General features: G+C 67.9%; 64 protein-coding genes and 1 pseudogene (2 of these 65 only partly in view). 50 read left to right on the top strand and 15 right to left on the bottom strand.

Going from position 1 to position 55,065, the window contains the following annotated elements; genetic code table 11:
• The 5 genes in view from A5790_RS07180 to A5790_RS07160 are tightly spaced (each overlapping or abutting the next) and all read right to left on the bottom strand, a layout consistent with a single transcriptional unit that may run on beyond the window.
• On the bottom strand, positions 1-283 hold the start of the coding sequence (locus A5790_RS07180; protein WP_066842226.1) for an MCE family protein. Its footprint begins 980 nt before the window's first position; 283 of the gene's 1,263 nt are visible here — the first part of the coding sequence; the start codon lies at positions 281-283; its stop codon lies beyond the left edge, outside the window.
• Positions 280-1,623: an MCE family protein gene (locus tag A5790_RS07175; protein WP_066842281.1), complete on the bottom strand. Its 1,344-nt coding sequence runs from the start codon at positions 1,621-1,623 to the stop codon at positions 280-282. The genes A5790_RS07180 and A5790_RS07175 overlap by 4 nt, the downstream gene beginning before the upstream one ends.
• Complete coding sequence (locus tag A5790_RS07170; protein WP_369829770.1) at positions 1,620-2,681, bottom strand: MCE family protein; 1,062 nt, start codon at positions 2,679-2,681, stop codon at positions 1,620-1,622. The genes A5790_RS07175 and A5790_RS07170 overlap by 4 nt, the downstream gene beginning before the upstream one ends.
• Positions 2,674-3,702 (bottom strand): MCE family protein, encoded by a 1,029-nt coding sequence (locus tag A5790_RS07165; RefSeq protein WP_066842222.1) that lies wholly within the window; start codon positions 3,700-3,702, stop codon positions 2,674-2,676. The genes A5790_RS07170 and A5790_RS07165 overlap by 8 nt, the downstream gene beginning before the upstream one ends.
• Entirely contained in the window at positions 3,699-4,970 is a 1,272-nt protein-coding gene (locus A5790_RS07160; protein ID WP_066842220.1) for an MCE family protein, read from the bottom strand. Before A5790_RS07160 ends, A5790_RS07165 begins: the two co-directional genes overlap by 4 nt.
• 198 nt (positions 4,971-5,168) lie before the next feature.
• On the opposite strand from A5790_RS07160, the gene A5790_RS07155 reads away from it, so the two are divergent.
• The 10 genes from A5790_RS07155 (at position 5,169) to A5790_RS07110 (ending at position 13,945) form a co-directional block, all read left to right on the top strand.
• Positions 5,169-6,638 (top strand): aldehyde dehydrogenase family protein, encoded by a 1,470-nt coding sequence (locus tag A5790_RS07155; RefSeq protein WP_066842218.1) that lies wholly within the window; start codon positions 5,169-5,171, stop codon positions 6,636-6,638.
• Positions 6,635-7,858, top strand: coding sequence for an amidohydrolase family protein (locus A5790_RS07150; protein ID WP_066842216.1), 1,224 nt, complete (start codon positions 6,635-6,637; stop codon positions 7,856-7,858). The genes A5790_RS07155 and A5790_RS07150 overlap by 4 nt, the downstream gene beginning before the upstream one ends.
• Positions 7,859-7,862: 4 nt before the next feature.
• Positions 7,863-8,642 carry an SDR family NAD(P)-dependent oxidoreductase gene (locus tag A5790_RS07145; RefSeq protein ID WP_066842214.1) on the top strand — a complete coding sequence of 260 codons (780 nt, stop codon included), beginning with the start codon at positions 7,863-7,865 and terminating at the stop codon, positions 8,640-8,642.
• Positions 8,639-9,895, top strand: a complete 1,257-nt coding sequence (locus A5790_RS07140; RefSeq protein ID WP_066842212.1) for a cytochrome P450 — start codon at positions 8,639-8,641, stop codon at positions 9,893-9,895. Before A5790_RS07145 ends, A5790_RS07140 begins: the two co-directional genes overlap by 4 nt.
• A gap of 7 nt (positions 9,896-9,902) precedes the next feature.
• Positions 9,903-10,337: a nitroreductase family deazaflavin-dependent oxidoreductase gene (locus A5790_RS07135; protein WP_066842210.1), complete on the top strand. Its 435-nt coding sequence runs from the start codon at positions 9,903-9,905 to the stop codon at positions 10,335-10,337.
• Positions 10,338-10,396: 59 nt separating this feature from the next.
• Positions 10,397-11,023 (top strand): TetR/AcrR family transcriptional regulator, encoded by a 627-nt coding sequence (locus A5790_RS07130; protein WP_066842279.1) that lies wholly within the window; start codon positions 10,397-10,399, stop codon positions 11,021-11,023.
• Complete coding sequence (locus tag A5790_RS07125) at positions 11,020-12,324, top strand: cytochrome P450 (protein ID WP_231987622.1); 1,305 nt, start codon at positions 11,020-11,022, stop codon at positions 12,322-12,324. Before A5790_RS07130 ends, A5790_RS07125 begins: the two co-directional genes overlap by 4 nt.
• Positions 12,324-12,833 carry a hypothetical protein gene (locus A5790_RS07120; protein ID WP_066842206.1) on the top strand — a complete coding sequence of 170 codons (510 nt, stop codon included), beginning with the start codon at positions 12,324-12,326 and terminating at the stop codon, positions 12,831-12,833. The genes A5790_RS07125 and A5790_RS07120 overlap by 1 nt, the downstream gene beginning before the upstream one ends.
• 19 nt (positions 12,834-12,852) lie before the next feature.
• Positions 12,853-13,254 carry a hypothetical protein gene (locus tag A5790_RS07115; RefSeq protein WP_082961616.1) on the top strand — a complete coding sequence of 134 codons (402 nt, stop codon included), beginning with the start codon at positions 12,853-12,855 and terminating at the stop codon, positions 13,252-13,254.
• A gap of 82 nt (positions 13,255-13,336) precedes the next feature.
• The gene (locus A5790_RS07110; RefSeq protein ID WP_066842273.1) at positions 13,337-13,945 is read left to right on the top strand and encodes a TetR/AcrR family transcriptional regulator; all 609 of its coding nucleotides are present in this window, start codon (positions 13,337-13,339) and stop codon (positions 13,943-13,945) included.
• 9 nt (positions 13,946-13,954) lie between these two features.
• Here A5790_RS07110 and A5790_RS07105 read toward each other — a convergent pair whose 3' ends face one another.
• The gene (locus A5790_RS07105; RefSeq protein WP_064425352.1) at positions 13,955-14,461 is read right to left on the bottom strand and encodes a DUF2505 domain-containing protein; all 507 of its coding nucleotides are present in this window, start codon (positions 14,459-14,461) and stop codon (positions 13,955-13,957) included.
• A 26-nt stretch (positions 14,462-14,487) separates the two neighbouring features.
• On the opposite strand from A5790_RS07105, the gene A5790_RS07100 reads away from it, so the two are divergent.
• Together A5790_RS07100 and A5790_RS07095 are read left to right on the top strand one after the other, a co-directional pair.
• Positions 14,488-15,543: a UDP-N-acetylmuramate dehydrogenase gene (locus tag A5790_RS07100; RefSeq protein WP_066842204.1), complete on the top strand. Its 1,056-nt coding sequence runs from the start codon at positions 14,488-14,490 to the stop codon at positions 15,541-15,543.
• 15 nt (positions 15,544-15,558) lie between these two features.
• On the top strand, positions 15,559-16,851 hold the full coding sequence (locus A5790_RS07095) for an Ig-like domain-containing protein (RefSeq protein ID WP_064399702.1): 1,293 nt from the start codon (positions 15,559-15,561) through the stop codon (positions 16,849-16,851).
• Between the two features lie 36 nt (positions 16,852-16,887).
• Here the strand turns inward: A5790_RS07095 and A5790_RS07090 are convergent, their stop codons facing one another.
• Both A5790_RS07090 and A5790_RS07085 read right to left on the bottom strand, forming a co-directional pair.
• A complete protein-coding gene (locus A5790_RS07090) occupies positions 16,888-17,136 on the bottom strand; it encodes a hypothetical protein (RefSeq protein WP_064419931.1) in 249 nt (82 codons plus the stop codon).
• Between the two features lie 89 nt (positions 17,137-17,225).
• Positions 17,226-17,984, bottom strand: coding sequence for an SDR family oxidoreductase (locus A5790_RS07085; protein WP_066810740.1), 759 nt, complete (start codon positions 17,982-17,984; stop codon positions 17,226-17,228).
• Positions 17,985-18,171: 187 nt separating this feature from the next.
• Between A5790_RS07085 and A5790_RS07080 the strand changes: the two genes are divergently transcribed.
• The 6 genes from A5790_RS07080 (at position 18,172) to regX (ending at position 24,265) form a co-directional block, all read left to right on the top strand.
• Positions 18,172-19,521 carry an ROK family transcriptional regulator gene (locus A5790_RS07080; protein WP_066842202.1) on the top strand — a complete coding sequence of 450 codons (1,350 nt, stop codon included), beginning with the start codon at positions 18,172-18,174 and terminating at the stop codon, positions 19,519-19,521.
• A 36-nt stretch (positions 19,522-19,557) separates the two neighbouring features.
• Positions 19,558-20,886 carry a D-inositol-3-phosphate glycosyltransferase gene (gene mshA / locus A5790_RS07075; RefSeq protein WP_066842200.1) on the top strand — a complete coding sequence of 443 codons (1,329 nt, stop codon included), beginning with the start codon at positions 19,558-19,560 and terminating at the stop codon, positions 20,884-20,886.
• Positions 20,883-21,389: a YbjN domain-containing protein gene (locus tag A5790_RS07070; protein WP_064399698.1), complete on the top strand. Its 507-nt coding sequence runs from the start codon at positions 20,883-20,885 to the stop codon at positions 21,387-21,389. The genes mshA and A5790_RS07070 overlap by 4 nt, the downstream gene beginning before the upstream one ends.
• Before the next feature lie 109 nt (positions 21,390-21,498).
• Positions 21,499-22,260, top strand: coding sequence for a phosphoglyceromutase (locus A5790_RS07065; RefSeq protein ID WP_064419928.1), 762 nt, complete (start codon positions 21,499-21,501; stop codon positions 22,258-22,260).
• A gap of 137 nt (positions 22,261-22,397) precedes the next feature.
• Positions 22,398-23,582 carry a cell wall metabolism sensor histidine kinase WalK gene (locus A5790_RS07060; RefSeq protein WP_064419927.1) on the top strand — a complete coding sequence of 395 codons (1,185 nt, stop codon included), beginning with the start codon at positions 22,398-22,400 and terminating at the stop codon, positions 23,580-23,582.
• Positions 23,579-24,265: a two-component sensory transduction protein RegX gene (regX, locus tag A5790_RS07055; RefSeq protein ID WP_064419926.1), complete on the top strand. Its 687-nt coding sequence runs from the start codon at positions 23,579-23,581 to the stop codon at positions 24,263-24,265. The genes A5790_RS07060 and regX overlap by 4 nt, the downstream gene beginning before the upstream one ends.
• Before the next feature lie 7 nt (positions 24,266-24,272).
• Here regX and A5790_RS07050 read toward each other — a convergent pair whose 3' ends face one another.
• The gene (locus A5790_RS07050; RefSeq protein WP_197506119.1) at positions 24,273-24,587 is read right to left on the bottom strand and encodes a YciI family protein; all 315 of its coding nucleotides are present in this window, start codon (positions 24,585-24,587) and stop codon (positions 24,273-24,275) included.
• Positions 24,584-25,381, bottom strand: coding sequence for a hypothetical protein (locus A5790_RS07045; RefSeq protein ID WP_064419925.1), 798 nt, complete (start codon positions 25,379-25,381; stop codon positions 24,584-24,586). Before A5790_RS07045 ends, A5790_RS07050 begins: the two co-directional genes overlap by 4 nt.
• A gap of 12 nt (positions 25,382-25,393) precedes the next feature.
• Between A5790_RS07045 and A5790_RS07040 the strand changes: the two genes are divergently transcribed.
• The 9 genes from A5790_RS07040 to A5790_RS07005 all read left to right on the top strand — a co-directional run bounded on the left by A5790_RS07040 (position 25,394) and on the right by A5790_RS07005 (position 33,171).
• Positions 25,394-26,392 (top strand): Ppx/GppA phosphatase family protein, encoded by a 999-nt coding sequence (locus A5790_RS07040; RefSeq protein WP_064399693.1) that lies wholly within the window; start codon positions 25,394-25,396, stop codon positions 26,390-26,392.
• 26 nt (positions 26,393-26,418) lie between these two features.
• Positions 26,419-27,591, top strand: a complete 1,173-nt coding sequence (locus A5790_RS07035; protein ID WP_066842198.1) for a hypothetical protein — start codon at positions 26,419-26,421, stop codon at positions 27,589-27,591.
• Positions 27,592-27,606: 15 nt separating this feature from the next.
• Complete coding sequence (locus A5790_RS07030) at positions 27,607-28,452, top strand: sugar phosphate isomerase/epimerase (RefSeq protein ID WP_064399691.1); 846 nt, start codon at positions 27,607-27,609, stop codon at positions 28,450-28,452.
• A gap of 46 nt (positions 28,453-28,498) precedes the next feature.
• A complete protein-coding gene (locus A5790_RS07025) occupies positions 28,499-29,371 on the top strand; it encodes a thioesterase family protein (protein WP_064399690.1) in 873 nt (290 codons plus the stop codon).
• Between the two features lie 60 nt (positions 29,372-29,431).
• Positions 29,432-30,313 carry a pyrroline-5-carboxylate reductase gene (proC, locus tag A5790_RS07020; protein WP_064399689.1) on the top strand — a complete coding sequence of 294 codons (882 nt, stop codon included), beginning with the start codon at positions 29,432-29,434 and terminating at the stop codon, positions 30,311-30,313.
• A gap of 127 nt (positions 30,314-30,440) precedes the next feature.
• Positions 30,441-30,701: a helix-turn-helix domain-containing protein gene (locus tag A5790_RS07015; protein ID WP_066842197.1), complete on the top strand. Its 261-nt coding sequence runs from the start codon at positions 30,441-30,443 to the stop codon at positions 30,699-30,701.
• A 131-nt stretch (positions 30,702-30,832) separates the two neighbouring features.
• Entirely contained in the window at positions 30,833-30,934 is a 102-nt protein-coding gene (locus tag A5790_RS25350; protein ID WP_003402602.1) for a 30S ribosomal protein bS22, read from the top strand.
• Positions 30,935-30,965: 31 nt separating this feature from the next.
• A complete protein-coding gene (locus tag A5790_RS07010) occupies positions 30,966-32,066 on the top strand; it encodes an SDR family oxidoreductase (RefSeq protein ID WP_064399688.1) in 1,101 nt (366 codons plus the stop codon).
• Between the two features lie 37 nt (positions 32,067-32,103).
• Complete coding sequence (locus tag A5790_RS07005; protein ID WP_066842196.1) at positions 32,104-33,171, top strand: lysophospholipid acyltransferase family protein; 1,068 nt, start codon at positions 32,104-32,106, stop codon at positions 33,169-33,171.
• 28 nt (positions 33,172-33,199) lie between these two features.
• Here the strand turns inward: A5790_RS07005 and A5790_RS07000 are convergent, their stop codons facing one another.
• Positions 33,200-33,727 carry a MaoC family dehydratase N-terminal domain-containing protein gene (locus A5790_RS07000; protein WP_066842194.1) on the bottom strand — a complete coding sequence of 176 codons (528 nt, stop codon included), beginning with the start codon at positions 33,725-33,727 and terminating at the stop codon, positions 33,200-33,202.
• Between the two features lie 105 nt (positions 33,728-33,832).
• Positions 33,833-34,642: an HAD family phosphatase gene (locus A5790_RS06995; RefSeq protein WP_231987631.1), complete on the bottom strand. Its 810-nt coding sequence runs from the start codon at positions 34,640-34,642 to the stop codon at positions 33,833-33,835.
• Between the two features lie 120 nt (positions 34,643-34,762).
• On the opposite strand from A5790_RS06995, the gene A5790_RS06990 reads away from it, so the two are divergent.
• From A5790_RS06990 to A5790_RS06925, 14 genes and pseudogenes are all read left to right on the top strand, one after another.
• Complete coding sequence (locus tag A5790_RS06990; protein ID WP_066842192.1) at positions 34,763-35,017, top strand: glutaredoxin family protein; 255 nt, start codon at positions 34,763-34,765, stop codon at positions 35,015-35,017.
• 141 nt (positions 35,018-35,158) lie between these two features.
• Entirely contained in the window at positions 35,159-36,502 is a 1,344-nt protein-coding gene (locus A5790_RS06985) for a glutamyl-tRNA reductase (protein WP_066842190.1), read from the top strand.
• Positions 36,503-36,505: 3 nt separating this feature from the next.
• Positions 36,506-37,438, top strand: a complete 933-nt coding sequence (gene hemC / locus A5790_RS06980) for a hydroxymethylbilane synthase (protein ID WP_064399682.1) — start codon at positions 36,506-36,508, stop codon at positions 37,436-37,438.
• A gap of 22 nt (positions 37,439-37,460) precedes the next feature.
• Positions 37,461-39,119, top strand: coding sequence for a bifunctional uroporphyrinogen-III C-methyltransferase/uroporphyrinogen-III synthase (locus A5790_RS06975; protein WP_066842184.1), 1,659 nt, complete (start codon positions 37,461-37,463; stop codon positions 39,117-39,119).
• A gap of 24 nt (positions 39,120-39,143) precedes the next feature.
• Entirely contained in the window at positions 39,144-40,124 is a 981-nt protein-coding gene (hemB, locus tag A5790_RS06970; protein WP_066842183.1) for a porphobilinogen synthase, read from the top strand.
• Positions 40,121-40,573, top strand: a complete 453-nt coding sequence (locus A5790_RS06965; RefSeq protein WP_066842182.1) for a hypothetical protein — start codon at positions 40,121-40,123, stop codon at positions 40,571-40,573. Before hemB ends, A5790_RS06965 begins: the two co-directional genes overlap by 4 nt.
• Before the next feature lie 20 nt (positions 40,574-40,593).
• On the top strand, positions 40,594-40,965 hold the full coding sequence (locus tag A5790_RS06960; protein WP_066842180.1) for a hypothetical protein: 372 nt from the start codon (positions 40,594-40,596) through the stop codon (positions 40,963-40,965).
• Positions 40,962-41,444: a DUF3093 family protein gene (locus tag A5790_RS06955; protein WP_066842178.1), complete on the top strand. Its 483-nt coding sequence runs from the start codon at positions 40,962-40,964 to the stop codon at positions 41,442-41,444. Before A5790_RS06960 ends, A5790_RS06955 begins: the two co-directional genes overlap by 4 nt.
• Positions 41,441-41,698: a hypothetical protein gene (locus tag A5790_RS06950; RefSeq protein ID WP_066842176.1), complete on the top strand. Its 258-nt coding sequence runs from the start codon at positions 41,441-41,443 to the stop codon at positions 41,696-41,698. Before A5790_RS06955 ends, A5790_RS06950 begins: the two co-directional genes overlap by 4 nt.
• A 117-nt stretch (positions 41,699-41,815) precedes the next feature.
• A complete protein-coding gene (locus A5790_RS06945) occupies positions 41,816-42,673 on the top strand; it encodes an oxygenase MpaB family protein (RefSeq protein WP_066842174.1) in 858 nt (285 codons plus the stop codon).
• On the top strand, positions 42,660-43,352 hold the full coding sequence (locus A5790_RS06940) for a TetR/AcrR family transcriptional regulator (protein ID WP_082961615.1): 693 nt from the start codon (positions 42,660-42,662) through the stop codon (positions 43,350-43,352). The genes A5790_RS06945 and A5790_RS06940 overlap by 14 nt, the downstream gene beginning before the upstream one ends.
• A 44-nt stretch (positions 43,353-43,396) precedes the next feature.
• A complete protein-coding gene (locus A5790_RS06935; protein WP_064419912.1) occupies positions 43,397-43,720 on the top strand; it encodes a hypothetical protein in 324 nt (107 codons plus the stop codon).
• Positions 43,721-43,755: 35 nt separating this feature from the next.
• Positions 43,756-44,236, top strand: a pseudogene (locus A5790_RS06930) (pyridoxamine 5'-phosphate oxidase family protein).
• A gap of 49 nt (positions 44,237-44,285) precedes the next feature.
• Complete coding sequence (locus A5790_RS06925) at positions 44,286-45,644, top strand: cytochrome P450 (RefSeq protein WP_066842267.1); 1,359 nt, start codon at positions 44,286-44,288, stop codon at positions 45,642-45,644.
• Here the strand turns inward: A5790_RS06925 and A5790_RS06920 are convergent.
• A complete protein-coding gene (locus tag A5790_RS06920; protein ID WP_066842172.1) occupies positions 45,641-46,021 on the bottom strand; it encodes a nitroreductase family deazaflavin-dependent oxidoreductase in 381 nt (126 codons plus the stop codon). The genes A5790_RS06925 and A5790_RS06920 overlap by 4 nt on opposite strands.
• Positions 46,022-46,116: 95 nt before the next feature.
• Between A5790_RS06920 and hemL the strand changes: the two genes are divergently transcribed.
• The 7 genes from hemL (at position 46,117) to A5790_RS06885 (ending at position 53,348) form a co-directional block, all read left to right on the top strand.
• Positions 46,117-47,433 carry a glutamate-1-semialdehyde 2,1-aminomutase gene (hemL, locus tag A5790_RS06915; RefSeq protein WP_066842170.1) on the top strand — a complete coding sequence of 439 codons (1,317 nt, stop codon included), beginning with the start codon at positions 46,117-46,119 and terminating at the stop codon, positions 47,431-47,433.
• Positions 47,430-48,065, top strand: a complete 636-nt coding sequence (locus A5790_RS06910; protein WP_066842168.1) for a histidine phosphatase family protein — start codon at positions 47,430-47,432, stop codon at positions 48,063-48,065. The genes hemL and A5790_RS06910 overlap by 4 nt, the downstream gene beginning before the upstream one ends.
• Positions 48,066-48,109: 44 nt before the next feature.
• Entirely contained in the window at positions 48,110-48,712 is a 603-nt protein-coding gene (locus tag A5790_RS06905) for a TlpA disulfide reductase family protein (RefSeq protein WP_094293976.1), read from the top strand.
• Positions 48,709-49,560, top strand: a complete 852-nt coding sequence (locus A5790_RS06900) for a cytochrome c biogenesis CcdA family protein (protein WP_066842164.1) — start codon at positions 48,709-48,711, stop codon at positions 49,558-49,560. The genes A5790_RS06905 and A5790_RS06900 overlap by 4 nt, the downstream gene beginning before the upstream one ends.
• Positions 49,557-51,131 (top strand): cytochrome c biogenesis protein ResB, encoded by a 1,575-nt coding sequence (locus A5790_RS06895; protein ID WP_066842163.1) that lies wholly within the window; start codon positions 49,557-49,559, stop codon positions 51,129-51,131. Before A5790_RS06900 ends, A5790_RS06895 begins: the two co-directional genes overlap by 4 nt.
• The gene (gene ccsB, locus A5790_RS06890) at positions 51,128-52,147 is read left to right on the top strand and encodes a c-type cytochrome biogenesis protein CcsB (RefSeq protein ID WP_066842162.1); all 1,020 of its coding nucleotides are present in this window, start codon (positions 51,128-51,130) and stop codon (positions 52,145-52,147) included. The genes A5790_RS06895 and ccsB overlap by 4 nt, the downstream gene beginning before the upstream one ends.
• 106 nt (positions 52,148-52,253) lie before the next feature.
• Positions 52,254-53,348 carry an AAA family ATPase gene (locus tag A5790_RS06885; protein WP_369829773.1) on the top strand — a complete coding sequence of 365 codons (1,095 nt, stop codon included), beginning with the start codon at positions 52,254-52,256 and terminating at the stop codon, positions 53,346-53,348.
• 9 nt (positions 53,349-53,357) lie between these two features.
• On the opposite strand, the gene A5790_RS25955 is transcribed toward A5790_RS06885, so the two are convergent.
• Entirely contained in the window at positions 53,358-53,519 is a 162-nt protein-coding gene (locus tag A5790_RS25955; RefSeq protein WP_094287833.1) for a hypothetical protein, read from the bottom strand.
• Between the two features lie 52 nt (positions 53,520-53,571).
• Here A5790_RS25955 and A5790_RS06880 point away from each other — a divergent pair, with 52 nt between their 5' ends.
• Positions 53,572-53,901 carry a DUF4229 domain-containing protein gene (locus A5790_RS06880; protein ID WP_066842161.1) on the top strand — a complete coding sequence of 110 codons (330 nt, stop codon included), beginning with the start codon at positions 53,572-53,574 and terminating at the stop codon, positions 53,899-53,901.
• Positions 53,902-54,071: 170 nt separating this feature from the next.
• Entirely contained in the window at positions 54,072-54,416 is a 345-nt protein-coding gene (locus A5790_RS06875; protein WP_066842159.1) for an ester cyclase, read from the top strand.
• Here A5790_RS06875 and A5790_RS06870 read toward each other — a convergent pair.
• Positions 54,413-55,065 carry the 3' portion of a hypothetical protein gene (locus A5790_RS06870; RefSeq protein ID WP_066842157.1) on the bottom strand. It continues 52 nt past the right edge of the window, so the window shows 653 of its 705 coding nt (coding positions 53-705); its start codon lies off the right edge, out of view; it ends in the stop codon at positions 54,413-54,415. The two genes, A5790_RS06875 and A5790_RS06870, sit on opposite strands and share 4 nt — an antisense overlap.

Genomic DNA, 55,065 nt, shown 5'->3' with positions numbered 1-55,065 from the left:
GCACCACGACATCAGGCCGGACCCGCACCTCGACGTCGGCGACCCAGTCGTGTACATCGAGGGTGCCGACGCTGCCCACCACGACGTCGTCGATCATCACCGGCGAATTCGACTCCAACGTCCCGATATTGGTGAACTGGACGTGGTAGATCGCATGGTCCGGACCGCTGGCGACCGCTCCGGGCAGCGGAAGGGAGTTCACGCCCTCGAATCCGCACGCCGTCGCCGTCACCGCGACACAGAGAGCCGCGGCGGCGCCACGCCACAGCTTCGCCGCGTTCACGGTGGGGTCCCATCGACCGCAGGTGGCGCTTCGGCAGGCAGCAGCACATCGTGCAGTGTCGGAACGGGGCCCGGTGCGTGGGCGGGCGCCGGGACGGGCACGTGGGCGCCCGGCGCACCGGAGTAGGCCGAGACCGCAGGCGGTTGTTCCGGACCGACTGGGGCGCCACCGGGCCCGCCGGGGGCGAGCGCGGGATCGGCGTAGGCCAGTTTGTCGGGGGTGACGGCCGGCATCAGGAACGGGTTCAGCGGTGGCTGGGGCAGGGAGTTGAAGTTGAGCAGCCGCATCGCGGGTCCGAGATACTTGGCGCACACCTCGGCCGTCTCGGGGGCGGTGATGTTGGCGATGCCGCCGATCGCGCCACAGATGAACGCGACGGGATTCGAGAAGTTGTTGAACACGAACGTGCCGAGCGCGCCGGGCACATTCGGGTTGAGGATGTTGTACGCGTTGGCGAATGCGGTCGGCGCGACATGCAGGATGTTCTCCACGTCGAGGCGATGGTCCACCAGCACCTGGGTCACGTTGGCCAGCCGCTGGACCTGTTCGGCGGTTTTGTCCCGGGTTCCGGCCACGAACCGCTGCACCTCGCCGACGGCGATCGCCAGCTCCGACATTGCGGCGTCGAAATCGGCTCTGCTGTCATCCAATACGGTGGAAAAGGTCGCCAGTCGGTCCTGGAACAACACGAGGTCGTCGCCGCTGTCGCGCAGCGCAGTGACGAAGACCTGCAGGTTCTCGATCGTGGCGACGATGTCGCCGCTACCGTCGGACAGGATGCGCGCCAGTTGTGACAACTGCGCAAAGGTCTGCCGCAATTTCGGGCCGTTGCCCTCCATGGCGTCGGCAGTGGACTCGATGAAGCGGCCCATCGACGTCGTCGACATCTCGCCGTCGGGTCCGAGTTCGGTTGCCAACCGCGACAACTGGTCCTTGACCTCGTCCCACTCGACCGGCACGGCGGTGCGGGACCTGGGGATCACGCCGCCGTCGGCCATGCGCGGTTCACCGTTTCGGTACAGCGGGGCCAACTGGACGTAGCGCGCGGCGACCAGGTTCTGCGCGACGATCACGGCCTTCGCGTCGGCAGGCACGCGGATACCGTGGTCGACCTCCAGAATGACTTCGGCATCCGCGGCCTGCGGTGTGATCGAACGGATCGTGCCGACCCTCACACCGGCGATGCGAACGTCGTCGCCGGGATAGAGACCAGTCGCCGAGGAGAAGTACGCGGTGATCCGCTGCGACGGGAAATAGATCTGCCGAACCAGCACCACCGTGCCCGCGACCAGAACGGCGGCGAGCACAGCGAGCAGGACTCGCTTGGCCATGGACTTCATCGCGATCCCCCCGGAATGCCGTTTCGCGGCCACGGAAACAATGCGCGGGGCATGTTCGGGTCCCCGGCCCTGAAGCCGAACGCGTAATCGAAGAATGGCTGAAGGAGTTGGGGCGGGATCAGGTTCGGCACGAACGCGCTGTAATACGCCCCGCTGGCGACGGATTCGCTGCTGGTGATCTCGAACTTCTTCAACCCGGGCAGCGCCTTGGACAGGTTGTCGCGGTTCTTCTCGAGCATCGCGGTCACGGAGTTCAGGCGGTCGAGCGTCGGGGCCAGTTCGGCCTCGTTGTCCTCGACCAGGCCGGTCACATGTCGGGCCACCGCCGAGACGTTGGCCAGCAGTTCGCTGATGGCGTGCCTGCGTTCGACGAGCACGGCGAGCAGGTCGTTGGCGTTGAGGATCAGCGTGTTGACCTGCCCACTGCGCTGCGCGAGAACCTGCGACACCGTCGCGGCGTGCTTCAGCAGCGTGTCGAGCCTCTCGCTGCGGCTGTTCAGGGACCGCGACAGTCGGGTCAGGCCGTCGAACGTCGGCCCCAGTCGGGGGGCGACCTGGTCGAGCGTCGCCGACAGCAGGTCCAGTGATTGGTTGAGCGCGTTCATATCTGTCGCGGCGACGTTGGTGGTCAGGTCGTTGACGGCCTCGTTCAGCGAATAGGGCGATCCCGTCCGGGACTGCGGTATGACGTCTCCGACCCGCATCGCACCGCTGCCCGACGGTTCCACCGTGAGGACGCGTTCGCCGAGAAGCGAACCGGTCCTGATATGGGCCGTGGTCCGATCGCCCAGGCGGACGGCGTCTTTGACGGTGAACGTGACCACTGCGCCGCGCTCACCCAACGCGACGTCGATGACGCTGCCCACCCTGACGCCCGAGACCTTGACGTCGTTGCCGGTGCTCAACCCGCCCGCTTCGGCGAATTCGGCGCGATAGGTGATCGCGCTGGCCCAGGCGATCAGCCGTTCGGGTTGCAGCCCGATTGCGACGACGAGCAGGATCAGGATTACTCCGATGAACCCCGCTCGAGTCAGGTTGGCACCGCGGTACTTAAGCATCGGGCTCCGCGCACCTCCCATACCGTTGTTTGACCCAGGGGAAAACCGCTGTCCTGCCCTGCAGATCGGTGACGCGGATCGTGATGCCGCACAGGTAGTAGTTCACGAAGCTGCCGTACGAACCGACCCGCGCCAGCTTGCGGTAGTTTTCGGGAGCCCGCTGCAGCGCGACATCGATCTGTCCCTTTCCGTCGTCGAGCTGCGGCGCGAGGCGATTGAGCTGATCGATCGTGGCTGCCAGCGGGGGACGCGCATCGGACAGCAGTTGCGCGACCGATGCTGTTCCGGTGCTGAGGGAGTCGATCGCGGTGCCGATCGTGTCGCGATCTGCGGCCAGTTCCGTCGCCAGGCGTTCGAAGCGGTCGAGGGCGCCGGAGAAACGGTCACCCTCCCTTCCGAGATTGGCGAGCACGGCATCGAGGTTGTCGATCAAGCTCTCCAACGCTGCGTTGTTGTCGGCCAACGTGTTCGAGAACGACGACGTCCTGCTCAGCAGTGAATCAAGGGTGTCGCCCTGGCCCTGAAAGATCTGGAGCAACGCACCGGTGAGCTGGTTGACGTCGGTGGGGTTCAAGCCCCGGATGACGGGTTTGAGCCCGCCGAGCAGAAGGTCGAGGTCCAGGGCCGGTTGGGTGCGGTCCACTGGAATCTGTGCGCCTGCGGGCATCACCCGGGTGGAGCCCGGCCCGTCGACGAGTTCCAGATAGCGGTCGCCGACGAGGTTCAGATACCGCACCGCTGCTCGAGTGCCGGTCGTCAGCACCACGTCGTCGTCGGCGTCGAACGCCACCACCACCGTGTTGTCCGTCCGCAACACCACGTCGCGAACCGTGCCCACCCGCACACCCGCAACCCGCACGGAGTCACCGGGTTCCACGCTGGAGGCATCGGCGAAGACGGCGGAGTACGCGCTGGTCGACCCGCTGCGGAACTCGCCGAAGACGAGGAAGAGGCTCGCCGTCAACACCGACATGATGACCGCGAAGACGCCGAATTTGGCCGCGGTACCCGCTGTGCTCATCCGGGCTGTCCGTACTGGGCGGTGTTGCGCGGCGGCCCGTCGATGGGCCCGAACAACCATTGTTTGAGGCCATCGGAGTTCAACAGGAGGCCTTGGTTGCCGTACCGGGCCGGATTGGTGCCGACGTCGGCGACCACTTTGGCCGGGAATTCGTTGTACTGCAACGGCAACTGCCCAGCGCACTGCGGACCACCGGTGGCGGCGACCTTCGGTAGATCCTGCGGATAGCGGTACCGCTCGATGCCCAGCACCAGGGCGCCGATGTCGTTGACGCCGGGCACCGGCGCCGGCGGCTTACCGACGAAGTTGCGCTGAATTCCTGCGAGCGCGCAGTTGAGTGCCTCGTGGTACTCGTTGGTGAGGTCGGTGGTCGGCACCATCAGATGCAGCAGATCGGCCAATGACTCCCGATTGCCGCCGATGACGTCGTTGCCGGCATCGGCCAACCCGATGGCCGACACCAGAAAACGGTCCAGGTTCGACTGCTCGTCGACGAGCGTGCGACTGATCGCACTGGCGTGGCGAAAGATCGTCATCAAGTCGGGTGCCGCGTCGGCGTATCCGGCCGCGACGTCGGGCAGCATCTGCAACTCCCGGGTCAACTGGGGAAGATTCGGTTCGATCGTCACCAGGAAGGAGTTGAAGTCGGTCAGTGACTGGCCGAACGTCTCACCGCGACCGCTGAACGCCGTCGACATCGCACGCAACGTCTCGTTCAGCTTCACGGGGTCGATGTGGGAGAGCACGGAATTCAACTCCGTGAAGATCGTGTTGGTCTCGACGGTGACGTGCTCGGAATCGAGTACCTGCCCGGCCCGGATAGACACCCCGGATGGATGCACGGGTGGGAGGAACTCGACCGATTTCGCGCCGAACACGGTGTTGGCGCCGATCTCGACGCGGACGTTGTCGGGAATCAGACGCAGCCGCGCTGGTTCGATGGACAGAGTGAGTTCGGCTCGGCCTTCTGGCGTCTGGTCGACGGCCGCGACGGTGCCGATCTGCGCGCCGTTGAGCTTGACCTTGGCGCCGCGTTCCATCAGCAGACCGGCACGATCGGTCATCACGGTGACCGACGCTGACGGTGTGAAGGTCCCGTTGAACATCGCAACGGCGGCGCCGACGACGGCGACGGCGCCGAGGACGGCGATCAACCCGACCAGCGGACGCCGGTAGCTGCGTGCCCCGAAATCGCGCCCGGGAGCGGCGGCCACCGGGCGCGAATCCGTCGCCGCACTCCACGGCGTGCGCCTCAGGTTCCGGCGCATCCGAGCAAACTGCTGGCGGCGATCAACGCTGACCCCCTAGGATGTGACCGAAATCTCACACTTGCGGTGACGAGATGAATATACAGCCGAAATCAGAACTTCAAAGTACTTTGACCAATCTGTTTACTATTGACTGAACGAGAGTTACGTTCTACTTCGACATGCATACTCTGGGCGCAGCGGCTGAGGGAGGGCGACGTGCCGATTCTCGACGAGCACCGCACCTTCGTGGCGGGGCGTTGGGTCACCGGGCAGGAAGTCCTCGCCGTGGAGAACCCTGCCGACGAGAGCCACGTGCACGACCTCACCGTCACGCCGCTGACCGAGGTGGAGCGGGCCATCGCCGAGGCTCGGCGCAGCTTCGACGCCGGGGTATGGGCCGACCGGCCCGTTGCCGAACGGGCCCGCGCACTGCACCAGTTCATCGATCACGTCGAGGCCAACGCCGCGACCGTCGTCCCCACGCTTGTGGCCGAGGCCGGCCAGCCGACGCGGTTCGCCGAGATGACCCAGGTGCGGGCGGGCGTCGGGATCGCCCGCCAGACCATCGAACTGTTTTCGTCGATGCCGCATGAGGAGGCCAGCCCGGTCCCCGTCGACGATCTCGTGCGCGGGCGGGTGGCACTGAGCGTTCGCCGCCATGAGCCCGTCGGTGTGGTCACCGCCATCACGCCGTACAACGCGGCGCTGATCATGGGGTTCCAGAAGCTCATCCCGGCACTCATGGCGGGCAATTCGGTGATCCTGCGTCCCAGCCCGCTGACCCCGATCTCGTCGCTGATCTTCGCCAAGTCGGCGGAGGCGGTCGGGCTACCGGACGGCGTGCTCAGTGTTGTCGCCGAAAGAGGCACTGCGGCAGCAGAACTGCTCACCAGCCACGCGGGCGTCGACATGGTGTCGTTCACGGGGTCGACGCTCGCGGGCCGCAAGATCCTCGCGCAAGCGGCGCCGACGGTGAAGCGCGTATCGCTGGAGCTCGGCGGCAAGTCCGCTCAGATCTACCTGGCCGATGCCGTCGACCGGGCCGCGGTCGGGGCGGCCATGGTCGTGATGAGCACCGCCGGACAGGCGTGCGTCGCCGCCACGCGCATGCTCGTTCCCGAGGAGCGACGCGCGCAGGTTCTCGAAGCGGTCAGCGCCGCGTACCGGAACATCAAAATCGGCCCTCCGAGTTCCGCCGACGCCGCGATGGGCCCGGTGATCAGTGCGGCGCAACGGGATCGGTGCGAACGCCTCGTGAGGGCCGCCGAGGAGAACGGCGGCAAGGTGATCTGCGGTGGTGGCCGCCCGGCCGGCCTCGATCGCGGCTACTACTTCGAGCCGACGGTCCTCGACATACCGGACAACGGCAATCCCGCCGCACAAGAGGAGATTTTCGGGCCGGTCATCGCGGTGCTGGGCTACCGCGACGTCGACCACGCCGTCGAGATCGCCAACGACAGCATCTACGGCCTGTCCGGTCAAGTGTACGGCGCGGATGTGAGCGCCGCCGTCGGTGTCGCGCGCCGGTTGCGCACCGGCGCGGTCAACGTGAACACCACCGTGTTCTCCGCGTACGCACCCAGCGGCGGCTACAAGCAGAGCGGTTTGGGGCGAGAACGAGGGCCAGACGGCATCCGCGAATTCCAAGAAGTCAAACACATCTCGATAGGGGAGCTTTCACGATGAGCGCGAACGGCAATGGCGCAGGCACCTACGATCTGAACTGGTTGATCTCCGTCGACGACCACATCCTGGAGCCACCGAACCTCTGGGTGGATCGCGTCGCTTCCAAGGACCGCGACCGAGCACCGCACATGGAGCCCGACGACAACGGGGTCGACATGTGGGTCTACGACGGCAAGCGCTATCCGAACTCGGGTCTGTCCGCGGTGGTGGGCAAGTCGAAGGAGGAGTTCAGCCCCGAGCCACTGTCGTACTCGGAGATGCGGCCGGGCTGCTATGACGCCAAGGCCCGGGTCGAGGACATGGATCGCTCGGGTGTGCTTGCCTCGCTGTGCTTTCCGACGATCACGAGGTTCTGTGGGCAGCTGTTCATGGAGGCCAGCGATCGTGAGTTCGGATTCGAATGTCTTCAGCATTACAACGACTGGCTCGTCGAAGAGTGGTGTGCGGCCGCCCCCGGCAGGTACATCCCGTTGATGCTGATCCCGATGTGGGATCCGAAGCTGGCGGCCAAGGAGATGGAGCGCATGGCGGCCAGGGGTGTGACGTCGTTCGCCTTTTCGGAGAATCCGGAACCGTTGGGACTGCCGACCATCCACGACGCCGACGGCTACTGGGAACCGGTCATGGCGGCGGCCAACGAGACCGGAATGGTCGCCAGCATGCACGTCGGGTCGTCGTCACAACTTCCCAAGATCTGCAAGGACGCGCCGTTCATGGCCAACTTGACCTGGGGCGCATCGCGCACCTCGGGAACCATGCTCTCGTGGCTTTTCAGCGGGCTGTTCCAGCGCTACCCGAACCTGAAGATCGCGCTGTCGGAGGGGGAGATGGGCTGGATGCCCTACTTCCTGGAACGCGCGGAGCAGGTGCTCGACAAGCAGCGCTACTGGGTCAAGCGCGGGACGAGGTTCATGGGCCACGCGGGCAACGAGGCCGATCTCGACACACTCGACATCCGAGAGACCTTCCGCAACCACATCTTCGGCTGCATCATCGAGGATCGCCACGCGGTCAAGAGCCTCGATGAGCTCGGCGAGGACAACATCATGTGCGAGACCGACTATCCGCACTCCGACTCGACGTGGCCCAACTGCATCGACGTCGCCCGCGACACGATGAAAGACCTGCCCGAGAACGTCCAGTACAAGTTGCTCCGCGGCAACGCCGAGCGGCTCTACCGCTTCGCCCCGGCCGAGCCGCCGGTCCTTGCGGGCGTGTGATCGCGTGAAACTGAACGGCAAGAGCGCCGTCGTCACCGGTGCCGGCTCCGGGGTGGGGCGGGCGTCGGCGGCGCTCTTCGCGCAGGAAGGCGCGCGGATCGTCGTCGCCGACATCGACCTCGAGCGAGCGAAAGAAACGGTCAACGAGATCGACGCTGCGGGCGGCACGGCTGTCCCGATCGGTGTCGATGTGGCCGACGAAGACCAAGTGCGACAGATGATCACGATGGCCGTCGACTGGTTCGGCCGCCTCGACATCATGTTCAACAACGTCGGGATCCCCACCCCGCGGCTCGGCATGTCGTTCGAGGACCACACGCTCGAGGACTTCAACCGGCTCGTCGCGGTCAACCTGGGCGGAGTGTTCCTGGGTTGCAAACACGCTGTGGTCCAGTTCAAGAGGCAGGGCGACGGCGGGGTGATCCTCAACACCGGCTCGGTGGCGGGCCTGGTCGCCTGGGGTGGCACCGTCTACGGAGCGACCAAGGGCGGCGTGCTGCAACTGACCCGCGCCGTGGCGGTCGAGGCGGCACCGTTCGGGATCCGAGTCAACGCGATCTGTCCCGCCGCGATGCCGCTGACCGGGTTCATGGCCGCAGGCGGCCTGCAGGTCGACGAGCAGCAGCAGGTTCAGATCGCGGAAAAGGTTGGGGCGCAACACCCGCTGGGGCATGTGATCACCGCCGAGGACTGCGCCCAAGCCGCGCTCTACCTCGTCTCCGACGCCGCGAGAAACATCACCGGGGTGGCGCTGCCCGTCGACGGTGGGTACGTGGCGCGATGACGACAACCCCCACCCTCGACCGGGACAGGCTGCGGGAGCTTTTCGACCTTCGCAGCTCGTACAACGAACTGAGCGGCGGGGCCTACCAGGATGACCCGTATCCGGTGTGGCACCGGCTCCGTGAACAAGGCCCCGTGTTGCCGGGCATCCTCCATGAACTGACAGGCTGCACCGCACCGATGTACTTCCACGGCCTGCCGTATCCGGACCGGCCGCACTTCACAGTCTTCGACTACGAGAACGGCTTTGCCGCCCACCGCGACCCCGAGGTGTTCGCATCGTCTCCGGAACCGGTCGACCTGGACAACGGACCGCTGGCCATCACCAACAGCATGCTGTCCATGGACGGCGCCCAGCACAGGCGCTACCGCGCGCTCGTCCAGCCGGCGTTTCTGTCCTCGAACGGCAAGTGGTGGATCGACAACTGGATCGCCGATACCGTCGACATGCTGATCGACGGGTTCGCCGCCGACGGACGCGCCGAGCTCAATGTGGACTTCTGCGCCGCGATTCCGATCCTCACCATCACCGGCAGCTTCGGGCTACCCGTCGAGCAGGCACTCGAAATCCGCGCCGCACTCACGCATGATCCGCAGCGTGTCGTCGAGCTGATCCGGCCGGTGATCGCCGCCAGACGCAGCCATCCCGAGGACGACCTCATCAGTGTTCTCGTGGAGGCGCAGATCACCGACGAAGACGGTGATACCACCCGGCTGACCGAGCGCGAGATCGACTCGTTCGTCTTGTTGTTGCTCGGTGCGGGGTCGGGCACCACGTGGAAGCAGATGGGTACGACGCTCACCGGGCTGCTGCAGCGTCCGGAGATGCTCGACGCGGTACGCGAGGACCGGTCCCTGCTACGCCCGGCGATCGAGGAGTCGGTGCGGTGGATGCCCACCGACCCGATGTTCTCCCGGTGGGTCACCCGCGACACCGAACTCGGCGGTGTCGAGGTTCCGGCCGGGTCCGTGGTGCACATCAACATCGGTGCGGCCAACCGTGATCCGCAGCGGTGGGACCGCCCGGACGACTACGACATCCACCGACCGATGCGGCCGAACCTGGGGTTCGGCCAGGGCGCCCACATCTGCCTGGGCATGCACGTCGCGCGGGCCGAGATGGCGGTCGCCATCTCGGCACTGCTCGACCGGTTGCCGAATCTGCGCCTCGACCCCGACGCCGAACCCCCCCGCTTCGTGGGCCTGTACGAACGAGGCGCCACCGCGATCCCCGTGCTGTTCGATCCCTCCTGAGGACGTTATGAGCGAAACCGACTACACGGCATCGGATCTGACCCTCGTCGGGGGCGATCATGTGGCCGCCTACCGCAAGACCGGGGGCGAGGTCGGATACCTGTGGAACGGCGTCCCGACGCTCCTGCTGACGGTGACCGGCAGGCGCAGCGGACAGCCTCGGACCTCGGCGCTGATCTTCGGTCGGCACGGCGAGGACTATCTGGTCGTCGCCTCGATGGGTGGGGCGCCCATGCATCCGAAGTGGTACCTCAACCTGCAGGCGAATCCGGCCGCCGAGATCCAGGTGCGCGACCGGCGGATCGCGGTGAGGGCGTGCACCGCGACACCGGAAGAGAAGCCGCAGCTGTGGCGGATCATGGCCGAGCTATGGCCGAATTACGATGCCTATCAGGCGCGTACCTCGCGCGACATCCCCGTCGTGGTGCTGACTCCGACATGAGCACACCTGAGGTTCCCGCGGTGGCATGGGTCGAACGCGCCGTCGAGCGGTCGGCCGCGGTGCAACGGTCCCGATTGCGTATCGCCAAACAGGTCCGGCAGATGCTCGACGCGGCGCGCAGGCTGATCGCCGCCAAGGGCGACGAGTTCACCACCGGTGAACTGGTCGCCGAGGCCGGCGTCGCCTTGCAGACGTTCTACCGCTATTTCGGAAGCAAAGACGAGCTGCTTCTCGCGGTGATCGGCGATGCGATGACCGAGGCATGCGAGCGATGGTCTGCAGTAGCCGACGAGGTGCCGGATCCGCTGTCGCGGTTGCGCTTCTACCTCACAGCGACGCTAGAGCGTTTGAACGGTGACAGGAGAAACGCCGCGATGGCGCGGTTCGTGGTGTCGACACGGTGGCGGTTGCATCGACAGTTCCCCGAAGAACTCGCCGAGGCCGAAAAGCCGTTCGTCGACCTGCTGCGCGGCGCAGTCGCCGATGCGGTGACGGCCGGCCAGCTCAGTCCGCCTGACCCCGAATGGGATCCGTGGTTCCTCGGCGAACTGATCCGATCGGTCTACCACTACTACGCGTTCGTCGAGCACGACAGCGCCGAACTCGAACTCGCCACACAACGGCTATGGCACTTCAGCTTGGCGGCACTCGGCGGTGCCGCCCGCGCACAGAAAGGTGAGCAGTGACAGAAACCCGGATCGAGAACGACACCGACTTCGACGCCGTCGACTTCTTCACGAGCCCGACGTTCGTGCCGGATCCGCACCCCTATTTCGACTACCTGCGCAGGCAGGGGCCGGTGGTCAGAGAGCCACACCACGGCGTGGTCGCGGTCACCGGATACCTCGACACCCTCGAAGTGTTCAAAGACGCCAGCCTGTGGTCGAACTGTGTGGCGGTGGGTGGGCCGTTCCCGCCGCTGCCGTTCACTCCCGAGGGCGACGACATCCGCGCGCAGATCGACGCCCACCGCACCCAGATGCCTTTGTACGAACACATGGTGGCGATGGACCCGCCCAACCACACCAGGGCGCGTTCGCTGTTGAGCAAGTTGCTCACACCCAGCCGTCTGAAAGCCAACCAGGACTTCCTCTGGGAGCTCGCCGACGCCCAGCTCGACGAGTTCGTCGACGCAGCTCGACCGGACGGCGAATGCGAGTTCCTCACCGCGTATTCGAAGCCGTTCTCGCTGTTGGCGATCGCGGATCTGCTCGGCGTCCCGCGAGAGGATCACAAGGAGTTCCGTGATGCACTTGCCAACCCGCATCTGATGGGCAACATCGAGGGCGAGGGTGCCGCGATCAACCCGTTGGAGTTTCTGGACGAGAAGTTCAGCGCGTACATCGAAGACCGGCGCGCGCAGCCACGCGACGACGTGCTCAGCGAACTCGCCAACGCGACGTATCCCGACGGTTCGCAGCCCGCCGTCACCGACGTGGTGCGCACCGCGAGCTTTCTCTTCGGGGCCGGGCAGGAGACCACCGCCAAACTGCTCGGCGCCGCGATGAAGATCCTGTGCGAGCGGCCCGAACTGCAGCACGCGCTGCGTGAGGACCCCGCGCTCGTGCCGACGTTCATCGAAGAGACGCTGCGCATGGAAAGCCCGGTGAAAACCGAGTTCCGGCTTGCGGTCCGGTCGACTGAGTTGGCCGGGGTGAAGATCCCCGCGGGCACCACCGTGATGGTCTCGGCGGCGGCGGCCAACCGTGACCCGGACCGGTTCGAATGCCCGCACGAATTCCGGCTCGACCGCAAGAACGTCCGCGAACAGATCGCCTTCGCCCGCGGCGCGCACTCGTGTCCCGGTGCGCCGCTCGCGCGGGTCGAGGGCCGGGTGTCGTTGGAGCGAATCCTGGCTCGCATGAGCGACATCCGCGTCGACGAGCGTTTCCACGGATCGGCCGATAACCCCGAGTTCACCTACGAGCCGACGTACATCCTGCGCGGTCTGACCGAACTGCACCTGCGGTTCACCCCAATGGGCTGATGCCAACGGTCGGTGGCGCGTTGGTGGCCGCGGCGGTCGCCGCGGTGACCGTGGTTGCCCTGGCCCCGCCCGCACACGCCGCCGACGCCGCCCTCAACGGCCGGTATCTGGCGACGTCGAACGGCGACTTTGCCATGACCAACGACGTCTACCGCGACCTGCCGAGTGTCCGGAGCACCTGGACGATCGCGATGACGTGTATCGACGATGTCAACTGCAGCGGCACGGTCGACAGCGATGCCGGCTGGAGCGCGGACATCGTCATCACAAACAGCGAGTACATCGTCAAGCGGGAGCTGCCCGACTGGCAGCGCTGCGCGGACGGCACCGGACGGACGGTGACGGGGCATCAGAGTTACCGCTTCTTTCCTGTCGGCGACGAAGGCTTCCTGCTCCCCGGCTCGCGGGTCTTCGCCGGTTTCGACAAGACGTCGGGGGAGAGCGGTGCCTGCAGCCTCAACGAGATGACCGAGATCGAGATGCCGTTCCGGCTCGACAAACTGGACTGACGGTGCAAGGAGGACTCCCATGCCGGTGAGCAGGCTCGCCGATTTACCCGTCGGTGGTGGCGGCCGGTGGCCGTTGTGCGGCAGCGGTTTTCGGTCGGCACAGTGGGGTGACATGGAGGTCGGCTTTACGACCACCGGTCCCGGTGACCACACGGCGCTGTACCAAGGCCTGCCCGGCGGGGTGTGCCCGTGCCCGCATTACGGTTACGTGTTCAAGGGGCGCATCCGATGCCGCTTCCCCGGAACCGATCTTGCCGACGAGGTCGCCACCGCCGGCGATGCGTATTTCTTCCCGTCCGGCCACGTGCTGATCTATGAGGAGGACACCGAGGCTTTCGAGCTCAACCCGGCCGCGGCCCTGCAGACACTGATGGACCACATCGAGTCGGTCGCGCGCCGTCACGTGGAATCGAGCGTCTGACGGCGCGATGCTGCCCCGCAGGCCGAGGCGCTAGCATTTCCCGGTGTCCTGGGTGGAGCGAGCGGTCGAGCGGTCGGCGGCCGTGCAACGCTCGCGGGAGCGCATCGCCCAGCAGGTCCGCCAGATGCTCGACGCCGCCAGGACGTTGATCGGCGCCAAGGGCGACGATTTCACCACCCAGGAACTGGCCGCCGAAGCCGGCGTCGCATTGCAGACGTTCTACCGCTACTTCGCCAGCAAGGACGAGCTGATTCTCGCCGTGATCGGCGATGCGATGACCGAGGCGGTCGAGCGCTGGAGGCAGGCCGCCGAAGAGCTTCCCGATCCGCTGGCACGTCTGCGGTACTTCATCACGTCGACGTTGGAGCGTCTCGACGGTGACAGCCACGACGCCGCCATGTCGCGGTTCGTCGTGTCCGCCCGGTGGCGACTGCATCGTCAGTTCCCCACCGAACTCGCCGAGGCGGAGAAGCCGTTCGTCGACCTCGTGCGCGCCGAAGTCACCGCCGCCCGAGAGGCGGGCCTGCTCAATCCCGGTGATCCCGAATGGGATTCATGGTTCATGACCGAACTGGTGCGCTCGGTCTACCACTACTACGCGTTCGCCGACCATGCCGAGGGCGAACTCGACACCGTCAAGGAACAGCTGTGGCGGTTCTGCGTCACCGCCCTCGGCGGCACCACCTCTTGAGGTTGCGCCTCAAGCGTTTTCGGCGATCCACAGCGTCGTAAAGCGCTGTTCGGCGATGAGCAGGTCGACGAGCTGGCCGCCGATGAAGTTTTCGATCTTGCCGCCCACCAACGGAACTCGCACCTCGACCTCGACGGTGAACTCCAGCCGCGAGCCGCTGTCCGCCGGGCTCAGGACCGCAGTGCCCGCCAAACTTGCCGGCGCCCCGGGGATCGACCCCTTGACCGTCGCGGTGGCCTTCCCGTCGAGCACCGGGCTCCACGCCTCCTCGCGCACAAAGCTCAGGTCTCCGCGGTGGAACTGGGTCACCACACCGGGCAGCCGGTCGGCGCGCAGCGTCTGCGTCGTGACGACATCGATGCCGCCCTGGTCGTCGATGACCATCGAGTCCAGCGAGTACATGTCGGCGCCGGAATCGGTCAGCCGCGCGAGCCAGTACCGCTCGTCGCCGAACGCCCGGTGGACCTGCTCGACGGTTCCCCCGTACTCGGCGGCCATGTCGAATGAGCGCGGCATAGCTGGTCAGGCTACCGTTACCGCCCGTGGTCGGTTCGCAACTAGGGGGTGCCTCCGTCGAGGAGCGGGTGCCGCTTGCGCCGCTGACCACGCTGCGGGTGGGACCCGTCGCGCGACGGCTGATCACGTGCGACACCACGCAGAAGGTCATCGACGTGGTCCGAACGCTCGGCCCCGGCGACGACGCGCTCGTTCTGGCGGGTGGCTCCAATGTCGTGTTGTCCGACGAGCTGACCGACCTGTCGGTGATCCATCTCGCCAACACCGAGATCACCGTCGACGGTGAAGTCCTGCGCGCCGAGGCCGGTGCGGTGTGGGACGACGTCGTGGTCACGTCGCTGGCGCACGGTCTGGGTGGCCTGGAGTGCCTGTCGGGGATACCGGGGTCGGCCGGGGCCACACCGGTACAGAACGTCGGCGCGTACGGCGCCGAGGTGGCCGACACCATCCGACGGGTGCGCCTGCTGGACCGTCGCACCGGCGAAGACGGCTGGGTCCAACCCGACGCGCTGCGGTTCGGCTACCGCACCAGCGTCCTCAAATACGCGCACGACGCGATCGTGCTCGAGGTGGAGTTCGCGCTGGACCCGGCCGGACGCAGCGCGCCGCTGCGCTACCGCGAACTGGCCACCGCGCTGGGCGCCGAACAGGGCACACGCGCCGATCCGCTCGAGGTGCGCGAGGCGGTGCTGGCACTGCGGGCGAGCAAGGGCATGGTGCTCGACGCCGACGATCACGACACCTGGAGCGTGGGCTCGTTCTTCACCAACCCCGTCATCACGACCGCGGAGTTCGAGCGGCTCCGCGCCTCGGTCGACGGACCGGTGCCCAACTATCCGGCCCCCGACGGAGTCAAACTGGCCGCGGGGTGGCTGGTCGAGCGGGCCGGCTTCGGCAAAGGCCATCCGGGCGAAGGCGCCGCCGCCAGGCTGTCGACCAAGCATGCGCTGGCGCTGACCAACCGCGGCGGCGCCACCACCGCCGACGTGATCGCGCTGGCCAGGACGGTACGTGACGGCGTCCGAACGAAATTCGGGATCGAGCTCACAGCCGAGCCTGTCCTGATCGGGTGCTCGCTGTAGGTACGCTCGATTCACGTGAGTAGAGCAGAACCCCTACCGCCGGGGTTCAACCGGCGGCGCGCCCTGGCCGCACTGGCGGTCGGCGTCGTCGCGCCGGGCGTGCTGGCCGCGTGCGGCTCCAAGGACGACGGGTCTTCGGCGTCGCAGGACGGTGAAGCGTCCGGAGCCCCCTCGCTGGACTTCACGCCGGCAAACGCCGCGACCGACGTCTCGCCGACCGCGCCCGTCGGTGTCCAGGTCGCCGACGGTTGGTTTCAGCGGGTCTCGTTGACCAACCCCGACGGGAAGGTCGTCGCCGGTGCGCTCAACCGCGACCGCACCGAGTTCACGATCACCGAACCGCTCGGCTACGGCGTGCAGTACACGTGGAAGGGCTCGGTTGTCGGCCGCGACGGCAAGGCGGCGCCCGTCGAGGGCTCGTTCTCCACGATCAACCCCAGCACTCAGGTGAGTGGGCGCTTCCAACTCGGCGACGGTCAGGTCGTCGGGGTGGCGGCGCCGGTCATCCTCCAGTTCGACGGACCGATCAGCGACAAGGCCGCCGTCGAGAAAGCGCTCACGGTCACCACCGATCCGCAGGTGGAAGGCAGCTGGGCGTGGCTGCCCGACGAGGTCGGCGGGTCGCGCGTGCACTACCGCACCCGCGAGTACTACCCGGCGGGCACCAAGGTGAACGTCGACGCGAAGCTCTACGGCGTGCCGTTCGGCGACGGCGCCTACGGCGCGCAGGACATCTCGCTGCACTTCGAGATCGGCCGTCGTCAGGTGGTCAGGGCCGACGCACCGTCGCACCGCATTCAGGTTCTCGACGGGGCTGGCGCGGTGGTCATGGACTTTCCCTGCAGTTACGGCGAAGGCGATCTGGACCGCAACGTCACCCGCAGCGGCATCCACGTCGTCACCGAGAAGTACAGAGACTTCTACATGACCAACCCGGCCGCGGGCTACGCCAACGTGCACATGCGGCATGCGGTACGGATCTCCAACAACGGCGAGTTCATCCACGCCAACCCGGCCAGCCTGGGTTCTCAGGGCAGCAGCAACGTCACCAACGGCTGCATCAACTTGTCACCGGCCGATGCCGAGCAGTACTTCAACAGCGCGATTTACGGCGATCCCGTCGAGGTCACCGGCACGCGCATCCAGTTGTCCTACGCCGACGGCGACATCTGGGATTGGGCCGTGCCGTGGGAGGAGTGGAAGTCGATGTCGGCGCTGTCGGACGCGAACGCTCCGGACATGCCGAGCACCGCGCCCGCGACGCCGTCGGGCGCACCCGAGCCGGTGAGCGGCCGTCCGGGCGGGTGACGTTCACAGTGTCAGCACGCCCGGCGGCTGACCCGCCTACTGAGCGTCGGTGCTGAACAGATACCAGCCGCCGTCGCCCGGGGCGCAGAACCAATACGGGTAGGCCCGGTCGAAGTTCGGATCGTTCCAGACGATGGGGGCGTCCGACTGGCATTCGGCCTCGGTGGGCCAGAACCACGGCTGCCCGTTCGCGTCGGTCTCCAGGTAATCAACGGCATGGGCCGTTCCCGCTGCGCCCATCAAGCCCGCGAACGCCAGTGCAGCGGCCGCGATTGCCTTCTTCATGTCATCCCACCCTGTCCAGTTGAATTGATTTCGAGTGGAAGATAACGTCCCGCGGCTCAATGATCTACGCGAACGTAAAAAGCAGATCTTCAGAGCTTCCGGTTGAACCGCGATCCGCTGGCCCCGCTGACCTGATCGCGCGGCCGGACCACGATCAGGTCGAGATCGACGTGCGATGGCCTGCTGGCGATGAAGCCGATGATCTCGGCGATGTCTTCGGCCACCAGTGGAGTGACGCCCTCATACACCTTGGCCGCGCGGTCCTCGTCGCCCTCGAACCGGTTCAGCGAGAAGTCCGTCTTCACCATGCCGGGCGCAACTTCGGTGAGCCGCACCGGTTTTCCGAGCAACTCGCTGCGCAGCGTGCGGTGCAGCACGCCCTGCGCGTGCTTGGCAGAGGTGTAGCCGCCGCCGTTGTCGTAGATCTCCACCGCCGCGATCGAGGTGACCGTGACGATCAGCCCGTCGCCCGACGCGATCAGCTTCGGCAGCAGCGCGCGGCTCACCAGCAGCGTGCCGAGCACATTGACTTCCCACATCCAGCGCCAGTGCTCGACGTCGGCCTCGGCAACCGGATCCAGCCCGAGGGCCCCGCCGGCGTTGTTGACCAGCACATCCACCCGGTCCACCGCCGCCGCCAACGCCGACACGGACTCCTCAGATGTGACGTCCACCACAATCGCGGTGCCGCCGATCTCTTCGGCCAGGGCCTTGAGTGGCGCCTCGCGCCGGGCCACGCACACCACGTGAAAGCCAAGGGCTGCAAGGGTTCTCGCGGTCGCTTCACCGATTCCGGCGCTTGCGCCGGTGACCACCGCGACACGACCGTCGGCCTGGAAAGTCGTCATCTGCCCAACCTTAGTTGGCGTGCTAAGTTCACCTCGTGTTGTCCAGTCAGGCCTGTATGCGGCGTGCGTGTTGTTGTTGCACGCCTGCCCGCGCCTGACTGTTTCGAAGACGACATCTCTGTCCTTCTGAATCGCCGGGTGTGGCCCGAACACCGCCGCCGGCCGAATTCTCCCCAAGGACAAGCAGATGAGCACTCCCGTCGCCACCACCCTCCCCGCCAAGCGCCCCGTGCGCAGCGCGCAGCATCCCAAGCAGACGCTGACGTCCGTCACCGGCCGGCACCGCCAGGCCCGCACGCGGATCGTCGCGCCGTCACTGAAGGTCGCGGACGCGGCCGCCGCCTCGGTGTTCAGTGCGGCCCGCCAGCGCGGACCGATCGCCCGTGATGCGATCGCGCGGGTCACCGGGCTGAGCATCGCTACCGTCAACCGCCAGGTCACCGCGCTGCTGGAGGCCGGTGTGCTGAGGGAGCGCGCCGACCTCGCGGTCTCCGGCGCGATCGGCAGGCCCCGAGTGCCTGTCGAGGTGAACCACGAGCCCTACTTCACGCTCGGCGTCCACATCGGCGCGAAGACCACCAGCATCGTCGCCACCGACCTGTTCGGCCGCACCCTCGACGTGGTGGAGACGCCGACCCCGCGGGGCCCGCAGGGCGCGGCGCTGACGTCGCTGGCAGGCAGCGCCCGCCGATACCTGAGCCGCTGGCACCGCCGGCGCCCGTTGTGGGTCGGTGTGGCGGCCGGCGGTGTCGTCGACAGCGCGACCGGCTACCTGGACCACCCGCGACTCGGATGGTCGGACGCCCCGGTCGGTCCGGTGCTCGCCGAGGCGATCGGACTGCCGGTGTCAGTGGCCTCGCATGTCGACGCGATGGCGGGCGCCGAACTCCTGCTGGGGGCACGCAGGCAACCGTCGACCACGTGGCCGGAAACGCTCCTCGCCCCCGCGGGCACGAGCCTGTACGTCTACGCCCGCGAGACCGTCGGCTACGCGCTGTCCATCGGCGGGCGCGTGCATTCCCCGGCCAGCGGTCCCGGTACCATCGCCGCACTGCCCGCGAGCTCCGAATTGCTCGGCGGCACCGGCCAATTGGAGTCGACCGTCAGCGACGAGGCCGTGTTGATCGCCGCCCGCAAGGCGCGCGTCATTCCGCTCGAGGGGCCGGGCTCGACGATGCAGGCGCTGCTCAAGACCGCGCGTCAGGGCAGCCGGCCGGCGCAGGACCTGCTGGTCGAGCGTGCCCGGGTTCTGGGTGAGGCCGTTGCCCTGCTGCGCGACATGCTCAACCCCGACGATCTCGTCGTCGGCGGTCAGGCGTTCACCGAGTACCCCGAGGGCATGGCCACCGTGGAGGCCGCCTTCGCACAGCGATCCGTGATGCCCGCCCGCGAGATCCGGCTCACCGTGTTCGGCAACCGGGTGCAGGAAGCCGGCGCGGGCGTCGTGTCGCTGGGCGGCCTGTACGCCGACCCGATCGGCGCGATGCGGCGCGCGCAATCGCGCCGACCCGAAGCCAGCCCCGAGGTCCCTGCGTGACGGGGCGCCTCGGGCCGACGGTGTAGACATGTCTGTGTGCGCCTAGCAACGGATCCGTCCCGTTCTGATGCCGCCGGACTTCCGGTCCCCAGGCGCGTCGCCGTGCTGTCGGTGCACACGTCGCCGTTGGCCCAGCCCGGCACCGGCGACGCGGGCGGGATGAACGTCTACGTGCTCCAGAGCGCGCTGCAGATGGCTCGCCGCGGGGTCGAAGTGGAGATCTTCACGCGGGCGACCTCGTCGGCCGACCAACCCACCGTGCGGGTCGCTCCCGGTGTGCTGGTGCGCAACGTGGTCGCGGGCCCGTTCGAGGGGCTCGACAAGTACGACCTGCCCACCCAGTTGTGTGCGTTCACCGCGGGGGTGCTGCGCGCGGAGGCGACGCACGAACCGGGCTACTACGACATCGTCCATTCGCACTACTGGTTGTCGGGTCAGGTCGGCTGGCTGGCGCGCGACCGTTGGGCAGTGCCGCTCGTGCACACCGCGCACACGCTGGCCGCGGTCAAGAACGCCGCCCTGGCCGAGGGTGACTCACCCGAACCGCCGCTGCGCGCGGTCGGTGAGCAGCAGGTCGTCGACGAGGCCGACCGGTTGATCGTCAACACTGAACATGAAGCGCAGCAACTGGTTTCGGTACACAACGCCGATCCGGCAAGGATCGATGTGGTGCACCCCGGCGTCGACCTCGAGACGTTCACACCCGGGGACCGCAACGCCGCGCGTGCCGCGCTGGGACTCGGCACCGACGAGCAGGTGGTCGCGTTCGTCGGGCGCATCCAGCCGCTGAAGGCGCCCGACGTCGCACTGCGCGCGGCGGCCAAACTGCCGGGCGTCCGCGTGCTGGTGGCCGGCGGCCCCTCCGGCTCCGGACTGCAGGCCCCCGACGGGCTGATTCGACTGGCCAACGATCTGGGTATCTCGGACCGGGTGACGTTCCTACCGCCCCAGTCGCGCGAACAGCTGGTCAACGTGTACCGGGCCGCCGACCTGGTGGCCGTACCCAGCTATTCGGAGTCTTTCGGCCTGGTCGCGGTCGAAGCTCAGGCATGCGGGACGCCGGTGGTGGCCGCCGCGGTCGGCGGATTGCCGGTCGCGGTGCGCGACGGTGTCACCGGGACACTGGTCGACGGGCACGACGACGGCGACTGGGCGCACGCCATCGGCGATGTGCTGGGCCGCGCCGACGCTCTGAGGCCCGCGGCCGCGGCCCACGCGGCGACGTTCTCGTGGGCCCGCACCGTCGACGCGCTGTTGGCCAGTTACGGCCGCGCCATCGCCGACTACCGGGCACGTCACCAGATGCGTGACAACGCGCGCCGTACGGGTCGGCGGTTCTCGCGGCGGCGGGGGGTGCGGGCATGACCGACGCGGCGAAGGTCATCGAAGAGGCGTGCAAGGAGAACGGTCTGGTCTGCACGTATCACGAAGGTGCGCGCGGTGGGTTGGCCGGCATCATCGTCGAACTGCCCGGCGAGCGACGGCTCAAGACCAACACAATCCTGTCGATCGGCGAGCACTCGGTACGCATCGAGGCGTTCGTCTGCCGCAAGCCCGACGAGAATCACGAGGGCGTCTACCGGTTCCTGCTCAAGCGCAACCGCCGCCTCTACGGGGTCGCGTACACGCTCGACAACGTCGGCGACATCTACCTCGTCGGGCGGATGTCGCTGGAATCGGTGACCTCCGACGAAGTCGACCGGATCCTCGGTCAGGTGCTCGAAGCCGTCGACAACGACTTCAACACGTTGTTGGAGTTGGGGTTTCGCTCGTCGATCCAGAAGGAGTGGGAATGGCGGGTGTCGCGCGGCGAGTCGCTGAAGAATTTGCAGGCGTTCGCCCACCTGATCGACGACGAGGACGACTGACCCTTTCGCCCAGACCGACGTTTTGGCGGGTTTTTTCGACGGGATTCGACCATTTCGTCGGCCTCGGTGCGGGGGGTGGGCGATCCGTCTGCCGTGAGAGGATTGTGCCATGTCTGATTCCCGGGGTGACTGCACGCTGATCCTGCTCCGCCACGGCCAGAGCGACTGGAACGAGAAGAACCTGTTCACCGGCTGGGTCGACGTCGACCTCACCGAGAAGGGCCGCGCCGAAGCGGTCCGTGCCGGCGAGCTGATAAAAGAACTCGATCGCCAACCCGACGTGGTCTACACCTCGCTGCTGCGCCGCGCGATCACCACCGCGAATCTGGCCCTGGACAAGGCCGACCGGCACTGGATCCCGGTGCACCGCGACTGGCGCCTCAACGAGCGCCACTACGGCGCGCTGCAGGGTCTGAACAAGGCCGAGACCAAGGAGCGCTACGGAGACGAGCAGTTCATGGCGTGGCGGCGCAGCTACGACACCCCGCCGCCACCGATCGAGCCGGGCAGCACCTACAGCGAGGACGGCGACCCCCGCTACGCCGACCTGCCCGACGGTCCGCCGCGCACCGAATGCCTCAAGGACGTCGTCGAGCGGTTCGTGCCGTACTACACCTCGACGATCGAACCGGACCTGCGCGCGGGTAAGACCGTGCTGATCGCCGCGCACGGCAACTCGCTGCGCGCCCTGGTCAAGCACCTCGACGGGATGTCCGACGAGGACGTCGTCGGCCTCAACATCCCGACCGGCATCCCGTTGCGCTACGACCTGGACTCCGATCTGAAGCCGAGGATCATCGGCGGCACGTATCTGGATCCCGAGGCCGCCGCCGCCGGCGCGGCAGCCGTCGCCTCACAGGGCGCCAAGTAGTCCGTCAGCCGTCCCAGGCGAACGGACGGTGAACAGCGGGGGTCCGGAGTCCGAATTTCGGTGTTTCGGTATGTGAGTTGTCCCGTTTTGGCCGCACGCTGCTGGGATGACGTTCACCGGGTGCGTACGATTTCGGCGTGAGTGTCGTTTGGGCACTGCTGCTGGCAGCGGTGGTCGCACTGCTCGCTCTGGGAGCCGGTATCGCGCTCGGGGCGCGATTGAGCCCCCGCCTCACCGATCGCAGACAGCGTCGCACCACCGCGCAGACCGGGGTCACGGTCTCACAGATGCTCTCCCACATCGCATCGCGGGCACCCACGGGAATCGTGGTGGTCGACCACTTCCGTGACGTCGTCTACGCCAACGACCGGGCCCGCGAGCTGGGACTGGTTCGCGACCGGCTGCTCGACGAGCGGGCCTGGCGGGCCGCCGAGCGCACTCTGGCCACCGGCCAGCCCGGCGATGTCGACCTCACGGCACACAAGCGCGTCAACCCCGGCCGATCCGGCCTGTCGGTGCGCGGACACGTCCAGCTGCTGACCGACCAGGACCGCCGCTTCGCCGTCGTCTACGTCGACGACCACTCCGAATACGCCCGCATGGAAGCCACCCGCAGGGACTTCGTCGCCAACGTCAGCCACGAGCTGAAAACGCCGGTCGGGGCGATGGGGCTGCTGGCCGAGGCGCTGCTCGCATCGGCCGACGATCCTGAGACCGTGCGCCGATTCGCCGAGCGGATGGTCGCCGAGTCCAACCGGCTGGCCAACATGATCGGCGAGCTGATCGAGCTGTCGCGGTTACAGGGCGCCGAGCGCCTGCCCGACCTCGCGGCCGTCGACGTCGACACCGTGGTGTCCGAGGCGCTGTCGCGGCACAAGGTGCCCGCCGACAATGCAGACATCAAGATCACCACCGACGCGCCGACCGGTTTCCGCGCCCTCGGAGACCAAGCCCTGCTGGTCACCGCGATCGCGAACCTGGTCTCCAACGCGATCGCGTACTCACCGCACGGGTCGTCGGTGTCGATCAGCCGCAGGCGGCGCGGGGACAACATCGAGATCGCCGTCACCGACCGCGGTATCGGCATCGCCCGCGAGGACCAGGAACGGGTCTTCGAGCGATTCTTCCGCGTCGACAAGGCGCGGTCCCGGGCCACCGGCGGCACCGGGCTCGGGTTGGCCATCGTCAAACACGTGGCGGCCAACCACAACGGAAGCATCCGGCTGTGGAGTCAGCCGGGAACGGGATCGACGTTCACCCTGTCGATTCCGGCCTATCCCGATCACGAATCGGACGAACGAGAGGACCAGCGAAACCAATGACCAGTGTGCTGATCGTGGAGGACGAGGAGTCCTTGGCTGATCCCCTGGCCTTTCTTCTTCGCAAAGAGGGCTTCGAGGCCACCGTCGTCACCGACGGGCCCGCGGCCTTGGCCGAGTTCGAGCGCTCCGGCGCCGACATCGTGCTGCTCGACCTGATGCTGCCCGGCATGAGCGGTACGGATGTGTGTCGTCAATTGCGTTCGCGCTCAAGCGTTCCGGTTATCATGGTGACCGCCCGCGACAGCGAGATCGACAAGGTCGTCGGGCTCGAACTCGGCGCCGACGACTACGTCACCAAGCCTTACTCGGCCCGCGAGCTGATCGCTCGTATCCGCGCGGTGTTGCGGCGCGGCGCCGAGAACGATGACCCCGGGATCGGTGACGGCGTGCTCGAGGCCGGGCCCGTCCGAATGGACGTCGAGCGCCATGTGGTCTCGGTGAACGGACAGCCGGTCACGATGCCGCTCAAGGAGTTCGACCTGCTCGAGTACCTGATGCGCAACAGCGGCCGGGTGTTGACCCGCGGCCAGCTCATCGACCGCGTGTGGGGTGCCGATTACGTCGGCGACACCAAAACCCTTGACGTCCATGTGAAGCGGTTGCGGTCCAAGATCGAGGCCGATCCGGCCAACCCCGTGCATCTGGTCACCGTCCGCGGCCTGGGCTACAAACTCGAGGGCTGACGCCGGTCTAACCGGTAGTGCCGCCCATGATCTCGGAGACGTCGAACGTGTTGACACCGGCGGTGACCGAGGGGTCGCGCTCGGCGATCGCGAGCACCTCGGCGCGATCGGCGGCGCGCAGCACGCCCAGTCCCCATACGCCTTCGGGATCGGCGACCGGGCCGTAGACGACGACTCGGCCCTGCGCCAACAGTCTCTCCCAGTACTCCTGATGCGCCGCCATCGCCTGCTGCTCGACGGGCGTCATGGTCTGAGCGAAATCCGCTCGGGGCGGGATCAGCCGGAACAGGAACAGCGATGCGGCCCCCGAAGTATCGGTCATCCGGCCAGCCGGGTGGCGGGGTGCACGGCGATGAGCCCTAATCCGCTGCGCCGCTTGCACATCGCCGCGAGCTCCGCGTACGCCTTCTCGCCGAGCAGTTCGGTGAGCTCGGGGCCGTAGGACTCCCAAACCTGCCTGCTGCCGACGTGTGCGTTCGGATCGCCGGTGCAGTACCAGTGCAGGTCGGCGCCGCCTTCGCCCCAGCCGCGACGGTCGTACTCGGTGATCCACGTCTTGAGGATCTCGGTCCCGTCGGGCCGCTCCACCCACTCCTGCGTGCGACGGATCGGCAGCTGCCAGCACACGTCGGGTTTCATGGTCAGCGGTTCGACGCCGAGCTTGAGCGCCTTGCTGTGCAGTGCGCATCCGATACCGCCTGCGAAACCGGGCCGGTTGAGGAAGATGCAGGCGCCCTTGTACTTCCGGGTACGCAGGTTGGGCTTGTCGTCGTAGGAGTCCATCTCGAGGTAGCCCTTCTTGCCGAGCCCCTTCTCGCGGAACTGCCAGTCCTCGTCGGTCAGCGTCTTCACCGCGTCGTCGAGGCGTGCGATGTCGTCGTCGTCGGACATGAACGCCCCGTGCGAACAACACCCGTCATCCGGGCGTCCCTCCACCGTGCCCTTGCACGCCGGGGTACCGAACACGCAGGTCCACCGCGAGAGCAGCCACGTCAGATCGGCGGCGATCAAGTGCTCGGGATTGTCGGGGTCGTAGAACTCGACCCACTCACGGGCGAAATCGAGTTCGACCTCTCCGGGGTGCGGTGCAGTCACGATTCTCAACGGTAGACCCATTAAGTTGGATGAGTGCGATTAGGCGTGCTCGACGTGGGCAGCAATACCGTTCACCTTCTCGTGGTGGACGCGCGACGCGGTGGGCACCCGACGCCGATGAGTTCGACCAAGGCCTCGCTGCGCCTCGCCGAGGCCATCGACAGCGACGGCAAGATCACCCGCAGAGGCGCCGACAAGCTGATCGGCACCATCGACGAATTCGCCAAGATCGCCACGAGTTCCGGCTGCGCGGAGCTGATGGCGTTCGCCACCTCCGCGGTGCGCGACGCGAAGAACTCCGAAGAACTGCTGGCCCGGATTCTCGCCGAGACGGGGGTGGCGCTGCGCGTGCTCGCAGGCGTCGACGAGTCGCGGCTGACGTTTCTTGCGGTGCGACGGTGGTACGGATGGAGCGCCGGACGGATCATCAACATCGACATCGGCGGCGGCTCGCTCGAACTGTCCAACGGCGTGGACGAGGAGCCGGAGGTTGCGCTGTCGCTTCCGCTCGGGGCGGGCCGGCTCACCCGCGAGTGGCTCCCCGACGATCCGCCGGGCAGGCGGCGGGTGGCGATGCTGCGCGACTGGCTGGCCACCGAGCTGGCCGACGCCGGCGCAGAGATGCTCAAGGCCGGCGCTCCCGACCTGGCGGTCGCATCGTCGAAGACGTTCCGGTCGCTGGCCAGGCTGACCGGCGCGGCGCCCTCGGGGGCGGGCCCGCGGGTCAAACGGACGCTGACCGCCACCGGCTTAAGGCAGCTCATAAATTTCATCTCTAGGATGACCGCGGCTGACCGTGCCGAACTGGAAGGGGTGAGTGCCGATCGGGCGCCACAGATCGTGGCCGGAGCGTTGGTCGCCGAGGCGAGCATGAATGCCCTCGGTGTCGAGAGCGTCGACATCTGCCCCTGGGCGTTGCGGGAGGGGCTGATTCTGCGGAGACTCGACAGCGAAGCCGATGGCAGTGGTCTCGCCGGCGGTACCCACAATCCGGCCTCAGTACAGACGTTTGTGCGTAATGCTGGACGATAGATGACGAGGCCCGAAGGCAACACACGATGACAGGACCAGAAGACGACCACAGCAACACGCGACCCATCTCGGTCGCGGAGTTGCTGGCGCGCAACGGCACGATCGGTGCCCCGCCGGTCGGCGGGCGGCGCCGTCGTCGCCGCGGCGCCGACTCCGTGACCGTCGCCGAACTGACCGGTGAGATCCCGATCATCCGTGACGACGACGCACCCGCCACGGGGCGTTCGGCCGCCGCGACGGTCGAGGCCCCCGCCGAACCCGAGCCCGTCGCACCCGCCGAGGCCGTGGACGCCGAACCCGCCACCGAGGCTGCTGAGGCCGCCCCCGCCGAGACTGCCGAGACTGCCGAGGCCGCTGCCGCCAACGGCGCCGTCGACCACACCGAGGAGACGGTCGAGGAGGAAGCCCTCGAGGTCCCCGAAGACGAGCCTCTCGAGGCCTCCGACACCGAAACTTCCGACGTCGACTCCGAGGCCCTCGAGGACGAGGCCGGCGCCGCGGCCGGCGCGGACGAGGACAACGACTACGCCGACTCCGACTACCAGACCCACATCGAGCAGCGCGACGCCGACGAGGACCTCGACTTCTTCGCCCCGCCGCGGCGCTCGACCTTCGCGCGCCGGCGCTTCGGCATGCTCGGTCGCAGCGCACCGGCAGAACCCAGCGATGCCCAGGTCGGCGCCGAGGAGATGAGCCCGGATCCGATCGACTGGACCGATCCGGACGCCGACGGGGACGAGGCCGCCGACGCGGCGGTCGCCGTGGCCGAGCCCGAGCACGACGATGAGCGCGACGACAGGCCGTCCTACCTGCGTTCTCCCGACGACGCGCTGTTCGGCGGTCCCGACGTCGACGACGATGTCGCCCGGCCGAACAACGGCCTGAGCCCGGCCGACGTCGACCTCGACGAGGAAGACGTCCCGCGTTCGGGTGCGATGTCGTCGTTCCTGCGCGGGGCGATGGTCGTCGGGCAGTGCGTGGTCGCGGTCGCGTTCGGCGCCGGGCTGTTCATCGCCTTCGACCAGCTGTGGAAGTGGAACAGCATCGTCGCGCTGGTACTGGGCGTGCTGGTGATCCTGGGCCTGGTGGTCGGCGTGCGCGTGGTCCGCAAGACCGAGGACATCGGCAGCACACTGATCGCCGTCGCGGTCGGCGCGATGGTGACATTCGGGCCGCTGGCACTGATGCAGGCGGCTTGAGGCGCCCCATCACCCGTGCGTCCAGCCATTAAGGTCGGTCTGTCGACGGCCTCGGTCTACCCGCTGAGAACCGAGGCGGCCTTCGAATACGCAGCCAAGCTCGGCTACGACGGGGTCGAGCTCATGGTGTGGGCCGAGACGGTCAGCCAAGATGTCGACGCCATCGAGCAGCTGTCGAAGCGTTACGAAATGCCCGTGCTCTCGGTGCACGCACCGTGCCTGTTGATCTCCCAGCGCGTGTGGGGTGCGAACCCGATTCCGAAACTCGAACGCAGCGTGCGCGCCGCCGAGCAACTGGGCGCCCAGACCGTCGTCGTGCATCCGCCGTTCCGCTGGCAGCGCCGCTACGCCGAGGGCTTCTCCGACCAGGTGGCCGAGCTCGAGGAGTCCAGCGAGGTGATGGTCGCCGTCGAGAACATGTTCCCGTTCCGCGCCGACCGCTTCTTCGGGGCGGGTCAGACCTCGATCGAGCGCATGCGCAAACGCGGTGGCAGGCCCGGCCCGGGCATCTCGGCATTCGCGCCGTCCTACGATCCGCTCGACGGCGACCACGCCCACTACACGCTCGACCTGTCCCATACCGCGACCGCCGGCTCCGACGCACTCGAGATGGCGCGCCGCATGGGCGAGGGGTTGGTGCACCTGCACCTGTGCGACGGCAGCGGCGCCTCGACCGACGAGCATCTGGTGCCCGGCCGCGGTACTCAGCCGACGGTGGAGGTGTGCGAGATGCTGGCCGCAAGCGACTTCAACGGCCATGTGATCCTTGAGGTGACCACATCGGGTGCGCGCACCGCCGCCGAACGCGAAGCGCTACTGGTCGAGTCGTTGCAGTTCGCGCGCAGGCACCTGCTTCGCTGACACACCCTGACCTCGTTCCCAACTCGCTTCCAGAAGGATTCACCAGATGGCCGGCTCCACCCTGTTCACCGACGCCATGGCGCTCACCCACGCCGGTGACGGCGTGTATCACGGTGAGCTGAACGAACATTGGACGATCGGGCCGAAGGTGCACGGCGGAGCGATGCTCGCGCTGTGCGCGAACGCCGCGCGGACGGAGCATTCCAGGGGGCTGGAAGGATCGGCCCACGCGCGCAGCGCAGGGGACGAACCGGGGGAGCAGGCGAGTGGTGGCGTGGAACCGATCGCGGTCTCGGGAAACTTCCTGTGGGCGCCCGACCCCGGCCCGATGCAGGTGGTCACAACCGTGCGCAAACGCGGGCGTCGCGTCAGCCTGATCGACGTCGAACTCAGACAAGGCGACCGTACAGCTGTGCGGGCCGCGATCACGCTCGGCGAGCCGGAACATCATGTGACGCCGCTGCTCTCGGTCAATCCCGTGATCCCGTTGATGCAACCGGATCCGCCGCCCGGTCTCGAGCCGATCGGTGAGGGCCACCCGATGGCCGACATCGTGCACCTCGCGCGCGGCTGCGACATCCGGCCCTCGCTGACCACGATGGAACCGCGGTCCGACGGCGGCCCGCCGGTGATCGAGTACTGGGTGCGGCCCAAGGGTGTCGCCCCGGACGTGCTTTTCGCCCTGCTGTGCGGCGACGTGTCGGCTCCTGTGACGTTCGGCGTCAACCGGTTCGGTTGGGCGCCCACCGTCCAGCTGACGGCGTACCTGCGCAGCAGGCCGGCCGACGGGTGGTTGCGCGTGCTCTGCACGACCGTGCAGATCGGCCAGGACTGGTTCGACGAGGACCACATCGTCGTCGACTGCGAGGGCCACATCGTCGTGCAGACCCGCCAACTCGCGATGGTTCCGCAGGGATAGGCGGCAAGCCGCGGAGGGTGGCCGCACACGCGGTGCCCGACCGTCTGCAATGCTTCCGGCATGGCCAGAATCGCGATCGTCGGCGGTGGAAGTATCGGTGAGGCACTGCTGTCCGGGCTGCTGCGGGCCGGACGGCAGGTCAAGGACCTGGCGGTGGCGGAGAAGGATTCGGACCGGGCCCAGTACCTGGCCGACACCTATTCGGTGCTGGTGACGACGGTGGCCAACGCGGTGGACCACGCGAGCTATGTGATCGTGGCCGTCAAACCGGCCGACGTGGCCGGGCTCGTCGACGAGATCGTCGATGCGGCGACCAATGCCGAAAGTGACACGGCCGAACAGGTTTTCGTGACGGTCGCGGCCGGCGTCACCACCGAGTACTACGAGAACAAGCTGCCCGCCGGCGCGCCGGTGATCCGCGTCATGCCCAACGCGCCGATGGTCGTCGGTGGGGGAGTGAGCGCGCTGTCGGCCGGTCGCTTCGCCACCCCCGAACAGATGAAGGAGGTCTCGGCGATCTTCGACGCGGTCGGCGGGGTGCTCACGGTGCCCGAGTCCCAACTCGACGCGGTCACCGCGATCTCCGGGTCGGGGCCGGCCTATTTCTTCCTGATGGTCGAGGCGCTCATCGACGCCGGCGTCGACGCCGGGCTCTCGCGATCGGCGGCCACCGACCTCGTCGCACAGACCATGGCGGGGTCGGCCGCGATGTTGCTGGATCGCCTCGACCGGAACGCGTCCGCGGGAGGTGCCGCCGGCGGCCCGTCGGGTGCCGGAATGGACACCACGCCCGCTCAACTGCGCGCGACGGTCACCTCGCCGGGCGGCACCACCGCGGCCGGTCTGCGCGAACTCGAGAGGGGTGGCCTGCGGGCGGCCGTTGCCAGGGCGGTCGAGGCCGCGAAAAAGCGCTCTGAGCAGCTCGGAATTACATCTGAGTAATTCTTTAAATTACCCACACCCGTCGCAGTAACACCATCTGCCACGCTATTCTCCTCGTGTAAGCACGGGTCGGTGCCAGCGGTGGGGAAGCCGCTGGAACTGCCCGTGCCTGAATGATTGGGTTGCGATGACGTCTATGAACGGGCCATCCCCGCGGGATTCGGCCAGTGGGAAGTCGGCTCGGGACTCCGGATCCGACGGTCAACAGCCACGGGCGCAATTCCTCACCGTCGCCGAGGTGGCGAGCCTGATGCGGGTCAGCAAGATGACGGTGTACCGGCTGGTGCACAACGGCGAGCTGCCTGCCGTCCGGGTCGGCCGCTCGTTCCGCGTGCATGCGAAGGCTGTTCACGACATGTTGGAGAGCTCGTACTTCGACGCAGGCTGATCTCCTCCGCGTTCCCGGCGACACCGTCGCCGGCCGTTGGGCGCGTTTCGCGGTTACCTGCACAGCCCGGTAAAGTGGCCGGGTCAGTCAACGATGCTCATCGGGCAGGTAAGGCGTAGGTAGCGGAGTTCATGGGTTCAGTCATCAAGAAGCGGCGCAAGCGCATGTCGAAGAAGAAGCACCGCAAGCTGCTTCGTCGCACCCGAGTCCAGCGCAGAAAACTCGGCAAGTAATCGCCGCCCGCCGTCGCTAGGCTCACCGGACATGGATTCCGAGGGTCGTGCCAATGGAGACGTCAACGGAGCTGACCCACGCGACGCCGTGCAGTATCCGAAGGTCGTGCTGGTCACCGGGGCGTGCCGGTTCCTCGGCGGCTACCTGACGGCCAGGCTGGCGCAGAACCCGTTGATCAACCATGTGATCGCCGTCGACGCGATCACTCCGAGCAAGGACCTTCTGCGGCGGATGGGGCGCGCGGAGTTCGTCCGCGCCGACATCCGCAACCCCTTCATCGCGAAGGTCATCCGCAACGGCGACGTCGACACCGTGGTGCACGCCGCGGCGGCGTCCTACGCACCCCGCTCCGGGGGCCGCGCGACGCTCAAGGAACTCAACGTGATGGGCGCGATCCAGCTGTTCGCGGCCTGCCAGAAGGCGCCGTCGGTGCAGCGAGTGGTGCTCAAGTCCACGTCGGAGGTGTACGGCTCGACCTCGCGCGACCCGGTGATGTTCACCGAGGACACCAGCGCGCGACGGCCACCGGGGGAGGGCTTCGCCCGCGACAGCATCGACATCGAGGGCTATGCGCGTGGACTGGGGCGTCGTCGGCCCGACATCGCGGTGACCATCCTGCGGTTGGCCAACATGATCGGGCCGGGTATGGACACCGCGCTGTCGCGCTACCTCGCCGGCCCGGTGGTGCCGACGGTCATCGGACACGACGCTCGGCTCCAGCTGCTGCACGAGCAGGATGCGCTCGGGGCGCTCGAGCGCGCGACGATGGCGGGCAAGGCGGGCACCTACAACGTCGGCGCGTCCGGGATCGTGATGATGAGCCAGGCGATCCGGCGGGCCGGCCGGATCGCGTTGCCCGTGCCGCGATCGGCGCTGGCGGCGGTGGATTCGCTGAGGCGCGCGACTCGTTACACTGAACTGGATCGTGAGCAGCTGAACTACCTCAGTTATGGCAGAGTGATGGACACATCGCGGATGCGCAACGATCTCGGCTATAACCCGAAGTGGACGACGGTGGAGGCCTTCGACGATTACGTCCGAGGTCGCGGATTGACTCCGATCGTCGACCCGCGGTGGGTACGCTCAATGGAGAGTCGCGCCGTTGCCGCGGCGCAACGGTGGGGGCGCTAGGCGCATCAACTAATCGGGTGGGGAGAAGGAAACGACCGTGGCGGGTGAGTCCAAGGCGAAAGTCATTCCGCTGCATGGCAATTCGGGCCGTGCAGCGGCTCAGCGGCGTAATGCCGCACGAGCGCAGGGCTCGCGCCGACATCCCTCGCAGCTGTCGGATCCGGTAGCCGGGGCCTCCGCCGAGGAGATCGCCGCCGTCGTCCGCGAGTTCGACGAGCACCGCGGAGGCGTCGCGGGCGCACCGCCGGTCGACCAGACGCCCACCGAACTGGCCAAGCAGATCGCCTCGGTCGGCGAGTTCGTGCGCAAGCGGATGACGGGTGAGTACACCGTCGACGAGTTCGGGTTCGATGCCCACCTCAACAACGCAATCTTTCTGCCTTTGCTGAGAGTCTTCTTCAAGTCGTGGTTCCGCGTCGAGGTCAGCGGGATCGAGCATCTGCCCGAAACCGGCGCCGCGCTCGTGGTCGCCAACCACGCCGGCGTGCTGCCGTTCGATGGGCTGATGACGTCGGTGGCGGTGCATGACCACCACCCTGCCCAGCGCGACCTGCGCCTGCTCGCCGCCGACATGGTGTTCGACCTGCCGGTGGTCGGTCAGGCCGCCCGCAAGGCCGGCCACACCATGGCCTGCACCGCCGACGCGCATCGGCTGCTGGCCGCGGGTGAGCTGACCGCGGTGTTCCCCGAGGGCTACAAGGGCCTGGGCAAGCACTTCAAAGACCGCTACAAGCTGCAGCGATTCGGTCGCGGCGGTTTCGTGTCGGCGGCGCTGCGCACCAAGGCGCCCATCGTGCCGTGCTCGATCGTCGGGTCGGAGGAGATCTATCCGATGATCGCCGACGTCAAGCTGCTGGCCCGGTTGCTCGGCCTGCCGTACTTCCCGATCACCCCGTTGTTCCCGCTGGCGGGTCCGGCGGGCATGGTGCCGCTGCCGTCGAAATGGCACATCCAGTTCGGCGAACCGATCGAGACCGCGGATTACGACGAGTCGGCCGCCGACGATCCGATGGTCACCTTCGAACTCACCGATCAGGTGCGCGAGACCATCCAGCAGACGCTGTACCAACTGCTCACCCAGCGCCGGAACACGTTCTTCGGCTGAGCGCGCGAAAAGCCGCTAGCTCTACGAATTACTTTTGCTTGGCAATCATTTTCGCGATTGCCTCGTCGCGTGCGGCCGCAATGCGCTGGCTCACCTCGTCGGCTTCGGTGTCCGACTGCGCCTCGCCCATGACCGTGACGACGCTCGTCAGGATGGGGTTGCCGTCGGCGTCGGTCACCTCGCCGCGCACCTCGGTGACGATGGCGCCGTGCGATTCGGTGACCGAATCGAGGTAGGAGTCGAAGAACAGCTTGTCGCCGGCCAGGATCGGGCGGTGGAACGTGATCTTCTGGTCGCGGTGCAGGACCCGCTCCATGTTGATCGGCACGTCGAACTGGTTGAAGATCTCCAGCTGAACGCGCCGACCGGCGACGGCGAGGAAGGTCAGCGGTGCGATCAGCGAGTCGTAGCCGTACTCGGCGGCGGCCTCTTCGGTGAAATGCGCGGGGTGCTCGTCCTTGACCGCCTGTGCGAACTCACGGATCTTCTCCCGGCCGACCTCGAAGTAATCGGGATACCGGTAGTGCGTTCCGATGATGTTCTCTGCGATTGCCATACCTGAACTGCTCCTCGGGTGCGCGCGCTGCCGTCTCTCCTCGTCGGAGTCAGCGGCGCGAGCCTATCAGCGGGTCTGGGCCACCGCCGCGACCAGAGCGGCTCGTCAGCGGCCCTCCTGGCGGCGGGAGACCACCGCAGCCAGCGCCCCTCCGGCCGCGCCGAGCGCCAGCGCCGACGGCACACCGATGCGCGCGGCCTTGCGGGCGGTGCGGAAGTCGCGGATCTCCCACCCCCGCTCACGGGCCAGGTCGCGCAGATCGGCGTCGGGGTTGATCGCCACCGCCGTACCCACCAGGGAGAGCATCGGCACGTCGTTGAAGCTGTCCGAGTAGGCCGTGCAGCGGCGCAGGTTGAGGCCTTCGCGGATGGCCAGCGAGCGCACCGCGTGCGCCTTGCCCGTGCCGTGCAGAATGTCGCCGACCAGCCGCCCGGTGAACACCCCGTCGATGGATTCGGCGACGGTGCCCAGCGCCCCGGTCAGGCCCAGCCGCTTGGCGATGGTCGCGGCCAGTTCGTACGGGGTCGCGGTGACCAGCCACACCTGCTGTCCGGCATCGAGGTGCATCTGCGCGAGCGCGCGGGTGCCCGGCCAGATCTTGTCGGCGATGATCTCGTCGTAGATCTCCTCACCGACCGCCATCAGCTCGGCCGTCGAGCGCCCCTCGATGAAGGCGAGCGCCTTACGACGGCCCGCGGCCACATCCTCGCTGTTCTCGCGGCCGGTCAGCTGGAACTTCGCCTGTGCGTACACGAAGCGCGCGATATCGCCGTAGGTGAAGTACTTGCGGGCGGCCAGGCCGCGGGCGAAGTGCAGCAGCGACGAGCCGTGCACGAGGGTGTTGTCGACGTCGAAGAACGCCGCCGCGGTCAGGTCCGGGGGCGGTGCGGGTGGCGCCGTGGCGGCTTCGGCCATGAGGTCGGTGACGGCCGCCTCTGCGCTGGCCTCACCCGCAAGTTGCTGTTCAGCAGCTTCGCGGTCGCCGTTTCGAGACACAGATCAACCCTAAGTCACGCAGGTGGAGATACTGGCGAGGTGGAGCACCGGGTGGAGTTGCTGACGCGCGACGGTTGCACGATCTGCACGGCGGCGGCGGCCCAGCTCGCGGCGCTGGCCGACGAACTGGGCTTCACGCTGACCGTCACCGATGTCGACGCCGCCGCGGCCGCGGGTCATTCCGGGCTGCGCGCGGAGTACGGCGACCGGCTCCCGGTCGTTCTGCTCGACGGCAGCGAGCACAGCTACTGGGAGATCGACGAGCCCCGCCTTCGGGCCGACCTGGCGAAGTGACCGTCCGTTTCCGCGCGAAATTGCGTTCCAGCAGGCCTCCAATCGTGATTTGGCTGCTGGAACGCAATTTCGGCGATAATGGTGGGGAATTTGGTGAGCTAACTGTTCAACGACTACCTTGGATGACGTGGTGATGAAGCCGTGAGCGTGCTGCTTTTCGGGGTTTCGCACCGCAGTGCGCCGGTGTCGGTGCTCGAGCAGCTGAGCACCGACGAGTCCGATCAGGCCAAGATCGTCGACCAGGTGCTGCAGTCCTCCCTCGTCACCGAGGCCATGGTGCTGTCGACCTGCAATCGCGTGGAGATCTACGCCGTCGTCGACGCGTTCCACGGCGGGCTGTCGGTGATCGGCCAGGTGCTTTCCGAGCACTCCGGCATGAGCCTCAACGACCTGACCAAATACGCGTATGTGCGGTACGCCGAAGCGGCCGTCGAGCACCTGTTCGCGGTGGCCTCGGGCCTGGATTCCGCCGTCGTCGGAGAACAGCAGGTGCTCGGCCAGGTGCGCCGCGCGTACGCCGCCGCCGAGGCCAACCACACCGTCGGACGCACCCTGCACGAGCTCTCGCAGCGCGCGCTGGCCGTCGGCAAGCGGGTGCATACCGAGACCGGCATCGACGCCGCGGGCGCGTCGGTGGTGTCCGTCGCGCTGTGCACCGCCGAATCCAAGCTCGGCTCGCTGGCCGGCCGCACCGCGGTGGTCATCGGGGCGGGTTCGATGGGCTCGCTGGCCGCCAAACACCTGACCCGCGCGGGCGTCGAGCGCATCCACGTCGTGAACCGCAGCCAGCCGCGGGCCAAACGGCTCGCCGCCAACGTCCGGGAACTGGGCGTCGACGCGCACGCCTTCCCGTTCGATCACCTGCCGCCGCTGCTGACCGATGCCGATGTGGTGGTCTGCTGCACGGGAGCGGTGCGCCCGGTGGTCTCACTGGCCGACGTGCACCGCGGCCTCGCGCACGGTCAAGAGCCCAAGCAGCTGGTCATCTGCGATCTCGGCATGCCCCGTGACGTCGACCCCGCCGTGGCCGGTCTGCCCGGCGTCTACGTCGTCGACATGGAGCGCATCCAGCGCGAACCGGCGGCCCGCGCCGCGGCGTCCGACGCCGAAGCCGCCCGCGCGATCGTCGCCGCCGAGGTCGCCAACTACCTGGCCGGGCAGCGGATGGCCGAGGTCACCCCGACCGTCACCGCGCTGCGCCAGCGCGCCGCCGACGTGGTCGAGGCCGAGCTGCTGAGGCTGGACCACCGCCTGCCGGGCCTGGACGCCATCCACCGCGACGAGGTCGCCAAGACGGTGCGACGGGTCGTTGACAAACTCCTGCACGCGCCGACCGTGCGCGTCAAGCAGCTGGCGAGCGCGCCGGGCGGAGACAGCTACGCTGAGGCGCTGCGCGAGCTCTTCGAGCTCGACCAGCAGGCCGTCGACGCCGTCGCCGGGCCCGAATTGCCTTTGATCGCACCAGATCTCGATAAGGCCGAGTAACGCTTGACTGTAATTCGGATAGGCACTCGCGCCAGTCTCCTGGCGACCACTCAGGCCGGTACGGTCCGAGACGCGCTCATCGCGAACGGACATGCGGCCGAGCTCGTCCCCATCTCAACCGAGGGCGACCGCAACCAGGGCCCGATCGCCGAGATCGGCGTTGGCGTGTTCACCGCGGCCCTGCGCGAAGCCATCCACGACGGCCGGGTGGACGCCGCCGTGCACTCCTTCAAGGATCTGCCTACCGCGGCTGACGCCCGCTTCGTCATCGCCGCGAGTCCCCCCCGCGAAGACCCCAGGGACGCCCTGGTGGCACGCGATGGGCTGGTGCTCGGGGAGTTGCCGCCGGGTTCTTTGATCGGCACATCGAGCCCGCGCAGGGCGGCACAGCTTAGAGCACTGGGTCTCGGTTTGGAAATCCGCCCCCTAAGAGGCAACCTGGATACCAGGTTGAACAGGGTTAGCAACGGTGATCTCGACGGCATCGTAGTCGCACGGGCGGGACTGGCCCGCATCGGGCGACTGGCCGATGTCACCGAGACTCTCGAGCCGGTGCAGATGTTGCCAGCGCCGGCTCAAGGTGCGCTCGCGGTCGAGTGCCGCGCAGGCGACACCGAGCTCGCTGCGCTGCTGGCGGAGTTGGACGACGCCGACACACGCGCCGCGGTCACCGCTGAACGGGCCCTGCTCGCCCGACTGGAGGCGGGTTGTCACGCACCGGTGGGCGCGATCGCTGAGGTGGTCGAGTCCATCGATGAGGACGGCAACGTCTTCGAAGAGGTGTCGCTGCGCGGCTGCGTGGCGGCACTGGACGGATCCGACGTGATCCGCGCGTCCGGCGTCGGCACGACCGACCGGGCCCGGGAGCTGGGGCTCTCGGTGGCCGAGGAGCTGTTCGACCTCGGGGCGCGCGAACTCATGGCGGACGCCAACTGAGCTGTAGAGCGGAGTGACTGAGATGACAGGCCAGACCAGCGGGCGGGGGCGCAAGCCGAAGCCGGGCCGCATCACGTTCGTCGGCTCGGGTCCTGGCGACCCGGGACTGCTGACGACGCGGGCCCACACGGTGCTCGCCAACGCTGCCTTGGTGTTCACCGATCCCGAGGTGCCCGAAGCGGTACTGGCCCTGGTGGGTTGCCAACTGCCGCCCCCGTCGGGGCCCGAGCCGGCTGAGGCCGCCGACAACGGCGAAACCTCGGCTAAGGAAGCACCGACCCTGCCGGGCGGACCGGATATCCGGTCGGCCGTCGGCGATCCGGCCGAGGTGGCCAAGACGCTGATCACCGAGGCCCGCACCGGGGTCGACGTGGTCCGGCTGGTGGCGGGCGATCCGCTGTCGGTGGACGCCGTGATCACCGAGGTGTCGGCGTTGGCGAAGTCGCACCTGAACTTCGAGATCGTGCCGGGCCTGCCGGACACCACCGCGGTGCCCACCTACGCCGGCCTGCCGCTGGGATCGGCGCACACCGTCGCCGACGTCCGCGACCCCGACGTCGACTGGGCCGCATTGGCCGCCGCGCCCGGCCCGCTGATTCTGCACGCGACGGCGTCGCATCTGCCCGATGCGGCGCGCACGCTGATCGAATACGGGCTGACCGACACCACGCCACTGGTGGTCACCGCCAACGGCACCACCTGCCAGCAGCGTTCGGTCGAGACGACGCTGGCCGGGCTGCTGGACAAGGCCACCCTGGCGGGCTCCGAGCCGGCCGGTCCGTTGGCCGGACCGCTCGTGGTGACCATCGGCAAGACCGTGGCCAACCGCGCCAAGCTGAACTGGTGGGAGAGCCGCGCCCTGTACGGCTGGACCGTGCTGGTGCCCCGCACCAAGGACCAGGCCGGTGAGATGAGCGAGAAGTTGGTGGGCCACGGCGCGCTGCCGATCGAGGTCCCCACCATCGCCGTCGAGCCGCCGCGCAGCCCCGCTCAGATGGAGCGCGCGGTCAAGGGACTGGTCGACGGCCGGTTCCAGTGGGTGGTGTTCACCTCCACCAACGCGGTGCGTGCGGTGTGGGAGAAGTTCAACGAGTTCGGTCTCGACGCCCGGGCGTTCTCGGGTGTGAGGATCGCCTGCGTCGGCCAGGCCACAGCAGACCGGGTGCGGGCGTTCGGCATCAATCCCGAGCTGGTTCCGGCGGGTGAGCAATCGTCGCTCGGCCTGCTCGACGAATTCCCGCCGTACGACGACGTTTTCGACCCGGTGAACCGCGTGCTGCTGCCGCGCGCCGACATCGCCACCGAGACGCTGGCCGAGGGTCTGCGTGAGCGCGGCTGGGAGATCGAGGACGTCACGGCGTACCGCACGGTGCGCGCCGCGCCGCCGCCTGCGCACACCCGCGAGATGATCAAGACCGGTGGTTTCGACGCGGTCTGCTTCACCTCGAGCTCCACGGTGCGCAACCTGGTCGGTATCGCGGGCAAGCCGCACGCGCGCACCATCGTCGCGTGCATCGGGCCCAAGACTGCCGAGACCGCAGCGGAATTCGGTCTGCGCGTCGATGTGCAGCCCGAGGTGGCCGCGGTCGGACCGCTGGTGGAGGCGCTCGCCGAGCACGCCGCCCGGCTGCGGGCCGAGGGCGCACTGCCGCCGCCGCGTAAGAAGAGCCGCCGCCGCTGACCGCAACACCGAAGGTGGGTTTGCATGGGCTTTCCTAGGCATCGCCCCCGCAGGCTGCGCACGACTCCGGCGCTGCGGCGACTCGTCGCCGAAACCACCTTGGAGCCACGGCAACTCGTGCTGCCGATGTTCGTCGCCGACGGTATCGACGAGCCACGTCGGATCTCGTCGATGCCCGGCGTCGTCCAACACACCCGCGACTCGCTGCGCCGCGCCGCGGCCGATGCGGTCGCCGCCGGTGTGGGTGGCCTGATGCTGTTCGGCGTGCCGCGCGACGCGGACAAGGATCCCACCGGCTCCGTCGGCGTCGCCGAAGACGGCATCCTCAACGTCGCCCTGCGCGACCTGGCCAGTGACCTCGGCGACGACACCGTGCTGATGGCCGACACCTGCCTCGATGAGTTCACCGACCACGGCCACTGCGGAGTCGTGGACGCGTCGGGCAGGGTCGATAATGACCTGACCAACAAGCGCTACGTGGAACTCGCTGTGGCGCAAGCGGATTCAGGGGCACACGTGGTCGGACCGAGCGGAATGATGGACGGCCAGGTCGCTGCGATCCGCGACGGGCTGGACGCCGCCGGGCACACCGACACCGTCATCCTGGCGTACGCCGCGAAGTTCGCCTCGGGTTTCTACGGGCCGTTCCGGGAAGCGGTGGGATCGAGCCTGCGCGGCGATCGTCGCACGTACCAACAGAATCCGGGCAACGCGCGCGAGGCGTTGCACGAGGTGGAACTCGACATCGACGAAGGCGCCGACATCGTCATGGTCAAGCCCGCGATGGGCTACCTCGACGTGGTGCGCGCGGCCGCCGACCTGTCGCCGGTTCCCGTGGCCGCCTACCAGGTCTCCGGTGAGTACTCGATGATCAGCGCCGCAGCCGCCAACGGCTGGATCGATTTGCAGACGGTGGCTCTGGAGACGCTGACCAGCATCCGGCGGGCCGGGGCAGACATCGTGCTGACGTACTGGGCGGCCGACGTCGCCGGTTGGCTGGCGTGAATCCCGAACCGCAGGGCCGACCGGATGAGGCCGGCCAGCAGCCCGAGTCGGGTGGCCGCCCGGACGACGTCGACACCGGCTTCTGGCTCTGGGTGGTCGCGGTCGTCTTGATGGTCGTCGGCCAGGTCGTCGACCTGCTGGTCAGCGAACGCGCCGACGGTCTGCCCGCACCGGTGCTGGCCCTCTCGGCGGTGTTCATCGTGATCGTCGGTGCCGTGGCGCTGACGTTTCAATTCCTGATGCGCCAGGGTTACCGGTGGGCCCGCACCGTGCTGACCGGCGCAGGTGTCGCGGCGGTCGTGTACGCCGTGAGCAGCCTGTTCGGCGAGGAGCGGCCGCCGGCGGCCGCGCTCGCCTACGCCGTCACCGCCATCCTCGGCTCGGTGCTGATCGTGGGCGGTGTGTACCTGCTGCACCGTAAAGACGCCAACGACTACTTCACGCGGTGACCCGATAGGCTGACCCGACCATGACCGCTCCTGCGCCGCGAGCCCGCGTCGTCACCGCCGCCTTCTGGTGCTGGATCGTCGCCGCGGTGATGTTGATGCTGGGCGGGCTGATCGCCGCCTCGGTCAATCTGCCGCCGCTGTTTCGCGGCGCGGGGGTCCTCACCGCCGTCGCCGGCGCGGGAATGGCGTTCCTCGCGGGCCGCAGCCGCGCGGGTGATGTCCGGTTCCGCCGCGCCGGCGTCGCGTTGGCGCTGACCGTCGTCGTGTTCGTGGTGCTGCTCGCGATGCGCGGCGTCGTGCACATCGTGACGGTGCTCGCGGTGCTGCCCCTGCTCGCGGGCGCCGTCCTGATCACCCGGCCCAGCGCGAACGCGCAAGAGGAAGCGACGTGACCGACAAGCAGACCGCGCCGCAGGTTTTGTTCTACGAGCAGGGCGCCAGTTGGTGGTGGTTGGCCGCCGGCCCCGGTGCGGCGATCGCGATGGGACTGATCCAGGCGTCAGCCGGCTACGGGTTCCAGTGGGTGGTTCCCGGGATGTTCCTGGTGCTGGTCAGCGGCTTCCTCGCGATACAGGTCAAGGCCGCCCGTATCCACACCTCGGTCGAGTTGACACCCGAGACGCTGCGGCAGGGCACCGAGCGCATCAGTACCGACGAGATCGTCCGCGTCTATCCCGATGCCACCGGTTCCGAGTCGCCGAAATGGCAGTCGGCGCGGGCGCTGGGCGAGCTCACCGGTGTGCCGCGCGGCCGCACCGGTATCGGGCTGAAGATGACCAATGACCGCACCGCGCAGGCTTGGGCCCGTAAGCATCAAACGCTGCGGCAGACGTTGACCCAGCTCGTCGAAGAGCGCATTCCGCCGGCATGACGGTCCGCGCAGCGCTCGAGCTGGTGCTGGCCGTCGCCGCCGCGGTGGGCAGCGTGCTGAGCTGGCTTGCGGCCAAGACGACGGTCGCGGTCGCGCCGGTGCTCGAAGGCGAACCGCAGACAACCTCGGTCGAGTACAGCGCGCCGATGATGGGGCTCGCGCTGCTGCTGGCGGCGGTTGCCGGAGTGTTCGTGGTGCTGGCCATCGCGCATTGGCGCCGCGATCGGCGCGCTGCTTCTTCGCCCCGCGAGTGACCGCGTTTGCCCGGTGACACGCCGAGCGATCCCGTGCAAAACAGGTCGCTCGCGGGGAAGTGAGAGGCCGCTCACAGCCGCTTGGTACAAAGTGCAAAATTTGTAACACTGTGTCACATGACCGAATTGGTGGAGACAGACAGGCCCGTCGACGATGCGCTGCCGCTGGGCCCGCAGTCGCTGGTGTGGCGCTACTTCGGGGACAACCGGATGTACCTGATCGGGCCGCGCCCCGCGGTGCTGCAGAACATGCTGGCCGAACTCGGCCAGGGCGTGCTCGACCACTCGGTGTTCTTCGACGACACCGCCGCGCGGGTCAAGCGCTCGCTGCCGCCGATCTTCAACACGGTCTACGGCTCCGATGAGGACCACCCGGGCGCCCAGGTGCGCGACTTCCACACCGACATCAAGGGCAAGATGCCCGACGGCGCCCGGTACCACGCCCTGGATCCGGAGACCTACTTCTGGGCGCACGCGACGTTCGTCGAACAGGTGCTGTACTTCGCCGACACCTTCGTCAAGCGGCTGAGCCGCGAGGAGAAGGAGCAGATCTACCTCGAGTCCAAGACGTGGTACCGCCGCTACGGTGTGAGCGACCGGCCGATGCCCGCCACCTACGACGAGTTCGAACGGTACTGGGACCGCATGCTCGACGAGATCGTCGTCGCACACAAGACCGCGGTCTACGGCGTCGGCTACGTCACGAAGGGTTTCCCGCGCCCCAAGGGTGTCCCCGCGTGGGCGTGGAAGCCGATCGCGCCGGTGTTCAATCCGCTCGCGGCGTTCCTGACCACCGGCGGCCTGCCGCCCCGCGCGCGCGAGCTGCTGCAACTGCCGTGGAGTGAACGCCAAGAGCGCCGCTACCAACGGTTCGCGGCGCTGTGGCGGTCGCGCCCGGTCAACTGGGTGTGGGATCGTCTGCCCATGAGTTGGCGCTACAACAGCTACGCCCAAAAGGGTTATGCCCGGGCCTGACCCGGCCAACGGGCCCGATTCGTCGCCCGCGACGGGGCCTGATTCGTCGCCCGCGACGGGGCTTGATTCGTCGTCCGCGACGGGGCCTGATTCGTCGCCCGCGACGGAAGCCATCCTGGACGCCGCCGTCATCGAGTTCGAGCGGCACGGCTTCCGGCGGGTCGCACTCGACGACGTCGCCCGGCGCGCAGGCGTCAGCCGGACCACGATCTACCGCCGGTTCGCCAACCGCGACGAGCTCGTGGCCGCGGTGATCGAACGCGAGAACATCGCGCTGTTCGCCGACATCGCCGAAGAGGTCAAACGGGTTGGGCCGCAATCGAACTATTACGTCGAGGCGTTCACCCTGTCGATCCTGAAGTTCCGTCGCCACCGCGTGCTGTACCGGATACTGACCGACGATCCCGCGCTGCTGCTCGAACTGGCCCGCACGCACTACGACGCCGCGATCACCCGGATGGCCGCAGCGTTGCGGGTGATCTTCCCCGCTGGATTCGCCGAGCGGATCGGCGAGGAGGCCGTCGAGGAATTGGCCGACACGATCCTGCGGTATGCGGTGATGGTGTTGCTGCTGCCCAGCTCCCAGCCTCTGGAGTCCGCCGACGACATCCGCGCTTTCGCTCGCAAACACTTCCTTCCCAGCCTGCCCACCGCTTTGCGAACCGTGCCCACCGGTTAGGCGAACTGCGTTTCGTATTTCGGCTCTCCGGGCAGTCATGGTCCATGACCAGCGAACAAGGCCAGGAGAACGAAGGGTTCATCGAGGAGCAGCGCAAAGCCGAACCGGAGACCGACGAACACCACCAGGTCACCAGCGAGCAGGAAACGCCGCCGCCCACCGAGAAACCCGAAGTGACCGACGAGCATCGGGAAAAGGCCAAAGAGATGCACAAGGCCTACGAAGAAGAGAGGCCGACCACGAAGATGCCGGGCAGCGGTGGCGCCGTCGCGGGTACCGCGGTGAACGACTGGCTCGACGATGACGGAAACCCGAAGTTCAGCAAGGAATCTGCGGGCAGCGAAGCATCCGAGGGCAGCGGCACCTGATTGTCCGAGCGGTCGCGTGCCTACGCTAGGCAACCGTGACCTCTCTGGAGCAGATCGCGCCGGCGTTCATCGACATGGCCCACTCGATTGTGTGGGCCTCGGTCGCCACTGTCGACGCGAACGGCCGGCCGCGCACTCGCATCCTGCATCCGTTCTGGGAGTGGGACGGGACCGATCCCCTCGGCTGGATCGCCACCGTGCCCTCTCCGGTGAAGAAGAACCACCTCGCGGTGCACCCGGAGGTCTCGGTGAGTTACTGGACCACCAATCACGACACGTGCAGCGCGGAGTGTCTGGTCGAGTGGTACGTCGACGACGAAACCAGGGCCGCGGTGGGAGAAGTTCGCCACCGCCCCTGCACCGGTGGGCTACGACCCTCGGATCATCCCGATGTGGCAGGACGGGCCGACCTCCGAGCAGTTCGCCGCGCTGCGGTTGGCGCCGTACCGCATCCGGGTCATGCCCGGGACGGTGATGACGAAAGGTGAAGGCGCACCGCTCACCTGGTCGGCGTGAATATCGCGTACCGGTGCCGAGCCGCCGCGACCTGGGCGATGATCTGCACATGACCACCACGCTCGACGTCTCGGCGTTGCCGCTGGTGCCGAAGAACCCGCTGCCGATCTGGCGGTTGGTCCGACTTCTCCGCAGGCTCGACACCGGCCAGGACGTCATCCGCGACGCCGGCGGACCGATCACGCGCATACAGGTCGCGCCGAAGTGGCTGTATCAACCGATCGTCGCCGTCATGTCGCCCGCCGGTATGCGCGACATACTCGGGCGCCCCGATGGCTCGTCTGAGCGATGCATCTACCACGACGAAGTCCGCAACATGGCAGGCGACAGCCTGTTCGTGCTGCCCAACGAGCTGTGGCGGCCGCGCAAACGGGCTCTGCAGCCGGTGTTCACCAAGCAGAACGTCCGCAATTTCGGCGGCTACATGTCCGCGGCCGCCCAGGCATTCGTCGACCGCTGGCCCGATGGCGGTGAGCTCGACCTCGACGTCGAGTGCCGCCGCGTCGCGATGCAGTCGTTGGGACATTCGGTCCTGGGTGTCGACCTCAACGAGCGCGCCGACACGATCGCCCGCTGCATGCACGTCGCGTCCTCCTACACCGCCGACCGCGCACTGCGGCCGGTGCGGGCGCCGCGCTGGCTGCCCACGCCTGCTCGGCGCCGGGCGCGCCGCGCGGTCGCCGAGATGAGGGAGATCACCGACGAGATGGTGCGCGCATGTCGCGACGACCCGACGCGCGACGCCCCGCTCGTGCGGGCGCTGATGGCGGCCAGGGATCCCGAGACCGGGATGCCGCTCTCAGACGACGACATCTCCAACGACCTGCTGATCTTCATGCTTGCCGGGCACGACACGACCTCGACTGCGCTCACCTTCTCGCTGTGGGCGCTGGGGCGTCATCCCGACATCCAGGACCGCGTCGCCGCGGAGGCCGCAGCCATCGGCGAGCGGGAGCTGACCCCCGACGACGTGCCCCGGCTGACGTACACCGTGCAGGTCTTGCACGAGGCGATCCGGCTGTGCCCACCGGCGGCCGGGGTGGCCCGGCTGGCCACCCGCGACATCGCGGTCGATGGTTATCGCGTCGAAGCAGGCACCCTCGTGGCGCTCGGGCTCTACGGACTGCATCACGATCCAGCCCTCTGGCCCGACCCGATGGTCTTCGATCCCGAGCGGTTCAGCCCCGAGAACACCGCGAACCGCGAGCGCTGGCAGTTCCTGCCGTTCCTCGCCGGCGGGCGCCCGTGCATCGGCGAACACTTCGCACGGCTGGAGACGACACTGGCGCTGGCCACGATCGTGCGGGCCGCCCGGATCGAATCGCTGGACAGCACATTCGAGTGCGACGTGCCGTTCACCAGCATCGCCAAGGGCCCGATCCGGGCCCGCCTGTCACCGCGCGATTAAACCCGCGTCAGCAAGACGGCCTGGTCGAACGGCAGCAGCCCGAACAGGGGCCGCATCCACCCGGTGACCGACGGCGCCGCCTCGGCTTTCGTCACCACCCGGGGGTCACGGACGCCGAACGTCCGGCCATACCTTCTCATCCGCCCACCGCCCGCTGCGGTGATGTTCTTCAACCAGTCCCGGTCCGGGCCGTAGGTGAGCAGAACGGCCACCCCGTCAGCGGTCGGGAACACCGTCAGCGGGGTCCGGTACGGCCTACCCGATTTGCGCCCGGTGTGCTCGAGGATGCCCATCGACGGAGCCCACCCCGCCCACAACCGCTGGATCGGATTGGTGACCCGGCGGTTGAACCGGGCGAGCCACTGCGGAAGCTGCATGGCCCCCATCCAAGTCGGAAGCCGCCCGCGCCTCAAGCGCGCGCCCACTACACCCTGTAGTTGACGGTTTGCACCCGGCTGGGACACTGGTGGCCATGCGTGCTGACCAGATCACCACCGAGGTGTCGGCGCGGTTGTTCGCCGAGGCGTCGGCCGTCATCCCGGGCGGGGTGAACTCACCCGTGCGGGCGTTCACCTCGGTCGGCGGCACCCCTCGGTTCATCACCTCGGCCAACGGTTACTGGCTGACCGACGCCGACGGCAACCGCTACGTCGACCTGGTCTGCTCGTGGGGCCCGATGATCCTCGGCCATGCGCATCCGGACGTGGTCGCCGCGGTGCAGCGGGTCGTGACCGACGGCCTGTCCTTTGGTGCGCCGACCCCCTCGGAGTCGGAATTGGCCGCCGAGATCATCGGCCGGGTCGCGCCGGTCGAGCGGCTGCGGCTGGTGAACTCCGGCACCGAGTCCACGATGAGTGCGATCCGGCTGGCGCGCGGCTACACCGGTCGGGCCAAGATCGTGAAGTTCTCCGGCTGCTACCACGGCCACAGCGACGCGCTGCTCGCCGACGCCGGCTCCGGTGTCGCCACGCTTGGGCTGCCGTCCTCGCCGGGTGTGACGGGCGCCGCCGCAGCCGACACGATCGTGCTGCCCTACAACAACGTGGCCGCCGTCGACGAGGTCTTCGCTCGGTTCGGCGACGAGATCGCCTGCGTGATCACCGAAGCCAGTCCGGGCAACATGGGCACGGTGGCCCCGCAGGACGGTTTCAACGCCGCGCTGCGCCGCATCACGGCCGACCACGGCGCCCTGCTGATCGTCGACGAGGTGATGACCGGCTTCCGGGTCAGCCGGTCCGGTTGGTACGGCCTCGATCCCGTCGACGCGGACCTGCTCACCTTCGGCAAGGTGATGAGTGGCGGGCTGCCCGCGGCGGCGTTCGGCGGCCGCGCCGAGGTGATGGAGCGGCTGGCCCCGCTGGGGCCGGTGTATCAGGCCGGCACCTTGTCCGGGAACCCCGTCGCGATGGCGGCCGGTCTGGCGACACTGCGCGCAGCCGACGACTCGGTGTACGCCACACTCGACGCCAACGCTGAGCGCCTCACGGCGCTGCTCGAGCAGGAGTTGACCGAAGCCGGTGTGGCGCATACGGTTTCGCGGGCCGGAAACATGTTCAGCGTGTTCTTCACCGACCAGCCCGTCACCGACTTCGCCTCGGCGCGGGCCTCGGAGACGTGGCGGTTCCCAGCCTTCTTCCATGCGCTGCTGGACGCCGGTGTGTATGCGCCGCCGAGTGCTTTCGAGACGTGGTTCGTGTCAACGGCTTTGGATGACGAGGCATTCGACCGAATCGCCGCCGCGCTGCCCGGCGCGGCGCGCGCCGCCGCCGAGGCGGTCAAACCGGCATGACCGACAAGCCGTCCGGGGCCGCCGAGGCCGTGAAGACAGTGGTGCACGTCATGCGCCACGGTGAAGTGCACAACCCCGACAAGATCCTCTACGGTCGACTTCCCGACTACCACCTCTCCGCGAGGGGTCGAGCGCAGGCCCAGGCCGTGGCGGACTGGCTCGCGATGCGCGACGTCGTGTACGTGGTCGCCTCACCGCTGGAGCGGGCGCAGGAGACCGCGGCCCCGATCGCGGCGGGTCTGGGACTGTCCGTCGACACCGATGACGAGCTCATCGAATCGCTGAACATCTTCCAGGGACAACGGGTATCGCCGGGCGACGGCGCGCTGCGCGACCCGCGCAACTGGTGGCACCTGCGCAACCCGCGCATCCCGTCGTGGGGGGAGCCGTACCACGAGATCGCCGAGCGGATGACCGCTGCCGTGCATCGTGCCCGGGCCAAGGCGGCCGGCCACGAGGCGGTGTGCGTCAGCCATCAACTGCCTGTGGAAACGCTGCGCCGGTCGATGACCGGTCAACCGCTGCACCACTTCCCGACCCGGCGGCTTTGCAACCTGGCGTCGGTGACGTCGTTCTACTTCCACGGGGACACCTACGTCGGCTGGGGTTACGCGGAGTTGGCCGGGCAGTGAGTCGGTGGGTGGTGCTCAGCCGTCGGCTCTTCGCGCAGGCGGTCATCGCAGCCTGCGCGGGATGTGTCGCGCTGGCGGGCTGCTCCACCGGTGACGACGCCGTCGCGCAGGGCGGCACCTTCGAGTTCGTCGCCCCCGGCGGCCAGACCGACATCTTCTACGACCCCCCGCAGGATCGCGGCCGCCCCGGCCCGCTTCGCGGTCCCGATCTGATGGACCCCGACAAGACCATCTCCCTCGACGATTTCGCGGGCAAGGTGGTGGTGCTCAACGTGTGGGGCCAGTGGTGTGGTCCGTGCCGAACCGAGATCACCGAGCTGCAACAGGTTTACGACGCCACCAAGGACCTGGGCGTGCAATTCCTCGGCATCGATGTCCGGGACAACAACCGAATCGCGGCGCGCGACTTCATCGTCGACCGCGATATCACGTTCCCGTCGATCTATGACCCGCCGATGCGGACCATGATCGCGTTCGGGGGCCGCTATCCCACGACGGTGATCCCCTCGACGGTCGTCCTGGATCGCGAGCACCGCGTCGCCGCGGTCTTCCTGCGTGAGCTGCTGGCCGAAGACCTCCAGCCGGTGGTGGAACGCCTTGCGCGCGAGAAGGACGGGACCGCCGAGCCTGAGAAGGCCGGCACATGAGTCTCGACCAGGTGGACCAGCTGATCGCCGGTGGTCCGGTTCTGTTGGCTCTCCTGGTCAGCGCGCTCGCCGGGCTGGTGTCGTTCGCGTCGCCGTGCGTGGTGCCGCTGGTGCCCGGTTACCTCTCGTACCTGGCCGCGGTTGTCGACGTCGAGGACGCTGCTGCCCCCGGGCAAACCCCCGTATTGGTTCGCCGGGACCGACGTTCTGGCGGAAATACGGGGGAAGAACCCGCCAAAACGTCGGTTTCGGCGAGAACCACCCGGCTGCGGGTCGCCGGCGCGGCCGCATTGTTCGTCGCCGGTTTCACGGTGGTGTTCGTACTCGGCACGGTTGCCGTGCTCGGGATGACGACGTCCTTGATCACCAACCAGCTTCTCCTGCAACGTATCGGCGGTGTGGTCACGATCGTGATGGGGCTGGCCTTCGTCGGATTCATCCCCGCGTTACAGCGGGAGGCCCGCTTCACGCCGCGGCAGATCTCCACGCTGGGTGGCGCCCCGTTGCTCGGCGCGGTCTTCGCCCTGGGCTGGACACCGTGCCTCGGCCCTACCCTGACCGGCGTGATCGCGGTCGCCTCGGCCACCGACGGCGCCAACGTCGCCCGCGGCGTCGCGCTCGTCATCGCCTACTGCCTCGGCCTGGGAATCCCGTTCGTGCTGTTGGCGTTCGGCTCGGCGCGGGCAGTGCAGGGTCTGGCGTGGTTGCGCAGAAACACCCGCACGATCCAGATCTTCGGCGGTGTGCTGCTGATCCTGGTCGGCGTCGCGCTGGTGACGGGGCTGTGGGGAGACTTCGTGTCCTGGGTGCGGGACGCCTTCGTCAGTGATGTGACGCTACCGATATGACGAAAGTGTTTGCGCTGGTACGTAACACCTGGCGGACCCTGACGTCGATGGGCACCGCGCTGGTGTTGCTGTTCCTACTGGCCCTCGCCGCGATCCCGGGCGCCCTGCTGCCGCAGCGCAGCCTCAACGAGTCCAAGGTCGACCAGTACATCGCCGAGCACCCGACCATCGGGCCGTGGCTCGACCGGCTGCAGGCGTTCGACGTGTTCTCCAGCTTCTGGTTCACCGCAATCTATGTGCTGCTGTTCATCTCGCTGGTGGGTTGCCTCACCCCACGGCTGATCGAACACTTCCGCAGTATGCGGGCCAACCCCGTTCCCGCTCCGCGCAACCTGGGGCGGCTGCCCAAACACCACACCGCCGAGGTGTCCGGTGAGGCGGATGACCTGGCGGCCAGGGTGAACGAGCGGCTGCGCGGATGGCGCAAGGTCCCCCGTGAAGACGACGGAACCGTCGAAATCTCCGCGGAGAAGGGCTATCTGCGCGAGTTCGGCAACATCGTGTTTCACTTCTCGCTGCTCGGCCTTCTCGTGGCGGTGGCGGCGGGGAAGCTGTTCGGCTACGAGGGCAACGTCATCGTCATCGCCGACGGCGGCCCGGGGTTCTGCTCGGCCTCACCGGCGGCGTTCGACTCGTTCCGCGCCGGAAACACCGTCGACGGCACCTCGTTGTACCCGATCTGTCTGCGGGTCAACGACTTCGACGCCGACTATCTGCCGACGGGACAGGCCACGTCGTTCGCCGCCGACATCGAGTACCAGGCGGGCACCGACCTGGAGTCGGGCACCTGGCGGCCCTACCACCTGAAGGTCAACCACCCGCTGCGGGTCGGCGGTGACCGGGTCTACCTGCAGGGCCACGGTTACGCCCCCACCTTCACCGTGACCTACCCCGACGGGCAGACGCGCACGCAGACACTGCAGTGGCGCCCCGACGACCAGATCACCTTCCTGTCGTCGGGCGCCATGCGGTTCGACCCGCCCGCGGGCACCTATCCGGACGCCGACGAACGTCGCAAGAACCAGCTCGCGATCCAGGGCCTGTTCGCCCCCACCGAACAGCTGCACGGCACGCTGCTGTCCTCGAGCTTCCCGGCGCTCAACGACCCCGCCGTCGCGATCGACGTCTACCGCGGCGACACCGGCCTGGACAGCGGACGCCCGCAGTCGCTGTTCACCCTCGACGCCCGCCTGATCGAGCAGGGCCGGTTGACCAAGAAGGCGCGGGTCAACCTCGGCGCGGGCGAATCGACGCGGCTCGACGACGGCACCGTGGTGCGCTTCGACGGCGCCGTCCCGTTCATCAACGTCCAGGTCTCTCACGATCCGGCGCAGGTATGGGTGCTGGTGTTCGCGATGACCATGATGGCGGGGCTGTTGGTGTCGCTGGTGGTGCGCCGGCGCAGGATCTGGATTCGGATCAGCCCCGCCGGGCCGGGTACCGTAACCGTCGAGCTGGGCGGGCTGGCGCGCACCGACAACTCCGGGTGGGGCGAGGAGTTCGAGCGGTTGACGCAGCGCCTCCTTCCCGACGCGAGGCCGGCGCACGCCGCAGGAGAGAAGGTCACATGAACCCCGAGCAGATCGACGTCGGTTTGGCCCGCTACTCGGACTGGGCGTTCACCTCATCGGTGCTGGTCCTGGTCGGTGCGCTGCTGCTGCTCGCGATCGAGTTGGCCTACAGCCGCAGCCGCAAGGCCGATGCCCGGGAGCTCGTGGGAGCGGCGGCGACATCGGGGCGGGGAGCCGCGTCAGCCGGTGGGGTGGGCGCCGACAGCACCGCACCGGGCGTCGTCACCGACACCCGCCGCCGCCCGCTCGACGAACGGATCGGCGGTGCGGGTCTCGCGCTGACCTACCTCGGCATCGGCCTGCTGCTTGCCTGCATCGTGCTGCGCGGTGCGGCCACCTCGCGGGTGCCGTGGGGCAACATGTACGAGTTCATCAACCTGACCTGCTTCTGCGGGCTGGTCGCCGCCGCGGTGGTGCTGCGTCGCCGCCAGTACCGGACGCTGTGGGTGTTCGTGCTCCTTCCGGTGCTGATCCTGCTGACCGTCTCGGGCCGCTGGCTGTACACCAACGCCGCGCCGGTGATGCCCGCGTTGCAGTCGTACTGGCTGCCCATCCATGTTTCGGTGGTCAGCCTCGGGTCGGGAGTGTTCCTGGTCGCGGGCGTGGCCAGCATCCTGTTCTTGCTGAAGATGTCTCGGTTCGCCGACCCCGAGCGCCGCTCGGGCGACGGCATTCTCACCCGCGCGCTGGACAGGCTCCCCGACGCGCAGACCTTGGACCGGATCGCCTACCGCACCACGATCTTCGCGTTCCCGGTGTTCGGGTTCGGCGTCATCTTCGGCGCGATCTGGGCCGAAGAGGCATGGGGCCGTTACTGGGGCTGGGACCCCAAGGAGACCGTGTCGTTCATCGCGTGGGTCATCTACGCCGCGTACCTGCACGCCCGCTCCACGGCTGGGTGGCGCGACAAGAAGGCCGCGTGGATCAACGTCGCCGGCTTCGTCGCGATGGTGTTCAACCTCTTTTTCATCAACCTGGTCACCGTCGGCCTGCACTCCTACGCCGGCGTCGGCTGAGTCGGTACTTGGCTAAGATCGGCGACGAAATCTTGCTTAGCCTTGGGGGGTCGTCGACGTGTCTGAACAACCGGTGCACCACGCCCAGGATGGTGTCGGCAAGGACGTGGCTTCTCCCGCCATAGTGCCTGAAAACGCCTATGCGCCAGGGGGATTCCGCGCACAGAGCCGGTTCAGCGATCCCGCGGCCGATCCGCCGCCCGAAACCGCAACCACGCCGCCGCACGGCATTCCGGTCGTCTCCCCACCTCCGAATGCCGTCGAGACCGACCCGACGCCGTACCTCGACCTCTCGACGGTCGCGCTGCTCGGACAACCCAAACGCGCGCCTGCCGAGGGCTGGCGCAGGTGGGTGTATTACGCATCATTTCGGTTGATCAACCTCGGTGACGGGCCGAAGGCGCGACGCCGACAGGCCCTCACCGCCGAGATTCAGCGCCCGTTGCGCGGGTGCCACCGCATCGCGGTGCTGTCGCTGAAGGGCGGGGTCGGCAAGACGACGATCACCGCGACGCTGGGCGCGACTCTGGCGTCGCTTCGCGGCGACCGCGTCATCGCCGTCGACGCGAACCCCGACCGCGGCACCCTGGGCGAGAAGGTGCCGCTGGAGAGCCCGGCCACGGTGCGGCACCTCCTGCGCGACGCACAGGGCATCAATTCCTACAGCGACGTGCGCGCCTACACCTCACAGGGCCCGAGCCGGCTGGAGGTGCTCGCCTCCGAAAGCGACCCCGCGGTGTCGGAGGCGTTCAGCTCCGACGACTACAGCCGCACCCTCGAGGTGCTTGAGCGCTTCTACAGCCTGGTGCTCACCGACTGCGGCACGGGGCTGATGCACTCGGCCATGGCGGCGGTGCTGGCCAAGGCCGACACGCTGGTGGTGATCAGTTCCGGTTCGGTCGACGGGGCCCGCAGCGCGTCGGCGACGCTGGACTGGCTGGACGCCCACGGGCATCAGGACATGGTGCGCAACTCGATCGCGGTGATCAACGCGGTGCGCCCACGCTCAGGCAAGGTCGACATGAACAAGGTCGTCGACCACTTCAGCCGACGGTGCCGGGCCGTGGTCGAGGTGCCGTTCGATCCGCACCTCGAGGAAGGCGCCGAGATCAGCCTCGACCGGCTCAAGCCGGAAACAAGGGCCGCGTTGCTGGAGCTCGCCGCCGAAGTCGCGGCCGGATTCCGCGGCGCCCGACGCTAGACCGCGCGGTCACGGTCTCGGGTTGTCCTCCTGGCCGAGCCGACGCAGGAATTCAGGATCGTCGTCCGGCCCGATCACCCGGGTGCGCGGACGGCTCGAAGACACTCGGGTCAGCCGCCAGCCGACATACGCCAGCGTGCACACCACGAGAATCAGGAGCAGATACGCCACGAGAACAAAACCTCCTTGGTTCGAATATACGCGCCATCGGTAGGCTCGGTTCGTGTCCGACGGTCGCCAGGGAACTCGCCTCGTGGTGGACGTGCTGGCCTATGTGCTGGCACGGCTTCTGCTCGTCGCGGCGGTCGCGGCAGCGATTCTCGGCGCCGGACATCTGCTCGGACTGCGCGAATTCCCGCTCATCGTCGCGTTGCTCTTCGCCTTGGTGATCGCACTGCCGCTGGGCATCTGGCTGTTCGCCCCCCTTCGTCGCCGCGCCACCGAGAGCATCGCCGCCTTCGACGAACGCAGGCGCCGCGACCGGGAGCAACTCCAGGCCAGGCTGCGGGGCGAAGACCCCAGCCCCGAGGATGATCGCCACCGCGGTGCGTGAGGCGTTCGGGGCCGACCGCGTCGGATCCACCTCTACGACGACGAGAACGACCTCGATCGATTGCTCGACACGCTGGGCTGATGTGACGTTCCCCCAATTGCCGCCCATTTGCCCATGTCGTACTCGTCGGTAGATTGCGTTTCTCGCCCCAGGCCGGGTAAGACACCAACATGATTTCGCCTAAAGAGCTATACACACGATGGATAGACGAATTGTGGGCGGGAAATCCCGTTGCGGCTGAGCTGGTCACCGAAGGATTCGTAGGACATTGGCCGGGCCGGGAGGTCCGAGGGCCTGCCGATCTGCAGGCGGTCGTCGGGGAGACCCATCAGATGCTCAGCGACCTGAAGTTCGTGATCGAAGTCGAGCCGTTCGTCGACGGCGACATGCTGGCGGCCAGGTGGATCGGCACCGGCGCGGCCCAGGACGGACCGAAGCGGTTCACCGGTAACGACATCCTGCGCATCGAAGACGGCCGCTTCGCGGAGTACTGGACCGGAACCAGCACCGGCTAACCCGCAGCGTCCTGCAGCACCTGCTGCAGCTTGTCCAGTGGATCCCCGGAACCGGGATCCAGCCGCAACGCGTCCCGGGGTGTGTCGGCGTCGGGTGCCACCGGGGCGGGGGCCGGCGCCGCCGGTGGTGGGGGCGGCGCCAGCGCCGGCGGAGGCGGAGGCGCAGCGGTCAGACCGGCCAGCTTGGCCTGCAGCCGCGGTGCGGCGTCGTTGCGTACGGCGCGCCGCTCGGGATCGGGGTCGGTGTTGCCTTCGAAGCAGCCGTCGGGTGCGTTCTCGACGAGGTCCAGCGCGCTGAGGTACCGGTCGCGCGCCGCGTCGGGCCGGTTCTCCCACGCGTCGATGTCGCCCTGGCGTTCGCGCACGAGTTCCAGGTTGACCAGTACGGGACATGACCGATCCGGCGCGGTGCGGCTCAGCGCTTCGGAGAAGTGATTGTCGGCGTCGGCGAGGCGGTCGTCGAGGACCGCGAGAGTCCCCGCCGCGAACGGCGCCTTCGCGGGTTCGACGATGTTGAGCAGACCCATCACCGCGACGTCGCCGCGCAGTGCATCGGCGTCGCGGTCGGCGAAGTTCGACACCGCGGACTCACCCGCCACCACAGCGGAGATGAGCTTGAGCGCGATCGCCAGCGCCACGATCACGACGG

Origin of the sequence: Mycobacterium sp. 852002-51152_SCH6134967 (assembly GCF_001667105.1) — a bacterium.
Lineage (GTDB): Bacteria > Actinomycetota > Actinomycetes > Mycobacteriales > Mycobacteriaceae > Mycobacterium > Mycobacterium neumannii_A.
The sequence above is the reverse complement of the archived record's forward strand: the minus strand, read 5'-3'. Positions and strand labels throughout refer to the sequence as shown.

Excerpts from the sequence above, each read along its gene's own strand:
- A5790_RS07175 (WP_066842281.1), bottom strand. The coding sequence starts at position 1,623 with ATGAAGTCCATGGCCAAGCGAGTCCTGCTCGCTGTGCTCGCCGCCGTT.
- A5790_RS07170 (WP_369829770.1), bottom strand. The coding sequence starts at position 2,681 with ATGCTTAAGTACCGCGGTGCCAACCTGACTCGAGCGGGGTTCATCGGA.
- A5790_RS07165 (WP_066842222.1), bottom strand. The coding sequence starts at position 3,702 with ATGAGCACAGCGGGTACCGCGGCCAAATTCGGCGTCTTCGCGGTCATC.
- A5790_RS07160 (WP_066842220.1), bottom strand. The coding sequence starts at position 4,970 with ATGCGCCGGAACCTGAGGCGCACGCCGTGGAGTGCGGCGACGGATTCG.
- A5790_RS07150 (WP_066842216.1), top strand. The coding sequence starts at position 6,635 with ATGAGCGCGAACGGCAATGGCGCAGGCACCTACGATCTGAACTGGTTG.
- A5790_RS07140 (WP_066842212.1), top strand. The coding sequence starts at position 8,639 with ATGACGACAACCCCCACCCTCGACCGGGACAGGCTGCGGGAGCTTTTC.
- A5790_RS07135 (WP_066842210.1), top strand. The coding sequence starts at position 9,903 with ATGAGCGAAACCGACTACACGGCATCGGATCTGACCCTCGTCGGGGGC.
- A5790_RS07120 (WP_066842206.1), top strand. The coding sequence starts at position 12,324 with ATGCCAACGGTCGGTGGCGCGTTGGTGGCCGCGGCGGTCGCCGCGGTG.
- A5790_RS07115 (WP_082961616.1), top strand. The coding sequence starts at position 12,853 with ATGCCGGTGAGCAGGCTCGCCGATTTACCCGTCGGTGGTGGCGGCCGG.
- A5790_RS07105 (WP_064425352.1), bottom strand. The coding sequence starts at position 14,461 with ATGCCGCGCTCATTCGACATGGCCGCCGAGTACGGGGGAACCGTCGAG.
- A5790_RS07090 (WP_064419931.1), bottom strand. The coding sequence starts at position 17,136 with ATGAAGAAGGCAATCGCGGCCGCTGCACTGGCGTTCGCGGGCTTGATG.
- A5790_RS07085 (WP_066810740.1), bottom strand. The coding sequence starts at position 17,984 with ATGACGACTTTCCAGGCCGACGGTCGTGTCGCGGTGGTCACCGGCGCA.
- A5790_RS07080 (WP_066842202.1), top strand. The coding sequence starts at position 18,172 with ATGAGCACTCCCGTCGCCACCACCCTCCCCGCCAAGCGCCCCGTGCGC.
- A5790_RS07070 (WP_064399698.1), top strand. The coding sequence starts at position 20,883 with ATGACCGACGCGGCGAAGGTCATCGAAGAGGCGTGCAAGGAGAACGGT.
- A5790_RS07065 (WP_064419928.1), top strand. The coding sequence starts at position 21,499 with ATGTCTGATTCCCGGGGTGACTGCACGCTGATCCTGCTCCGCCACGGC.
- regX (WP_064419926.1), top strand. The coding sequence starts at position 23,579 with ATGACCAGTGTGCTGATCGTGGAGGACGAGGAGTCCTTGGCTGATCCC.
- A5790_RS07050 (WP_197506119.1), bottom strand. The coding sequence starts at position 24,587 with ATGACCGATACTTCGGGGGCCGCATCGCTGTTCCTGTTCCGGCTGATC.
- A5790_RS07045 (WP_064419925.1), bottom strand. The coding sequence starts at position 25,381 with ATGGGTCTACCGTTGAGAATCGTGACTGCACCGCACCCCGGAGAGGTC.
- A5790_RS07035 (WP_066842198.1), top strand. The coding sequence starts at position 26,419 with ATGACAGGACCAGAAGACGACCACAGCAACACGCGACCCATCTCGGTC.
- A5790_RS07025 (WP_064399690.1), top strand. The coding sequence starts at position 28,499 with ATGGCCGGCTCCACCCTGTTCACCGACGCCATGGCGCTCACCCACGCC.
- proC (WP_064399689.1), top strand. The coding sequence starts at position 29,432 with ATGGCCAGAATCGCGATCGTCGGCGGTGGAAGTATCGGTGAGGCACTG.
- A5790_RS07015 (WP_066842197.1), top strand. The coding sequence starts at position 30,441 with ATGACGTCTATGAACGGGCCATCCCCGCGGGATTCGGCCAGTGGGAAG.
- A5790_RS25350 (WP_003402602.1), top strand. The coding sequence starts at position 30,833 with ATGGGTTCAGTCATCAAGAAGCGGCGCAAGCGCATGTCGAAGAAGAAG.
- A5790_RS07010 (WP_064399688.1), top strand. The coding sequence starts at position 30,966 with ATGGATTCCGAGGGTCGTGCCAATGGAGACGTCAACGGAGCTGACCCA.
- A5790_RS07000 (WP_066842194.1), bottom strand. The coding sequence starts at position 33,727 with ATGGCAATCGCAGAGAACATCATCGGAACGCACTACCGGTATCCCGAT.
- A5790_RS06995 (WP_231987631.1), bottom strand. The coding sequence starts at position 34,642 with ATGGCCGAAGCCGCCACGGCGCCACCCGCACCGCCCCCGGACCTGACC.
- A5790_RS06975 (WP_066842184.1), top strand. The coding sequence starts at position 37,461 with ATGACAGGCCAGACCAGCGGGCGGGGGCGCAAGCCGAAGCCGGGCCGC.
- hemB (WP_066842183.1), top strand. The coding sequence starts at position 39,144 with ATGGGCTTTCCTAGGCATCGCCCCCGCAGGCTGCGCACGACTCCGGCG.
- A5790_RS06960 (WP_066842180.1), top strand. The coding sequence starts at position 40,594 with ATGACCGCTCCTGCGCCGCGAGCCCGCGTCGTCACCGCCGCCTTCTGG.
- A5790_RS06950 (WP_066842176.1), top strand. The coding sequence starts at position 41,441 with ATGACGGTCCGCGCAGCGCTCGAGCTGGTGCTGGCCGTCGCCGCCGCG.
- A5790_RS06945 (WP_066842174.1), top strand. The coding sequence starts at position 41,816 with ATGACCGAATTGGTGGAGACAGACAGGCCCGTCGACGATGCGCTGCCG.
- A5790_RS06940 (WP_082961615.1), top strand. The coding sequence starts at position 42,660 with ATGCCCGGGCCTGACCCGGCCAACGGGCCCGATTCGTCGCCCGCGACG.
- A5790_RS06935 (WP_064419912.1), top strand. The coding sequence starts at position 43,397 with ATGACCAGCGAACAAGGCCAGGAGAACGAAGGGTTCATCGAGGAGCAG.
- A5790_RS06925 (WP_066842267.1), top strand. The coding sequence starts at position 44,286 with ATGACCACCACGCTCGACGTCTCGGCGTTGCCGCTGGTGCCGAAGAAC.
- A5790_RS06920 (WP_066842172.1), bottom strand. The coding sequence starts at position 46,021 with ATGCAGCTTCCGCAGTGGCTCGCCCGGTTCAACCGCCGGGTCACCAAT.
- hemL (WP_066842170.1), top strand. The coding sequence starts at position 46,117 with ATGCGTGCTGACCAGATCACCACCGAGGTGTCGGCGCGGTTGTTCGCC.
- A5790_RS06910 (WP_066842168.1), top strand. The coding sequence starts at position 47,430 with ATGACCGACAAGCCGTCCGGGGCCGCCGAGGCCGTGAAGACAGTGGTG.
- A5790_RS06900 (WP_066842164.1), top strand. The coding sequence starts at position 48,709 with ATGAGTCTCGACCAGGTGGACCAGCTGATCGCCGGTGGTCCGGTTCTG.
- A5790_RS06895 (WP_066842163.1), top strand. The coding sequence starts at position 49,557 with ATGACGAAAGTGTTTGCGCTGGTACGTAACACCTGGCGGACCCTGACG.
- ccsB (WP_066842162.1), top strand. The coding sequence starts at position 51,128 with ATGAACCCCGAGCAGATCGACGTCGGTTTGGCCCGCTACTCGGACTGG.
- A5790_RS06875 (WP_066842159.1), top strand. The coding sequence starts at position 54,072 with ATGATTTCGCCTAAAGAGCTATACACACGATGGATAGACGAATTGTGG.